General features: G+C 63.8%; 38 protein-coding genes and 1 pseudogene. 14 read left to right on the top strand and 25 right to left on the bottom strand.

Annotated features, from left to right (window positions below; translation table 11 throughout):
- Nucleotides 1-151: 151 nt before the first annotated feature.
- Nucleotides 152-745: a histidine phosphatase family protein gene (locus VKR55_RS07260; protein ID WP_324401230.1), complete on the top strand. Its 594-nt coding sequence runs from the start codon at nucleotides 152-154 to the stop codon at nucleotides 743-745.
- A 177-nt stretch (nucleotides 746-922) separates the two neighbouring features.
- On the top strand, nucleotides 923-2,011 hold the full coding sequence (gene aroC, locus VKR55_RS07255; RefSeq protein WP_324401228.1) for a chorismate synthase: 1,089 nt from the start codon (nucleotides 923-925) through the stop codon (nucleotides 2,009-2,011).
- Between the two features lie 72 nt (nucleotides 2,012-2,083).
- Here the strand turns inward: aroC and VKR55_RS07250 are convergent, their stop codons facing one another.
- The 3 genes from VKR55_RS07250 to VKR55_RS07240 are packed head-to-tail and all read right to left on the bottom strand — an operon-like array spanning nucleotide 2,084 to nucleotide 3,682.
- Nucleotides 2,084-2,449: a type II toxin-antitoxin system VapC family toxin gene (locus tag VKR55_RS07250; protein ID WP_324401226.1), complete on the bottom strand. Its 366-nt coding sequence runs from the start codon at nucleotides 2,447-2,449 to the stop codon at nucleotides 2,084-2,086.
- A complete protein-coding gene (locus VKR55_RS07245) occupies nucleotides 2,443-2,658 on the bottom strand; it encodes a ribbon-helix-helix domain-containing protein (RefSeq protein WP_324401224.1) in 216 nt (71 codons plus the stop codon). Before VKR55_RS07245 ends, VKR55_RS07250 begins: the two co-directional genes overlap by 7 nt.
- A gap of 58 nt (nucleotides 2,659-2,716) precedes the next feature.
- Nucleotides 2,717-3,682, bottom strand: coding sequence for a LysR family transcriptional regulator (locus tag VKR55_RS07240; protein WP_324401221.1), 966 nt, complete (start codon nucleotides 3,680-3,682; stop codon nucleotides 2,717-2,719).
- Between the two features lie 172 nt (nucleotides 3,683-3,854).
- On the opposite strand from VKR55_RS07240, the gene VKR55_RS07235 reads away from it, so the two are divergent.
- Together VKR55_RS07235 and VKR55_RS07230 are read left to right on the top strand one after the other, a co-directional pair.
- Nucleotides 3,855-4,928 (top strand): aromatic ring-hydroxylating dioxygenase subunit alpha, encoded by a 1,074-nt coding sequence (locus tag VKR55_RS07235; RefSeq protein ID WP_324401219.1) that lies wholly within the window; start codon nucleotides 3,855-3,857, stop codon nucleotides 4,926-4,928.
- 5 nt (nucleotides 4,929-4,933) lie between these two features.
- Nucleotides 4,934-5,929: a PDR/VanB family oxidoreductase gene (locus VKR55_RS07230; RefSeq protein WP_324401217.1), complete on the top strand. Its 996-nt coding sequence runs from the start codon at nucleotides 4,934-4,936 to the stop codon at nucleotides 5,927-5,929.
- A 228-nt stretch (nucleotides 5,930-6,157) separates the two neighbouring features.
- Here the strand turns inward: VKR55_RS07230 and VKR55_RS07225 are convergent, their stop codons facing one another.
- Complete coding sequence (locus tag VKR55_RS07225; protein WP_324401215.1) at nucleotides 6,158-7,081, bottom strand: ketopantoate reductase family protein; 924 nt, start codon at nucleotides 7,079-7,081, stop codon at nucleotides 6,158-6,160.
- Between the two features lie 263 nt (nucleotides 7,082-7,344).
- On the opposite strand from VKR55_RS07225, the gene VKR55_RS07220 reads away from it, so the two are divergent.
- Nucleotides 7,345-8,565 carry a patatin-like phospholipase family protein gene (locus VKR55_RS07220; protein ID WP_324401213.1) on the top strand — a complete coding sequence of 407 codons (1,221 nt, stop codon included), beginning with the start codon at nucleotides 7,345-7,347 and terminating at the stop codon, nucleotides 8,563-8,565.
- Between the two features lie 168 nt (nucleotides 8,566-8,733).
- Here VKR55_RS07220 and VKR55_RS07215 read toward each other — a convergent pair whose 3' ends face one another.
- Nucleotides 8,734-10,293 carry a tetratricopeptide repeat protein gene (locus tag VKR55_RS07215; RefSeq protein ID WP_324401236.1) on the bottom strand — a complete coding sequence of 520 codons (1,560 nt, stop codon included), beginning with the start codon at nucleotides 10,291-10,293 and terminating at the stop codon, nucleotides 8,734-8,736.
- A 126-nt stretch (nucleotides 10,294-10,419) separates the two neighbouring features.
- Nucleotides 10,420-11,250: pseudogene (locus VKR55_RS07210) on the bottom strand (caspase family protein); the annotation flags it as partial.
- 300 nt (nucleotides 11,251-11,550) lie between these two features.
- On the opposite strand from VKR55_RS07210, the gene VKR55_RS07205 reads away from it, so the two are divergent.
- The 5 genes from VKR55_RS07205 (at nucleotide 11,551) to VKR55_RS07185 (ending at nucleotide 17,735) form a co-directional block, all read left to right on the top strand.
- Nucleotides 11,551-13,221, top strand: a complete 1,671-nt coding sequence (locus tag VKR55_RS07205) for a flavin-containing monooxygenase (protein WP_324401211.1) — start codon at nucleotides 11,551-11,553, stop codon at nucleotides 13,219-13,221.
- A 164-nt stretch (nucleotides 13,222-13,385) separates the two neighbouring features.
- Nucleotides 13,386-14,579, top strand: a complete 1,194-nt coding sequence (locus tag VKR55_RS07200) for an adenylate/guanylate cyclase domain-containing protein (RefSeq protein ID WP_324401209.1) — start codon at nucleotides 13,386-13,388, stop codon at nucleotides 14,577-14,579.
- Entirely contained in the window at nucleotides 14,566-15,465 is a 900-nt protein-coding gene (locus VKR55_RS07195; RefSeq protein WP_324401207.1) for a DMT family transporter, read from the top strand. Before VKR55_RS07200 ends, VKR55_RS07195 begins: the two co-directional genes overlap by 14 nt.
- A 240-nt stretch (nucleotides 15,466-15,705) precedes the next feature.
- Entirely contained in the window at nucleotides 15,706-17,289 is a 1,584-nt protein-coding gene (locus VKR55_RS07190; protein WP_475386466.1) for an SUMF1/EgtB/PvdO family nonheme iron enzyme, read from the top strand.
- Nucleotides 17,290-17,309: 20 nt separating this feature from the next.
- A complete protein-coding gene (locus VKR55_RS07185; protein ID WP_324401205.1) occupies nucleotides 17,310-17,735 on the top strand; it encodes a DUF4399 domain-containing protein in 426 nt (141 codons plus the stop codon).
- Between the two features lie 46 nt (nucleotides 17,736-17,781).
- Here VKR55_RS07185 and clpS read toward each other — a convergent pair whose 3' ends face one another.
- The 3 genes from clpS to VKR55_RS07170 form a co-directional block, all read right to left on the bottom strand.
- Nucleotides 17,782-18,090 (bottom strand): ATP-dependent Clp protease adapter ClpS, encoded by a 309-nt coding sequence (clpS, locus tag VKR55_RS07180; RefSeq protein WP_324401203.1) that lies wholly within the window; start codon nucleotides 18,088-18,090, stop codon nucleotides 17,782-17,784.
- 111 nt (nucleotides 18,091-18,201) lie between these two features.
- A complete protein-coding gene (locus tag VKR55_RS07175) occupies nucleotides 18,202-18,624 on the bottom strand; it encodes a hypothetical protein (RefSeq protein ID WP_324401201.1) in 423 nt (140 codons plus the stop codon).
- Nucleotides 18,625-18,650: 26 nt separating this feature from the next.
- Entirely contained in the window at nucleotides 18,651-19,535 is an 885-nt protein-coding gene (locus VKR55_RS07170; protein WP_324401199.1) for a c-type cytochrome, read from the bottom strand.
- A 178-nt stretch (nucleotides 19,536-19,713) separates the two neighbouring features.
- On the opposite strand from VKR55_RS07170, the gene VKR55_RS07165 reads away from it, so the two are divergent.
- On the top strand, nucleotides 19,714-20,574 hold the full coding sequence (locus VKR55_RS07165) for a DUF1194 domain-containing protein (RefSeq protein WP_324401196.1): 861 nt from the start codon (nucleotides 19,714-19,716) through the stop codon (nucleotides 20,572-20,574).
- 122 nt (nucleotides 20,575-20,696) lie between these two features.
- On the top strand, nucleotides 20,697-21,344 hold the full coding sequence (locus VKR55_RS07160) for a hypothetical protein (protein ID WP_324401194.1): 648 nt from the start codon (nucleotides 20,697-20,699) through the stop codon (nucleotides 21,342-21,344).
- 45 nt (nucleotides 21,345-21,389) lie between these two features.
- On the opposite strand, the gene VKR55_RS07155 is transcribed toward VKR55_RS07160, so the two are convergent.
- On the bottom strand, nucleotides 21,390-22,448 hold the full coding sequence (locus tag VKR55_RS07155) for a class I SAM-dependent methyltransferase (RefSeq protein ID WP_324401192.1): 1,059 nt from the start codon (nucleotides 22,446-22,448) through the stop codon (nucleotides 21,390-21,392).
- A 319-nt stretch (nucleotides 22,449-22,767) separates the two neighbouring features.
- Here VKR55_RS07155 and VKR55_RS07150 point away from each other — a divergent pair, with 319 nt between their 5' ends.
- A complete protein-coding gene (locus VKR55_RS07150; RefSeq protein ID WP_324401232.1) occupies nucleotides 22,768-23,226 on the top strand; it encodes a septal ring lytic transglycosylase RlpA family protein in 459 nt (152 codons plus the stop codon).
- Here the strand turns inward: VKR55_RS07150 and VKR55_RS07145 are convergent, their stop codons facing one another.
- The 9 genes from VKR55_RS07145 to VKR55_RS07105 all read right to left on the bottom strand — a co-directional run bounded on the left by VKR55_RS07145 (nucleotide 23,227) and on the right by VKR55_RS07105 (nucleotide 33,622).
- A complete protein-coding gene (locus tag VKR55_RS07145) occupies nucleotides 23,227-24,051 on the bottom strand; it encodes a nucleotidyltransferase domain-containing protein (protein ID WP_324401190.1) in 825 nt (274 codons plus the stop codon).
- 14 nt (nucleotides 24,052-24,065) lie between these two features.
- On the bottom strand, nucleotides 24,066-25,304 hold the full coding sequence (locus VKR55_RS07140; RefSeq protein WP_324401188.1) for a class I SAM-dependent RNA methyltransferase: 1,239 nt from the start codon (nucleotides 25,302-25,304) through the stop codon (nucleotides 24,066-24,068).
- Nucleotides 25,297-26,031, bottom strand: a complete 735-nt coding sequence (locus tag VKR55_RS07135) for a TlyA family RNA methyltransferase (protein ID WP_324401186.1) — start codon at nucleotides 26,029-26,031, stop codon at nucleotides 25,297-25,299. Before VKR55_RS07135 ends, VKR55_RS07140 begins: the two co-directional genes overlap by 8 nt.
- Before the next feature lie 7 nt (nucleotides 26,032-26,038).
- Nucleotides 26,039-26,605: a nucleoside 2-deoxyribosyltransferase gene (locus tag VKR55_RS07130; RefSeq protein WP_324401184.1), complete on the bottom strand. Its 567-nt coding sequence runs from the start codon at nucleotides 26,603-26,605 to the stop codon at nucleotides 26,039-26,041.
- A gap of 116 nt (nucleotides 26,606-26,721) precedes the next feature.
- Nucleotides 26,722-28,650 carry a 1-deoxy-D-xylulose-5-phosphate synthase gene (dxs, locus tag VKR55_RS07125; protein ID WP_324401182.1) on the bottom strand — a complete coding sequence of 643 codons (1,929 nt, stop codon included), beginning with the start codon at nucleotides 28,648-28,650 and terminating at the stop codon, nucleotides 26,722-26,724.
- 339 nt (nucleotides 28,651-28,989) lie between these two features.
- A complete protein-coding gene (locus tag VKR55_RS07120) occupies nucleotides 28,990-30,288 on the bottom strand; it encodes an alpha/beta fold hydrolase (protein WP_324401180.1) in 1,299 nt (432 codons plus the stop codon).
- Between the two features lie 142 nt (nucleotides 30,289-30,430).
- On the bottom strand, nucleotides 30,431-30,682 hold the full coding sequence (locus VKR55_RS07115; protein ID WP_324401178.1) for an exodeoxyribonuclease VII small subunit: 252 nt from the start codon (nucleotides 30,680-30,682) through the stop codon (nucleotides 30,431-30,433).
- An 83-nt stretch (nucleotides 30,683-30,765) separates the two neighbouring features.
- Nucleotides 30,766-31,707, bottom strand: a complete 942-nt coding sequence (locus tag VKR55_RS07110; protein WP_324401176.1) for a histone deacetylase family protein — start codon at nucleotides 31,705-31,707, stop codon at nucleotides 30,766-30,768.
- 253 nt (nucleotides 31,708-31,960) lie between these two features.
- The gene (locus tag VKR55_RS07105; protein WP_324401174.1) at nucleotides 31,961-33,622 is read right to left on the bottom strand and encodes a bifunctional metallophosphatase/5'-nucleotidase; all 1,662 of its coding nucleotides are present in this window, start codon (nucleotides 33,620-33,622) and stop codon (nucleotides 31,961-31,963) included.
- A gap of 151 nt (nucleotides 33,623-33,773) precedes the next feature.
- On the opposite strand from VKR55_RS07105, the gene VKR55_RS07100 reads away from it, so the two are divergent.
- The gene (locus tag VKR55_RS07100) at nucleotides 33,774-34,067 is read left to right on the top strand and encodes an antibiotic biosynthesis monooxygenase (RefSeq protein WP_324401172.1); all 294 of its coding nucleotides are present in this window, start codon (nucleotides 33,774-33,776) and stop codon (nucleotides 34,065-34,067) included.
- Between the two features lie 170 nt (nucleotides 34,068-34,237).
- Here the strand turns inward: VKR55_RS07100 and VKR55_RS07095 are convergent, their stop codons facing one another.
- From VKR55_RS07095 to VKR55_RS07070, 6 genes are all read right to left on the bottom strand, one after another.
- Complete coding sequence (locus tag VKR55_RS07095; protein WP_324401170.1) at nucleotides 34,238-35,098, bottom strand: hypothetical protein; 861 nt, start codon at nucleotides 35,096-35,098, stop codon at nucleotides 34,238-34,240.
- A gap of 190 nt (nucleotides 35,099-35,288) precedes the next feature.
- On the bottom strand, nucleotides 35,289-36,395 hold the full coding sequence (locus tag VKR55_RS07090; protein ID WP_324401168.1) for an FUSC family protein: 1,107 nt from the start codon (nucleotides 36,393-36,395) through the stop codon (nucleotides 35,289-35,291).
- Between the two features lie 774 nt (nucleotides 36,396-37,169).
- Nucleotides 37,170-38,510, bottom strand: coding sequence for an NTP/NDP exchange transporter (locus tag VKR55_RS07085; RefSeq protein WP_324401166.1), 1,341 nt, complete (start codon nucleotides 38,508-38,510; stop codon nucleotides 37,170-37,172).
- A gap of 95 nt (nucleotides 38,511-38,605) precedes the next feature.
- Nucleotides 38,606-39,355 carry an NADPH-dependent F420 reductase gene (locus VKR55_RS07080; protein ID WP_324401164.1) on the bottom strand — a complete coding sequence of 250 codons (750 nt, stop codon included), beginning with the start codon at nucleotides 39,353-39,355 and terminating at the stop codon, nucleotides 38,606-38,608.
- A gap of 161 nt (nucleotides 39,356-39,516) precedes the next feature.
- A complete protein-coding gene (locus VKR55_RS07075) occupies nucleotides 39,517-40,416 on the bottom strand; it encodes an aldo/keto reductase (RefSeq protein ID WP_324401162.1) in 900 nt (299 codons plus the stop codon).
- Between the two features lie 164 nt (nucleotides 40,417-40,580).
- The gene (locus tag VKR55_RS07070) at nucleotides 40,581-41,327 is read right to left on the bottom strand and encodes an ankyrin repeat domain-containing protein (protein WP_324401160.1); all 747 of its coding nucleotides are present in this window, start codon (nucleotides 41,325-41,327) and stop codon (nucleotides 40,581-40,583) included.
- Nucleotides 41,328-41,737 lie beyond the last annotated feature (410 nt).

The raw sequence follows: 41,737 nt of genomic DNA, 5'->3' as shown, positions 1-41,737 counted from the left end.
TCGCTCAAAACCTCATGCAGCGACGGCGGATCGATCGCCTCCTCGATCCGCCTCCGCCAATCATCAAAGATCAGCGACAGATGAGCCTCAGCCTATGCCAAAGCTAAACCGGACAGCCGTGGGTCAAGCCCGGCAATGACGGAGCAGGGGTATGCCGACCATCTACTACATTCGCCACGGCGAAACCCAGTGGAATGCGGATGGTCGGCTGCAGGGTGTGCAGGACGTTCCGCTGAACGATCTCGGCCGCAAGCAGGCGGCGCATGCCGGCAGGGTGCTTGCGGATCTGTTCGCGGAGCATGGCCACGACCGGCGCGAGCTGCCGTTCGTCTCGAGCCCGCTCGGGCGTGCGCGCACCACCATGGAGCTGGTGCGCGGCGTGCTGAAGCTGCCAGTTCAGGATTATGTCATCGACGTTCGCCTGCGCGAGATCGGCTACGGCACATGGGAGGGCTCGACGCTCGCGGAGATGCAGGCGGCCGATCCTGCGCTGTTCGCCAGGCGCCAAGCCGAGAAATGGACCGTGGCGCCGCCCGGCGGGGAGAGCTACGTCGCCGTGCAACAGCGCGTGGCCGACTGGTATAGCGGGCTCACCGCCGACACAGTCACGGTCGCGCATGGCGGCACGGCGCGGGCGCTGATGGTGGGGCTCGGCTTCGAGACGCCGCAAAGTGCTGCTGACCTGACCATCGAGCAGGGCGCGGTCTATGTGTTCAGCGAGGATGGGCTGAACAAATATAGTTAAGAGCGCGCCGTCATTCCGGGGCGCCCGGAGGGCGAACTATGGTGCGCAATTGCGCACCTGAGAATCTCGAGATTCCGGGTCTGGCGCTATCGCGCCATCCCGGAATGACGCTCTGGCGTTTGGTCACCCGCCGCGTTATGTCCACATTCAGCATCCGCGCAAACTGTCAACAAAGGCATGTCCCACAACACCTTCGGCCATCTGTTCCGCGTCACGACCTTCGGCGAAAGCCACGGGATCGCGATCGGCTGCGTGGTCGACGGCTGCCCGCCGCTGATCCCGTTGACCGACGCCGACATCCAGCACGACCTCGATCGCCGCCGCCCGGGACAATCGCGCTTCACCACGCAGCGGCAGGAGCCGGACCAGGTGAAGATCTTGTCCGGCGTGATGGCGCATCCGGAAAGCGGCGTGCAGGTGACGACGGGCACGCCAATCGCGCTTCTGATCGAGAACACCGATCAGCGCTCCAAGGACTATTCCGACATCAAGGACAAGTTTCGCCCGGGTCACGCCGACTTCACCTACGAGGCCAAATACGGCCTGCGCGACTATCGCGGCGGCGGGCGCTCCTCGGCGCGCGAGACCGCGATGCGGGTTGCGGCCGGCGCGATCGCGCGCAAGATCTTGCCCGAGGTGAACGTGCGCGGCGCGCTGGTGCAGATGGGCCCGCACAAGATCGACCGCGACAAGTGGGACTGGAACGAGACGGCCAGGAATCCGTTCTTCTGTCCCGACAAGGACAAGGCCGCCTTCTTCGAGGACTATCTCGACGGCATCCGCAAGAACGGCTCCTCGATCGGCGCCGTGATCGAGATCGTCGCCGAAGGCGTGCCGGCGGGGCTCGGTGCGCCGATCTATGCCAAGCTGGACGCCGAGTTGGCTGCGGCGTTCATGAGCATCAATGCGGTGAAGGGCGTCGAGATCGGCGCCGGCTTTGCGGCGGCCGAACTGTCCGGTGAGGAGAACGCCGACGAGATGCGGATGGGCAACCAGGGCGCGAAATTCCTCTCCAACCATGCCGGCGGCATTTTGGGCGGCATCTCCACCGGCCAGCCGGTGGTGGCGCGCTTTGCGGTGAAGCCGACCTCGTCGATCCTTAACCCCCGCCGCACCGTCGATCGCAAGGGCGGCGAGACCGAGATCCTGACCAAGGGCCGCCACGACCCCTGCGTCGGCATCCGCGCCGTGCCGGTCGGCGAAGCCATGATGGCCTGCGTGCTCGCCGATCATTTCCTCCGCCACCGCGGGCAGGTGGGGCGCTAGGGCCGGCTACAAAAATGCGCGCTGCGAAGCATTACTCCCCTCGGTAAGACTGATTGTCTTGCAACTGCGACTTCAGAGCTTATAGGGCATCCGGATACCCGGGTCGCCGGTTGCAAAGTCCTTTGTGTTTCGTGTCACGAGGAGCATTGAGCCGACCTGCGCCGTTGCCCAGATAATTGCATCGGGAAGTTTAACGTTGTGGCTGCGGCGCAGCCCGACTGCACGCGCGGCAATTTCGGCATCGAGCGCAATGATGCTGAAGGCGTTTAGAAAGCTGCGCGTTGCGGCTTCAACGCCGGCCGAGGCGCCAACCATCACCTCCATCCAGGTGATGATACTGAGGGCCTTTTCTGAATAGCGCTCAAGCTCAGTCCGGGCTTGGGGAACCGCGTTAAGATAGTCCACCAGAATGTTGGTGTCGAACAGCGCCCTCACCATTCGCTGCGGACTTTCTTCTGATAGGCCAAGCCGTCCACCTTGCGTTTGCCCCACAAGCCGAACGCCTCGCTCTCCTGCTCGCCGCGCCGTTTGCCGAGATAGTCGTCAATCGCCTGGCGGATCAAAGCCGCGCGCGACCGCTGCTCTTTTTTCGACAATTCGTCCAGTGCCTGGAGCTGGGCGTCGCCGAGGTCAACCAGTGTGCGCATGCATGAATCTCATCCAAGGATATATGATATCGTAATCATATATCATCTGGGCGGAAATTCAAGCTCTGGTTTCGGCATCACCGCGGCTGCGCCGCGACGGCACGGTAGCCGTGGCCTTGTAGGGCAGCGCTCCCGCAATCTGCGCCATGAGCTGCCGCAGCCACCGGTGGGCCGCGGAATGATGGGTTCTCGACGTCCAGGTCATGCCGACCTGAAACGGCTCGGGAAGCGGACACCGCGTCGCCACGACGGATTTGGCGATGTGCGATGCGATGCGGCTCGGCACCGTCGAGACCAGATCGGTGCCCGGGAGAATATGCATCAGATCCGAGATGCTCGGCACGGCGACGACCTGGTTGAGCGACAGGCCGCGCTGATCGAGCTCCTTGAGGTAGCCCGACCGCCAGGTTCCGCCGTAGGTGACGACCGCGTGGCTTGCCTTGACATAGTCGTCCATTCGCAGCCGCTTGCCGGCGAACGGATGGCTGCGCTGCATGACGCAGACATAGTGATCGTCGAGCAAATGGCGATGATAGAAGCTTTCCTCGTGCACCTCGTAAGGGCCGACGAGAAGGTCGGCCTCGCCGCGCTTGAGGGTGGCGAGGCCTTCGCCGCCCGCGGTCTTGATCTCCACGATCAACCGCGGCGCGCGGCGCCTGATCTCGGCGATGGTGCGCGGCAGGATGATCGACCTTTCGTAATAATTGCAGACGATCGTGATCCGCCCCGACGCCGTCGCAGGATCGAAGTCCGTGGGCTGCACCATTCTCTCGAACGCATCGAGCAACTGGCTCGCGCGCTCGACGATCTCGGCACAGCGGGGCGTCGGCGCGATGCCGCCGCGCTGGCGCACGAACAGCTTGTCGTGGAACGCCGCGCGTAAGCGGTCCATCGAATAGCTGATGGTCGACTGGTTGGTGCCGAGCGCTTCGGCGGCCCGCGAAAACGAGCCGAGTTCAGACACCAGGCGCAAGGTCCGGATCGCGGCAAAATCAATCGCGAACGGATCCCAGTCCTTTGCCATCGCCTAACATCCTCCGTGATGGGTCCGATCGTAACACGTCATCGAAAAATTCGATAAGGAATATCAACTCTGTCTGATTGCCCGATATTCATTTTCCCGGCAATTTTCGCCGAAAAGGTCGCCGAAGGCCCCGCACACGATCATCGAACTAGCCAAGGGAAGGACGCTGCCCATGAACGGCCAAAAGCATTTTCCGCTCAACGCCTGGTACACGGCTGCATGGTCCCACGAGATCGGCCGCGAGCTTTCTGCCCGCACCATCGGCGGCAAGACCATCGTGCTCTATCGCCGCACGGATGGCGCGGTTGCGGCGCTCGAGGATGCGTGCTGGCACCGCCTGCTGCCGCTCTCGCTCGGCCATCTCAAGGGCGACGACGTGATGTGCGGCTATCACGGGCTGGTGTTCAATTCGGCCGGCCGCTGCACCTATATGCCCGCGCAGAAGACGATCAATCCGTCCGCCTGCGTGCGCTCCTATCCGGTCGCCGAGCGGCATCGCCTGGTCTGGCTCTGGCCCGGCGACCCCGCGCTTGCCGATGTCTCCACGATTCCGGATTTTCACTGGAACGACGGCACGGATTGGATCGGCGAGGGCGGCACCTTCTACAAGCTCAAATGCGACTATCGCCTCGTGATCGACAACCTGATGGACCTCACGCACGAGACCTATGTGCACGCCGGCAGCATCGGCGACGAAGCGATCACGGCCGCGCCGTTCGATGTCACCCACACGCGCAACACGGCAACGATGACGCGCTGGATGGTGGATATCGAGCCGCCGCCGTTCTGGGCGCGCCAGTTCGGCCGTCCCGGCCGCGTCGACCGCTGGCAGATCGTCACGTTCCAGGCACCATCGATCGTGGTCGGCGACGTCGGCGTGGCGCTGACCGGCACCGGTGCGCCGCAGGGCGACCGCTCGCAAGGAGCCAACGGTGCGTTCCTGGCCGCCATCACGCCCGAGACCGAGACGACCTGTCACTATTTCTGGAATTTCGTCCGCAACTATCGGAAGGACGATGCACAACTGACGAGGCAGCTCCAGCTTGCCCACGTCAATGGCGGGGCCGGCGTCTACGATCAGGATCACCGGGTTCTGGAGGCGCAGCAGGCGGCGATCGACAACAATCCGCGCTCGCCCTTCTACGATCTCAACATCGATGCCGGCGCGCTCTGGGCGCGGCGGCTGATCGACCGCATGGTGGCGGACGAAGCTGCTTGCGTCATCCCCAGCCTCGCGGCCGAGTGAGTTCCATGGCCAAGCCCATCGAATGGGGAGCCGCACGCCTGCGCGCCACGCGCGACCTCGCTCCCGATGTCCGTCTGTTCGAGATCGAGCCCGAAGGCGCATTCGCAGCGGCAACGCCCGGCAGTCACATCGACGTCTTGGTGCCGATCGACGGCCGGCCGCAGGTCCGCAGCTATTCGCTGGTAGGGCCATGCGCGGACGGGCTTTATCGCATCGCCGTCAAGCGGCCGCCTTCAAGTCGTGGCGGGTCCGTCGGCATGTGGCGCCTCGCGGTCGGCGACCGGCTCACGATCTCTGCGCCGAGCAACAGTTTTGAATTGGGCCATGGCCGGGTGGACTATCTGCTGCTGGCCGGCGGCATCGGTATCACGCCGATCTACACGATGGCGCTGGCGCTCGGTCGCGCGGGCGCCAATTTCCGCCTGCTCTATGCCGCGCGCACGCGTCGCGACCTCGTTCTGGCAGACGACCTCGCTCAACGTGTCGGCGGGCGGCTTCAGCTCTTCGTTGACGAGGAGGGGCCGTGCATCGACATCGCCGGCGAGATTGCAAAACTCGATCCGCGCGGCGAGCTCTATGTGTGCGGTCCGTTCGGCATGCTCGAAGCGGCCAAGCGCTTCTGGCGCGAAGCGGGCAGGCCGCCGGCGCAGCTCCGCTACGAGACATTCGGCAGCGGCGGCAGCTTTGTAGCCGCGCCGTTCAAAGTCAGAATTCCGCGGCTCGGCGTCGAAATCGACGTTCCCGCCAATCGCTCCATGCTGGAAGCGCTCGAGGATGCAGGCGTCGATATGATCTTCGGCTGCCGGCGCGGCGAGTGCGGCCTGTGCGTCCTTCCGATCGTGGAGGCGCCGGGCGGCGTCGACCATCTCGATGTGTTCTTCAGCGCCGAGGAGAGGGCGACAAACGAAAAGCTCTGCACCTGTGTCTCGCGGGTCGCCGGCGGTTGCATCACCCTCGATACATCAGATCGAACGCCAATCCAGCGGCCTAACGCAGTTTGACTTTTGGTTGAATCGGCTCGCCGTGAACTCGGTTCACCTCTCCCCGGCGGGGAGAGGTCGGATTGCTCCTGGCGATGCGAAGCATCGTCCAGTGCAATCCGGGTGAGGGGCCGCAGCTCACTCGATAGACCGTAACCCCTCACCCGATTTGCCTCGCAAATCGACCTCTCCCAAGGGAGAGGTGGACGTCCGACGCCGTTCCAGTCGAACCCAATCTCGTCGGCTCGGCTAGCCCGGTGTCCCCATCGTGTAGGGTTTCAGCAGCGCGTACATCGTGGTGTGGACCGGCGTCGGCACGTTGAGCTCGTGGCCGAGCGCGACGACCTTGCCGCCGAGCCAGGGTAGCTCGAGGCGGTTGCCGCGCTCGAGATCAAGCGCCATCGACGCCTTCATCGCTGGCGGGGCGTGACCAATGAATTCGAGAACCTTCTCGACTGCATCGGAGGGCAGCGCGATCTTCTTGGCTTGGCCGATCGCAAAGACTTCCCTCACAGCCGCCACGATGATCGGGTGAATCTCGGGATCATCCCGCAACTTGCCGATCGGCTGGCGCGTTGCCGCCGTGATGCTGGCATTGGTGGCGAGCAGGATGAACTTCATCCAGAGATCGGTCAGGATCTGTCCGCTCAAGGTCGCGTCAAAGCCGGCCTTTTGGCAAAGCGCGAGCAGGCCCTCGCCGCGCTTGGTGATCTTGCCGTCGAGCTCGCCGAAGATCATGCGCATGAAGGTGCCGACCTGGTGAATCACGCCGGGCTTGATGATGGAGGCAGAGATCTGCGCGACGCCTCCCATCACGGCCTCTCGCCCGAGGATCGGGATCAGCCGGTCGGCGGCGTCGATGCCGTTTTGCAGCGGGATCACCGCCGTGCCCGCACCGACCAGCGGCTTGATATGGTGACCGGCGCTTTCGACATCCCACAGCTTGACGCAGAACAGCACGAAATCGACTTGGCCTACCTCGGAAGGATCGTCGGTCGCCTGCGTCGGCACGATATGCGTCTCGCCGCGGCCGCCTTCGATCTTCAACCCATCGCTCTTCATGGCCGCGAGATGCGCGCCGCGCGCGATGAAGGTGACATCCGCGCCGGCTTTCGCCAGGGCAGCTCCAAAACCGCCTCCGACGCCGCCGGCGCCGACTACTGCAATGCGCATCAAGTCCTCCCCAAAATGAAATTCCCGCGAGCGGGTGATGACAACATCGTTACCACCGCCGCTGCATGGTTCTAGCGCGACGCTAACCTCAGCACTCGCAATCTTGCAACCTGCGAACCGCTCGCAGGCAGCACGTCTTCCGTCTTTCTTTGGTCATCATCTTGGCCTTACACGGCGAGCGGCGCGGAGTCTGGTAGCCGCTCGGGTTGCAGCTTGATCTGCTCGGGACGTCATTCGAATAGCATCACGTCGAGGTCCTCCTCATGCTCCGTTTGTCCGGGCTGGCACCGTCGCTGGTCGTGCTTGGAGCTGTGCTCGCGCTGGCAGGATGCGCGGCCATCTCGCCGCGAAATGCGCTTCCCGCAGCAACAGCCGCCCACATCGATCCGGAGGGCTTTCACAACATCCGATTCTGGGGGGACGAGGCGACCGATGCCGTCTTGCCGAAGGATGAATTAATCTCGGCCGCCTCGCCGCGAAGCAGTCACCGCCGGCAACTCAATCTGCTGGCGATATCGGGCGGCGCCGAAGATGGCGCTTTTGGTGCGGGCCTGTTGGCCGGATGGGGTGATGCCGGAAATCGTCCGAACTTCGACCTGGTCACCGGCGTCAGCTCGGGGGCCTTGATCGCGCCCTTTGTCTTTCTTGGCCGCGAGCGCGACGGCCAGTTGCGCGAGATTTTCACGCGCTATGGACGCAAGGACATCTTTGCCTACAACGTCCCGAGCCTCTTGCAAGGCTCCGCGCTGGTCGACGACACGCCGTTGGCGCATCTGATCGAGCGCTACATCGATCGGGAATTCATCCGCGAGGTTGCCGAGGAGCGGAGAAGGGGAAGGGTGCTGTTGATCGGCACGACCAATCTCGATGCGCAACGGCCGGTGCTGTGGGACATGGGACGGATCGCGGAGAGCGACCGGCCTGAAGCGATCGAACTGTTCCGGAAGGTCCTGCTGGCGTCGGCGACATTGCCCGGCGTGTTCGCTCCCGTCCGCATCAAGGTGCGCGTCGGCAACAGGGATTACGATGAGCTCCATGTCGATGGCGGCATCACGCGGCAGGTTTTCATCGCGCCCTCCACCCTGCGCCTGGTTTCCGGCGGACCGGGCAGGGCCAATGGCGCCCGGCTGTTCGTCATCCGGAACGGACGGATCGATCCGCAATGGGAGCCGGTCAACGATAATGTCGTCTCGATCACGCAGCGGTCGCTGTCGACGCTGATCAAGAATCAGAGCATTGGCGATCTGTACCGGATCTACTCGGTCGCCAGGCAGGACGGCATCGATTTCAACCTGGCGAGCATTCCGGCAGATTTCACCGTCCGGACCGACGAGCCTTTCGACCAGAAATACATGACCGCGCTGTTCGAGAGGGGATACGAGATGGGCGGACACTACCCATGGATCAAGAGCCCACCCGGACTTGAGACCGCCGCACAGCCATCGCCGTCATCGGCGCCAAACAGAACGGCCCGCCTGCAATAGGTCGACGCGGGTTTGCCAGGCCGCGTACTCATGAGCTTGGTGGCGTGAAACGCAAAAGTCCCTCTCCGCTTCACTTACAAGCCACCGAGGTCGCTCGCCTGCGCCGCATCGCGAGGACGGGACCGTCGTCGCTCCAACCCTCCTCGCAACATAGCGGATCAGAGATTGTCAACGGCGCTTCATCCCCGCCAGCGCCCTGGACGCGGAGGCGTCGCCGGCGGCCGCGGCCGCTTCGTACCACTTGCGGGCTTGCGCGGCGTCCTTCGGCACGCCGAGCCCGAGCCGATAGAAATCTCCGAGCTGCACCATGGCGAAGGTCCGTCCTCCAGACGCCGCCTTCTCGTACCATTGGCGCGCAGCGCCGTAGTCCTTTGGCACGCCGCGCCCGTCGCGATAGAGGTTGCCGAGATTCGTCATCGCGAAAAGCTGGCCAAGAGCCGCCGCGCGCTCGTACAGGTCGCGAGCCCGCCCGAGATCCTTCGAGACCCCCTGACCGGCTTCGTACATGTAACCGAGATTGTTCATGGCGGTCGCGTCCCCCAACGTCACAGCCTTCTCGTACCAGGCACGGGCCTGCGCATAATCCAAGGGAACGCCGATGCCACGATCGTAGAGGACGCCGAGCTGGCGCATGGCGGCGGGCTCGACGTCGGCAACCGACTCGTACAGGGTTTTCGCCCGACCGCCGTCAATCGGCACGCCCTCGCCCTGCTGATAGAGGCGCCCGAGATTGACGGATGCGAGCCTTATGCCAAGCGCGCTCGCCTTCTCGTACCATTTGCGCGCCTCGCCGTAATCCTTGGCAACGCCCCGGCCCTGCTCGTAGAGCCAGCCGAGATTGTTCATGGCCCAGGCATCGCCACCGGCGGCCGCCTTCTCATACCATTGACGCGCCTGCACGGAATCCTGCGCGACGCCGAGGCCATGGTCATAGAGATAACCAAGCGACCTCATACCCGAGGGCTCGCCGGCGTTGGCGCCGGTCTCATACAGGCTCCGCGCCCGCGCCGGGTCCATCGGGACGCCATTGCCTGTTTGATACAGGCGCCCGAGATTCACGCTTGCGAGCTTGATGCCGAGCGTGCTGGCCTTCTCGTACCATTTCCGCGCTTCCTCATAGTCCTTCGTGGTGCCGCTGCCCCGTTCGTACAGCCAGCCGAGATTGTTCATGGCCCAGGCATCGCCACCGGCGGCCGCTTTTTCGTACCACTGCCGCGCCTGCAGCGGGTCCGCTGTGACGCCGATGCCGCGATCGTACACAATGCCGAGCAGGCGCATGCCGATCGGATCGCCGCCAGCGGCCGCCGTTTCGAACAAGCTTCGCGCGTGGCCGACGTCCTTCGGGACGCCGTTGCCGTTGAGATAGAGACGCCCGAGATTGGCGCTTGCGACCGCGATGCCCGCCGCAGCGGCCTTCTCGTACCAGATGCGCGCCTGTGGATAGTCCTTGGGCTCGCCGTTGCCTTGCTCATAGAGAGCGCCGATTGCGTTCATGGCCGCGGGATCGTTGGCGGCGGCGGCTTTTTCGTACCAGCCGCGAGCCGCCCCATAATCCTTCGGCACTCCGCTGCCCTCATAGAACAGCACGCCGAGATTGAGGTAGCTCGCCGCATAGTTCAGGCTGGCGGCTTTCTCGAAAAGCTGCTTGGCCTGAATGAAATCCCTCTGCGCCTGCGCAACGCGACCGGCTTGATAGATAAAGCGCGGCACATCGGGATATTGCCGCATGGCCTGGTTGCAGGCGGCAAGCGCCGCCACGATCTGGATTTCGCCAAGCCTCATACCGCCGATGCCCTTGGGCCGCTCCGGATCGGCGGGATTGGCCGCCTGCCGGTCGCAATCGGTGATGACGCCATCTGCAGGCAGCGATTGCGCAGGCAAGGTCAGCCTTGCTTCCTGCCGCGCCAGTTCCGGCGCCGCGTCGTCCTGATGAGGTGCGGACGCTGCAGGAGGCGCGCCGGCGAAATAGAAGCTGCCATCGATCGGAGACGACGAGACCCAGGGCAGCTGCGCACCGCCGGTCGCGCGTTTCACGGCGAGGCCTACATCGTTGAAGGTCTGAAACAGGTCGAGACCCGGTCGCTTCAGCGTCGCCGCAAGCGCGCGGGTGTAGGGGCTGTGGCCGTCGTCGCCATCCTGGGCCACGCTGCCGGGCTGCGTGGCGTACGAGATCAGCGTGCCGTCCGGCGCGCGCAACTGGGCCAGGCCGCCGCCGGCGGCGCGCAGCCCTCGGGCACCGAACGGATTGTTGCGGCAGGCGTCCAGGATGACGATATTGAGCCGCGTGCCCGAGCCCTGCATCTGGTTGAGAACGGCATTGACGTCGAGCATCTGGAAATCGACGTCCGCCTCGCGCGTCGGATTGGCGTCGACCGGCACGAGGTAGTTCGCTCCGCGCACCTGCACGCCGTGACCGGCGTAATAGAACATCGCGACGTCAGCGCCCTGAAGCTCGCGCCCGAACGCCTGCACCGCCTCGTCGAGCGCGCGCTTGTCGAGATCCGTCCGGGCATCGCCGCCAACGAGTACGAAGCCCAGCTCCTTCAGCGTCCGCGCCATCAGTGCGGCGTCGTTGTCCGGGTTGTCCAGCCGCGGGACGTTCCGGTAGGCCGAATTGCCGATCACCAGTGCTACCCGTTTCTCGGCGGATGCGGGACCCGCCAAGGCGGCCGTAAAGAGAAGCATGAACAGCAGGCATTTCACCCGACAACTCACTCGAAAACCCTTGGCAGCTCCACTGGATGCCTGCCAGTGTACGCCGCCCCGCGACCGCCTTGAAGCCGAAAGCAGTTCCTCTCGTTAGAAACCGCCGTCGGAACTGGCGCGGGCAGCGCCGCCTCGTCGGCCCAGCGCCTCAACGCAAATCACTTGGCGGATTCGCATGTGCGCGCGTCGCCCTTTCGGTCGCGGGCGGTTGCTTGCGTCGACAAAAGAGATTGTAATCGAGCCAATCAGATGCAACGCAGAATGCCGGAGCGGGCAATGATGGGAGAGGCCAAAACCCATTACGAGGTGATTGTCGTCGGCGCCGGCGTGGCGGGCATCTACCAGATCAAACGGCTGGTCGATCTCGGCATCGACGCGACTGTATTTGAAGCGGCCGCCGATCTCGGCGGCACCTGGTACTGGAACCGATATCCCGGCTGCCGTTTTGATTCCGAGAGCTATACCTACGGCTTTTCGTTCTCGCGCGAACTGCTCGACGAGTGGTACTGGAAGGAGCGCTTTTCCGGCCAGCCTGAAAATTTGCGCTACCTCAACCATGTCGCTGACAAGTTCGATTTGCGCAAGCACATGCAGTTCAACTGCAAGGTCGAGGCGATGCACTTCGACGAAGCGCACGATCTATGGCAAGTGAAAATCGGGGACGGCCGCAAGCTGACGTGCCGCTTTGTGGTTCTCGCGATCGGCCTGCTCTCCGCGCCGACCATGCCGCGACTCGAAGGCATCGGTGACTTCAAGGGCCGTTCGTTCCACACTTATTATTGGCCGCACGAGCCGGTCGATCTCGCCGGCAAGAAGGTGGCCGTGATCGGCACCGGCGCCACCGGCATTCAGTTGATAGGCGAGATCGCCGACAAGGTCGGCGACCTCACCGTCTTCCAGCGCCGGCCAAACTGGAGTGCGCCGCTCAACAACAGCGCGATCTCCGAGGAGGAAATGGCCGACATTCGCTCGCGCTATGACGAGATCTTTGCCGCCTGCGCCCTCACGCCGGGTAGCTTCCTGCACGGACCTGACCGCCGCGGTTTCTACGAAGTGACCCGCGAGGAGCGCCTGGAGCTTTGGGACAGGCTCTACGACGAACCCGGTTTCGGCATCTGGCTTGCGAATTTTCGCGAGATTTTCATGGACGAAGCGGCCAACGCCGAGCTGTCGGACTATATCGCCGATCGCATTCGCCGCCGTGTCAGAGATCCCAAGGTGGCCGCAAAATTAATTCCCCGGGATCACGGCTTTGGCGTGCAGCGGCTGCCGCTGGAGACGAACTATTTGGAGGCCTATAACCGCGATAACGTCCATCTCGTTGATATCAGCGAGACGCCGCTCGTTCGCGTGACCGACAAGGGTCTGCGTACCACCGAGCGCGACTATGAATTCGACATCATCGTCTACGCCACCGGATTCGATGCCATAACCGGCGCCTATGATCTCATCGATATCCGGGGCATCGGCGGCCAAACGCTGGCTGGAAAATGGAAACACGCGCCATCCACCTTCCTCGGCATGCTCGTCCATGGCTTTCCGAATCTCCTGATGCCGACCGGACCGCAAAGCGCGTCGGCTTCGACGAATTTCCCGCGCGGCATCGAGAACGGCGTCAACTGGTGCATGGACCTGCTGCAATACATGTGGGACCGCGGCTACACGCGTGCCGAAGCCACGCACGAGGCGCAGGAACGCTGGACCGCACATGTGATCAAGATGTACGAGATCATGCTGATGCGCAAAGCTAGATCGTGGTTCACCGGCTATAACTCCAACGTCGCTGGCCACGAAGAGGGCACGGTGCGCTACTTCGTCTACAACGGCGGTACGCCGAAGTTCGTCGGGATCATCCAGGATGTAGCCGCGAAGGGCTATCAGGAGATCGTGTTCAGGTCGCCCTTGGGTGACCGCGCGAAGGCGGCGGCGGCCGCCGGCGCGCCCGCCTAGACTTCTGGGATCACGACGCTAATGCCGGGCTTGATGGAGCTGAATCCCGGCGCCGGGCATCTTTCGTCGGTGCTGACAGCCGCTGACGATGGCCGCCTGTCGTCGAAAGGCAACGCTATTGTGATGGCTTGACGGGTCCAAAACCACGCACACTAATGCAGGTCATGGACACGCAAAAGCTGCAGGACCTGATCGACTGGCTGATGGACGGTGCGCGCTCGGCGCCGACGCCGACCGGATGCTTCAAAGAGATCTACGAGCGCCTGGTCGCGTCGGGCGTCCCGCTCTGGCGCGCGGCCGCTTTCGTACGGACGCTGCATCCCGACGCCTATGGCCGCGGCTTCATCTGGCGGCTGGGCGAGGAGGTCGTCGTCAACACAGCGGATTTCGACTTCGTGGAGACGCCGGAATTTCGCAATTCTCCCGTGGTAATCGTGCAAAGGACTGCGCGCGAGCTGCGCTATCGCATGGACGATCCAGACAGCCACCGCTTCCCCTTTTTCGACGACATGCGCAAGGAAGGCGTCACCGACTACATCGCGCTGCCGCTGTCGTTCATGGACGGCTCGGTGCACACCTCAAGCTGGACCACGAAACAGCCGAGTGGATTTGCCGAAGAACAGCTTGCGGCGCTGCGCCGGATCATTCCATCGTTTGCGCGGATCGCCGAAATCTTTGCCATGCGCCGCACCGCGACTGCGCTGCTCGATACCTATGTCGGCAACCGCGCCGGAGAGCGGATCTGGGCGGGGCAAATCCGCCGCGGACACGCCGAGTCGATGCAGGTCGCGATCTGGCTGTCGGACCTGCGCGGCTTCACCGCGCTGTCCGACCGCCTGGTCCCGGAAACCGTGGTCGACATCCTCAATCAATATTTCGATTGCCAGGTCCCCGTGATCCGCGAGTATGGCGGCGAGATCCTGAAGTTCATGGGCGACGGCCTGCTCGCGGTGTTTCCGATCGCCAAAGACGGCGGCAATCTCAGCGAAGTCTGCGGCCGCGTGCTGGCGGCGGGCCGCAAGGCCCGCGCCAATGTCGATGCCATGCACTATCCGAGCGGCGACGTGGTCGAGCGTTTCCGCTTCGGCGTCGCGCTGCATATCGGCGGCATCCTGTTCGGCAATATCGGCGGCATGAGCCGGCTCGACTTCACCTGCATCGGACCTGCCGTCAATCTCGCCGCGCGACTGGAGAAGATCGCAGGTCGCCTGCACCGCACGGTGGTGGCGTCCGCGGCCTTTGCCGGCGCCTGTCACAATGACTGGATCGATCTCGGCGAGTTTCCGATCGCCGGATTCTCCAGGGCGCAGCGCGTGTTCGGCCTGCGCGACGAAGTGGCCGAGCATGCAGTCCACTGACCGTCAGCATCGCGCCGGCATTGCGCTCGTGATCGCCGCCGCGATCGCCTGGAGCACGGCGCCGTTCTTCACGCGCCTGCTTCATTTCGATTCATGGACCATCCTGTTCTGGCGTGGCGTGTTTGGCGGTAGCTTCATCGCGCTGCTCTTGATCTTCACCCAGGGCCTTAATGGCGCACGCAACCTGATCGCGATGAAGCCGAGCGGGTGGCTGGTGGCCTCGCTCTCCACCCTCGGCATGGTGAGCTACATTCCGTCGCTGCAGCTCACGAGCGTGGCCAATGTCGCGATCATCATCGCCGTGCAGCCGTTCGCTGCCGCCGCCATCGCCTGGGTCTGGCTGCGGGAGGCGGCAGCGGCGCGCACGATGTGGGCGAGCCTCGTGGCGCTCGCCGGCATCGTCGTGATCGTCAGCGGCGCAGGCGGCGTCGGCGATTACCGGGGCATCGGGCTTGCGTTGCTCATGGTGATTGCAATCTCGCTGATGACGGTGGTGATCCGAAAGCATAGGGAAACTCCGATGGTCGCGGCTGCGTCACTGTCGAACTTTCTCGGCAGCCTGGTCTCGATCCCCTTTGCGCAATCGATCGGCGCAGTCAGCAGTCACGACCTCGTCATCCTTGCGATGTTTGGCCTGTTGCAGGTTGGCCTTGGTCTCACGCTGTTCACCCTCGGCTCCAGATTCCTGCCCTCCGGACAGTCGTCGCTGGTCGCAACGCTCGAGACGCCGCTGATGCCGTTCTGGGTTTTTGTCGCCTTTCACGAGGTACCGTCGCTGCGCGCGCTGATCGGCGGCGCGCTGGTCATGGGCGCCGTGATTGCCGACATCGCCGCGGATAACCGGGCGCGAAGCGCGGCGGGCTTGCACGATGAGGCTGCGATCTAGTCGTGGAACCGCCGAAACCGTTGGCAACCTGCGAACGTCAGGATGATTGACGTGTGCTGCGTTGTCGCAGACATTGAAAGTCGGCCCGTCGAGGCAGCAAAGTCTCGCAATTCCTGATATGGTTGCGGCGATTTTGATTGAATTGCCGCGCGTTGTTTGACGCGTCTAATGAGATTTCTCAAGGCCACTTCGCTGCGCCGCTGTCAGAACAGGTCGGTCCCAAGTGGCGTGGAGTGAGGGATGCGCGAGAAAGTTCGCGATATCAACTCCGCCAGGAATTCGAGCAGGAGCAATGTGCCGCCGGGCGCGATGACTCCACGTCGTCTCGCTGCCATCGTCGCTGGCGACATCTGCGGCTACAGCCATCTCATGCAGCTCGATGAGGAAGGAACCCATGCGCGCGTCAAGCGAATCCAGCGCGACCTGATCGAGCCAAGCATTGCGGAGCATCACGGGCGGCTGGTCAAGACGACCGGCGATGGCTTCTTTGCGATTTTTGACAGTCCCGTCGAAGCCGTGCGTTGCGGCGTCGTCATTCAGCAAAACCTGACGGGACGCAACGCATCGCTGCCCCGCGACCATCGAATCGAATTCCGGATCGGCGTCAATTTAGGCGACGTCATCATTGAAGCGGATGACATTTACGGTGATGGCGTCAACATTGCATCACGTCTCGAAAGCATTGCTGAGCCGGGGCAGGTTTTCATCTCGGGCGGAATCTACGAGCAGATCAAGCACAAGCTTGTTTGCGGATATGAGTCGCTCGGAGACCGCAAAGTCAAGAACATCACCGATCCGATCAGAGTCTACCGGGTGCTTCCAGACCCGGCCGCGTTCAACAGAGCCCGAAAGCGCCGGGAGAGCATCCTGATTTTCCTGTTGAGCCTCCTTTTGCTTGCTATCGCCGGCGGCGCGCTCTGGTATTTGCTGCCGCAACCGCTCGGAAGGGTGCGGAATCAGGCGTTGACCCGGCTTTCGCCGGACGTGTCGCAGGCGCTCCCCGGAAGACAATCGGCGCCTCCGGCGCCCGCCCGCCATGATGCGGCGCGCCAAGATCGGCTCCCTGTTCTGGCCACGCCGGTTTTGCAGCAACCACCATCGCAACAAGCCGCAGCTCCGGTCGCGCCACCGCAGCCGGCCCCCGCGGTACAAGAGCCTGAAATGAACACGCTTCGAGGTGGCACGTTCATGATGGGCAGTAATGAGGACAGTTCGGAGAAGCCGGTTCACCACGTCACCATCAAGCCGTTTGCCATCAGCCGGTACCCGATTTCCGTTCGGGAATGGAATGAATGTGCCGCAGCAAAGGCATGCGCGTTCCTGGCAACGGGCAAGGGTGATGCGCCTGTCACCAATGTAAGTTGGAGCGATTCCAAGCAGTTCGCCGGTTGGCTCGCAGGCGTAACGCACAAGCCATATCGTCTGCCGACGGAAGCCGAATGGGAATTCGCCGCTCGCGGCGGGACGCAAACCAGGTACTGGTGGGGTGATGACCTGCGGCCCGACATGGCCAATTGCAAGGGTTGCACCGATGTCGCCGCTCTCGAGCAAGCACCCCGGATCGGCAGCTTCAAGCCAAATCCGTTCGGGCTTTATGATATGGGCGGCACCGTCGACCAGTGGGTCGAGGACTGTTGGCACAAGAACTATGGCGGCGCGCCAACGGATGGCTCGGCATGGACCGAAAGCGACTGCGGGTCGCATGTCATCCGGTCCGGGTCGTGGAAGAATGACCCGCGTTATGTGCGGCCGGCGAACCGCGACAGTTACGACACGAGCGTTCGGTATCCCACGCACGGATTTCGGATCGCTCTTTCCCCTTGAACGTCTCGCGGGAGATGAAAATGAAGATCGTCCGGCTCACGATACTGGCCGCGGCGCTGGTGTTACTGCCGTCCACTGCCCGGGCCCAGGGAAAACCTCCCGCCAAGGACGCACTCCTGTACATCATCTGGCCGCAGAACGGCGCAACGATCAAAGGCGGGTTCTGGTGTCGTTTCGGCCTGCGCAATATGGGCATCACCCATGCGGGCGAGGACTTTCAGAACAGCGGTCATCATCATTTGCTGATTGACGTGAATGAACCGCTTGATGTGAACGAGCCGATACCGCAGGACAAGAATCATCTTCATTTTGGCGCGGGCCAGACCGAAGCCCGTATCGAATTGCCGTCGGGCAAGCACACCCTTCAGCTCGTCCTGGGCGATGCCAAGCACTATCCCTTCAACCCGCCGCTCGTCTCGCAGAAAATCACGATCACCATCAAGTAGAAGCGGGGCGCCGTGCGAACGCCGCGGCCCGCGGGTGTCGGCGCAGTTATTCTTCCGGCTCGGTGGTGAACAGCAGCGGATAACCCTTGGCACGGCCGGCGTCGGTGGCGCGCGTCGCCTTGGTCTCGGCGACGTCCTTGGCGAACACCGCGACCACGCAGACGCCGAGCCGGTGCGCGGTGATCATCACCTTGTAGGCCTGGTCGTCGGTCATGCGGAATTCCGCCTTCAGCACCGTGACGACGAATTCCCGCGGCGTGTAATCGTCATTGATCAGGATCACCTTGTGCAGCCGCGGCCGCTCGACCTTGGTCTTCACCTTGGTCTTCGGCTTGGTGATGGTGGTATCGGTCATGCGGGTCCTCGCGTTCCCTTGACGAGGCAGAGAATACAATTTCCGGCCGCCGCGGGGAACCCGCGTGTTTTCGATGGCTTGCTTGCGCGGACGGGCAGGCGGGACGGCGGCCTATTTCGGGCAGGCCCGATAGCCGAACTTGCTGATCATGTCGCGTGCGGAGATCGAATGGAATTCGAGCGTGTCCATGTAGTGATGCGCGGTGACGTAGTTGCGCAACGCGGCGTTATAGGCGGCGAGCATGTGGTTGGTTGCCGTCGCGCTGATTTCCGCCCACTGGCCGTGGCCGCCGCCGGCATGGAACAACAGCGTGGCGTTGCGCTCGATGCAGACATTGCGAATCGCGAGAAACAGGGTGCAGGCCGACTGGCAATGGCCCTGGATGCGGAACAATTCGCCTGACGCGTTGTACTGCGCGACCACCGGATCGAAGCGCGAAAAACGTCCGCCCATGGCGAAAGGCACGGAAGAGCCATCCGCCATCGCGGGGCTGGCGATCAGCAACATCCATAGCAAGGCGACGATCTTCTTCATGGCGATCGCTCCTTCGCGTTGGCCGCTCAATCGAGTGGCGGCACAGTTCGCAAGTAGGCGATGATGTCCTTCAGGTCCGGGTCCTTCAATCCCGCATAGAAGCCGAACGCCATCGGCGGCTTCAGCGCATGGCCGTCACGCGAGATGCCATGGGTGATCGCGCGCGCGATCTCCGCATCGCTCCACGCGCCGATGCCTTCGGTCGGATCCGAGGTGATGTTGGCGGCAATGCTGGTGGGGCTGTCGGGCGCGCCTTCACGGAGCGGGAAGGCGCGGCCGCCCTTGCCGAGCCCGGTGGTGTAATTGTGGACGCCCTTCGACCAGGCGGCGTGGCACTCCATGCAATGGCCGATGGTGGCAAGATAAGCGCCGTGCTTCACCGGATCGGTCATCATGGCCCCAGTGAAGCCGGCCTCCGCGTCCGGATAGGGCTCGCGACGGACCGGCAGCCGGTAGACCGGCGGCGCGACCTCGTGACGCACCGGCTTGACGGTGCGCAAATAAGCGATGATCGCGGCAAGATCGTCCGGCAGCAGCGCCTTGTAGAAATTGGCCGGCATGATCGCCGCGAGTGGGGCGCCGGCAAGTTTGCCGTGATCGGGGCGGATGCCCTCGATCAGCGCGCGCTTGATCTCCTGATCGGTCCAGGCGCCGATACCGGTCTGCTTGTCTGGCGTGATGTTCGGCGCGGTCGCGAGAAAAGCCGGTGTGTCGAAGGTCAGTCCGCCGGACAGCGCCTTCTCGGCGACGATCACGCCCTTGGCATCCCGCGGCGAGTGGCAATTGCCGCAGGCCATGATGGTGTTGACGAGATAGTCGCCGCGCTCGATCGCGGTTTCGGCGAGGGCGCCGCTGCTGATCAACGAGATGACGCACGCAAGGCCGATAGCCCCGATGCTGGTTCGCAGCATGATTCCCCCCAATTCCCACGATCCTGTATGGCACGGCGCTACGTGCCTCGGCAACGTAGGCCGGTGCGAGGGCAGGCGCCGAGCGGCTAACCGGAATGTGAAGGACAAACGATGTTCCTGCTGTGCACCGCCGCAATTGCATGTCACCATCCCACCATACGATTGATGGAGTCAGCTCATGCGCTGGTTTGTCTCGATCGGAACGGCGCTGCTTGCTGGCGCATTGGCAGGGGGCGACGTGACACGCGTTGCCGCGCCGGCAGCCAGGGCGCAGCCGGATGGGCAAGCGGCAAAAGCGCTTGCCGAAGATGCCAAGCCGGCTGTCGATGTCGAGCTCATTCTCGCGGTCGACGTTTCCTACTCCATGGATCTGGATGAGCTTGCGGTTCAGCGCGAAGGCTATGCTCAGGCGATCGTCTCGAAGGAATTCCTGCAGGCGCTCAAAAGCCTGCCGAACGGCAAGGTCGCCATCACCTATTTCGAATGGTCTGCCTCCAGCGACCAGAGGATCATCATCCCCTGGCGCATGATCGACGGGCCGGAGGCGGCGGACTCCGTTTCCTACGACATCCTGCATGCGCGGGTCCGGCGCGGATCGCGCACCTCGATCTCGGGCGCGATCTATTTCGCCATGCCGCTGTTCAACGAGGATCCGTATCACGGCTCGCGGCGTGTCATCGACATCTCCGGCGATGGTCCCAACAACGCCGGCGCGCCGGTTACGGGTGCGCGCGACGAGGCGCTGTCGAAAGGGATCGTTATCAACGGCCTGCCGATCATGGTGAAGCCGCCGTCCTATTCCACCATGGATATCGACAATCTCGATTGGTACTACGAGGATTGCGTGATCGGCGGCCCAGGCTCCTTCGTGGTCGCGATCAAGGATCGCGAGAAATTCAAGGAGGCGATCCGCACCAAGCTGCTGATGGAGGTCGCGCGCCGCACCCCCGAGCCGCGCGTCGTGCCGGTCGCCGCGAAGGAGCCGCGGGTGCCCTGCCTGATCGGCGAGAAGATGTGGCAGGACCGCTGGGGTAGGTAATTGAGGCGAATTGACCCACGCGCCAGTGGCTGGCTTTAACCGTCCGTTAACCCAACAGGCATCCTGATCGGCGCAAAGGCGTGCTGCTTCGCTCGCACGCTTCGCCAGGACCTGATGGATTGATGACGGCGGTAAGCACCATACCCAAGGGTAGCCAGATCTCGCCGGTGCAGGAGCGGGTCTATCACCAGAGCAATCTGATCGGTGACTGGAAGGGCTCGTGGCAAAAGAACGGGCGGCCGATCGAGTTCAAGGTCATCAATATCCGCGGCAGCACGGCCCAGGTCGAATATACCCACGACGGGCATACCGAACGGGGGACTGCCAGCGTCGACGGCGCCACCATCAGCTTCGGCAACGTCACGATCGGGACCAAGAATGGACAGGTCGCGGCGTTGGAGTTCTCCTCCGGCACCGCGAAGATGACCGCAGTGCTCGGCAAGCAGGCCGCACCCACCGATCAGAACAAGCTCGTCGGAAGCTGGAGCGGCTTTTCAAGCGGCAACGGACAGAGCGCGTTCTTCCAGGTCGTGTCCGTCGACGGACGGGATGCCCAGGTCCGCTTTTCGGCGAATGGCGGCGCCATCCAGTCGGGCGACGCCATCGTATCCGGCAACGCGGTCATGTTCGGCGCAACGGCGCAGTTCACCTCGAACGACGGCCAGACTGGCAATGTCATCTTCAAGGTCGGGCACAGCACCTATTCGGTGCCGGTGACCAAGAGCAAGACCACGAGCACGTCGTCTTCTTCCGTCAACAAGCTCGCGTGAGACGCGCCTCTCCCCGCGTGCAGGCGGGGAGAGGGAGAGTCGTCCCTAAACCCGCGCTTCCAGGATCAGGTTGAAGGGCGTCTCCGTCGCGCGACGGAAGCGGGTGAAGCCGCCCTGGCGCGCGACGTCGCGAAGCCGTGCTTCGCCGGCCTGGGCGCCCAGCGCCAGCCCGACCTCCTGGTCCAGCGAGGCCGGTGTGCATATCATGGTCGAGGCAGTGTAGTAGATGGCTCCGACCGGATTGAGATTGTCTTCCAGGCGGTCGTTGGCGAACGGCTCGACCAACATGCAGGTGCCGTCATCGGCGATAGTCTCGCGCACATGCTTCATGGCGCCGACGGGGTCGCCCATGTCGTGCAGGCAATCGAAGAAGCAGACGAGATCGTAGCCGCGCGACGGATAAGTCTTGGCCGAATGCACCTCGAAGCGCACGCGGTCGGAAATCCCGGCTGCCTGCGCGTCCTTGCGCGCGGTCTCGATCGAGCCGTCGTGGTAGTCGAACCCGTAGAATCGGGATTTCGGGAAGGCCTGCGCCATCAGCCGTGTCGACACGCCGTGGCCGCAGCCGATGTCGGCAACCTCGGCGCCGCGCGTGAGCTTGTCGACCACGCCGTCGAGCGCCGGCAGCCATTCCTGCACCAGATGATGCTTGTAGCCGGTGCGGAAGAAGCGCGCCGTGCCGCAAAACAGGCATTCGCTGCGCCGGTTCCAGCCGACGCCCTTGCCTGACGTGAAGGCTTGCGAAATCTTCGGCTCGTCGAGGAAGGCCGCCGCGATGATGTTGCCGAAGCCGGCGACATAGACAGGGCTGTCTTCGTCGGCCAGCGCCATCGCCTGCTCGGGCTGCATCGAGAATTTGCCGGCCTTTGCATCATATTCTACATAGCCGGACGCGGCCTGCGCGGCGAGCCATTCGCGGACATAGCGTTCGGCTGTGTCGGTGGCCTTGGCGAGCTCGGCGGAGCTCATCGGGCCTTTCGCGGCAAGCGTCCTGTAAAGACCGAGCTTGTCGCCGAGCAGCACCAGCGACGCATTGAGCGCCGCACCCATGTCGCCCACCATCTTTCCCATAAAGGCGTTCAGTCGGTCGGTATTGGCGTCCATGATTGCCTCCTTGGCGTGCTCCCCCCTTGCCGGTTGGGCGAAGCTTCCATCGGAAGGTTCAATGCAAGGGGTGCGGCACTTCGCCGATGGCCCACCCCGCGCTGTAACCGCACCGCAACACATCCCCTCAAATCGGATGGCCAAAAAGTGGCGGCCTTGGCGCGGCCACGGTTCTGCCCGCATCGGCTGACGGATTTTGCACGGGGCCGGGCTGGACTTGGGGTGCAATATGCCGTCCATCAGCCACGCTGGCATTTCGGGCGTTCCAGTTGATGCGTTGCGTCGTGCGGCGGCGGACCGCCGGACCATTATCCGCTTGATGGGGCTGACGCTTGCGGCCGCTTCGCTCGCCGCTTGTGCCCAGTCCAATGTCGCGAGCCGGAACTCCGCTTTTGCGCCTTCCACCCGGCAGGCGGCGCTGCGTCGCGAAGCCCCGCGCGTATCGGTCGTGCGCAGGCACATTCCGCCATCGGGCAATATCGCCGCGGCGAAGCCTTCGTCGGGCGGGGGCGTTGCGAGCTTCTACTCGGAGGACAGCGAGACCGCGAGCGGTGAGAAATTCGATCCGAACGAGCTGACCGCGGCGCATCCGACCCTGCCGTTCGGCACCAGGCTCCGCGTCACCAACCTCAAGACGGGTCGATCCGTCACCGTCCGCGTCAACGACCGCGGACCCTACGTGCCTGGACGCGTCGTCGACGTCTCCTATTCCGCCGCGCGGGCGCTCGGCATGGTGCAATCGGGCACCGCCAACGTGAAGCTCGACGTGGTGCAGTAGTCAGGAGAGGGCTTTCAGGTCCCGCTCAATGGTACGCATCGATGCGAGCGCGGCCGCGACTTCCGTCTCGCCGATCGCGCGCCAGATGGCATCGACCCGTGCAGGCAGCTTCGGAATCGTCCTTGGAAACGTGGCTGCTTCCTGAAGCGCGCCTTTTTCGTTGATGAGGTAGCGCTCGTTGAGCGCAAACAGCACCTGGGCGAGACAGGCGAGCGCCCGATAGACGCAGCCCGCGATATGGGTTTGCTCGCCTCGCGCAACGCAGAGCTCGGCGTTTTCGATCGCGAACAGGATTTCCCACTGGAAGCGCTCGATCAACGCCTTGCGCAGTGGCGCCGGATAAAGCGCGGTCTTCGCTTTCAGTCCTGCCAGCATCTTGCCGGGATCGTGCAGCGGCCGGCTCAGCGCGACTTCGCCCATCCAGATGGCCGAGCAGAAACCGTGCGGATGGCCCGCCTGGTAGTGCATGGCGATCTCGCCGCCGCGGCAGGCCTCGATCACGCGCGCCACATCGTCGAGGTTGCGGTAGAGCAGGTCGACCTTGTGGCCGTCCACGCCGAGCCAGGCGCCGCCGACGATCCATGTTCCCCAGCCGCCGACCGGCGTGACCTCGACCGTATCCGCAGCGTCAGCAAACGCCTTCGCGACCTCAAGCAGCCGGCCGGTATCGAGCGGTTGCACCGTCGAAAAGTAGAGACCGATGTCGTAGTCCGATGCGTCGTTTGCTGTTCCGCGCGCTCGCGAGCCGCCAAGCACGACGGCCGCGACGCCGGGCACTTCGGCGAGCACGGGCACGATACGGCTCAGGATCTGATCGGGCGGCATGATGACCTTCCGTGTTAGCGCGAGAAGCGCGCCACCAGCTCGACATGCGGCGTGTGGCGGAATTGGTCAACCGGGGTGACGCCTTCGAGCTTGTAGCCGCCATCGACGAGGATGCGCGCGTCGCGGGCGAAGGTCGCGGCATTGCAGGAGACCGCAATCACGACCGGCACCTTGCTCGTCGCAAGCCGTTCCGATTGCGCCTGCGCCCCCTGCCGCGGTGGATCGAACACGACGGCGTCGTAGTCGCGGAGCTCCGCTGGCATCAGCGGGCGGCGAAACAGATCGCGCGCCTCGGCCTTGACGGGTTTCAGGCCGGACGTCGCGGTCGCGGCCTTCTGTAGCGCGGTGACCGCGCCGGCGTCAGAGTCGAAGGCGCTCACGCGCGAGCGCTTGGCGAGCCGCAGCGCAAACGGTCCGACGCCGCAAAAGAGATCGGCGATATGCCTGGCGCGGCCGGCGTGCTTTTCCACCAGCGCGGCCAGCGTCTCTTCGCCGGCGGCGGTCGCCTGCAGGAACGAGCCCGGCGGCAGGGTCACCTGCGCGGGGCCGATGGCGATGACCGGCGCATTCCGCATCAGCACCAGCTCGCCATGCCGCGTCAGCCTCGCCAGGCGATGCTTCTCCGCGATCCGCGACAGCGCCGTGATCATCGCCGCGGTGAGCGGACCGGAGCCGCGCACATCGATATCGAGCCCGTTCAGTGTTGCAGTGACCTGGATGTCGAGCGGCTTGCCGACCGAGATCAGCGCTTCCGCCAGCGCCCAGGCCGCCTCCAGTGCGCCGTTCAACGCCGGATCGAGGATCGGGCAGCGGTCAACCGCGATCACGTCGTGCGACTGCGCGGCGGCAAAGCCGACCTTAAGCACGTCATGCGTGCCCATCCGCGCGTGCAAGGTGATGCGGCGGCGGCCGGCGCCGTGGGCGTCGACAAGCGGCGCCACCTCGCAGTCGAGTTTTGACTGTCTCAGCGTCTCGACCACGAGCTGTTGCTTCCAGGCGCGATAGCGGTCATCCTGCCAATGCTGAATCGCGCAGCCGCCACAAACCCCGAAATGCGGACAGAACGGCGTGATGCGCTCGGGACTCGCCACATCGATCGCGAGCAAGTGCCGCCGATCGGGATGGCCGTGAACATCCTCGACCTCGACGGTCTCGCCGCCGAGCGTGTAGGGCACGTAGACCGCCTCGTGGCCTCCGCGCGCCACGCCATCGCCGCGATGGCCGACGTGATCGATGACGAGCTTTTCAACCACGTCGCGCGCCGAGGAAGAATTCGCTGTTGCCGTCGCCGCCCTTGATCGGCGAGGGGAACACCTTGATATCGGTGCAGCCCTGCGCCGCCGCGAACGCCGCGATCTCGTCACAGACTCGCTGGTGCACCGTGGTGTCGCGGATGATGCCGCCCTTGCCGTGTTTTCCCGGCGCCTCGAATTGCGGCTTGATCAACGCCAGCAGATGCATCGGTGCTGCGGCAAGCGACAGCGCCACCGGCAGCACCATCTTGAGCGAGATGAAGCTGACGTCGATGACGACGACGTCAGGCCGCGCCGGCAGGCGTTTGCCCGCGAACTTGCGGATGTCGGTTGCCTCCATCGAGACGATTTTCGGATTGCCCTGCAGCGAGGGATGGAGCTGGCCATGACCGACATCGATCGCGAACACGAGTGCCGCGCCATTGGCGAGCAGTACCTCGGTGAACCCTCCGGTGGATGCGCCGACGTCGAGGCAGATATGGTCCTCGATATCGATCGCGTACTGCTCCAGCGCTCCGGCGAGCTTGACGCCGCCGCGCGAGACGTAGGGATGCGCCGGCTCGGCCTGCAGCACGGCGTCGGCTTCGATGACTTCCGAGGGCTTTGCGACGGGCTTGTCGTTGGCGACGACGAGGCCAGCCTCGATCGCAGCCCGCGCCCGGGCCCGGCTTTCGAACAGCCCGCGCTCGACCAGGAGCAGATCGATGCGTTTCTTTGGAGCGGACATGCTTCGCTCATGAGGTTGGGCGCGCCGCGGCGCGCCGTTTCGCCGCCATGGCAACGCAAAGCTCGAACGCGGTCAAGTCGTGCCAGATGTCCGCAGGTTTTTCACGCGGCAGCACCAGCGCCGCACCGTGGAGCTCGAGCGCATGGATCATCATCAGATTGTCATGGTGCCCAAAATCTTCAACCGTCAGCCCGTCGGCATCGACCAGGCGGCCGTCGCGCCGCTCGACCTGCATGAATTTTCGCACGCGATCGGCATAGAGCGCAGGCTCATTGCAATAGGCGAGACAGAATTTGCCGCGGCCGGCCATATAGCCCAATTCGTAGACCGTGCCAGGATCGGCGCCCGCTCCGCGAAACGGCGTGAGATTGGCGATGATGGCGTCGCACTGGTCCATCATCGCCTCACAGGCCTTGAAGATCTTGAGCGAGGCGTCGGCAGCCGAAACATCGATGGTGGTGTCGAGCGGATAGTGCCCGGTGACGCCGTGGCGGGCGCAAATCCCGAGCTTGCGCCAGCCGATCTCCACCGCATCCGGCAGGAACACGTCGGGTCCTGCCAGATAGATGTTCATGGAATCACCGATGATGAAAACCTGTCATTCCGGGGCGAAGCGAAGCATCGAACCCGGAATCTCGAGATTCCGGGTTCGCCTCTTCGAGGCGCCCCGGAATGACAGGGCAAACTGCTTCAGGCGAGCTTCACCGTCTCGGTCTTGAAATCCTTGCCGAGGGTGTCGAACACCTTCTTGACGATGCTCTTGGCGTCGAGCCCGGCGCGGGCATACATCGCCGCAGGCGAATCGTGGTCGAGGAACACGTCGGGCAGGATCATCGAGCGGAACCGCAGCATGCCCGAATCAAGCATGCCCTGATCGGTGATGAACTGCATCACATGCGAGCCGAAGCCGCCGACGGCGCCTTCCTCGATGGTGATCAGGATCTCGTGATCGCGCGCAAGCTTGAGGACCATGTCCTCGTCGAGCGGCTTCATGAAGCGCGCATCCGCGATCGTCGCGGAGAGGCCGTGGGCGGCGAGTTCGTCGGCCGCCTTCTCGCATTCGGCAAGCCGCGTACCGAAGGACAGCAGCGCGACCTTCTTGCCTTCGCGGATGATGCGGCCCTTGCCGATCGGCAGCGGAACGCCGACTTCCGGCATCTCGACGCCGCGGCCTTCGCCGCGCGGATAGCGCAGCGCGCTGGGGCGGTCATTGATTGCAACTTGCGTCGCGACCATGTGCACCAGCTCGGCTTCGTCGGACGCCGCCATGATCACGAAGTTCGGCAGGCAGCCGAGATAGGCGTTGTCGAAGGAGCCGGCATGGGTCGCGCCGTCGGCGCCGACGAGGCCGGCGCGGTCGATGGCGAAGCGCACCGGCAGGCTCTGGATCGCGACATCGTGGACCACCTGGTCATAGCCGCGCTGCAGGAAGGTCGAGTAGATCGCGCAGAACGGCTTGTAGCCTTCGCTCGCAAGCCCGGCGGCGAAGGTCACCGCATGCTGCTCGGCGATACCGACGTCGAAAGAGCGCTTCGGAAACGCCTTGGCGAAAATGTCGATGCCGGTGCCGGACGGCATCGCCGCCGTGATGCCGACGACCTTCTCGTCCTTCTCCGCCTCCTTCACCAGGCTCTGGCCGAACACGTTCTGATAGGCCGGCGCGTTCGGCTTGGCCTTGGCCTGGGCGCCGGTCGCGACGTCGAACTTGACCACGGCGTGATATTTGTCGGCGGAGTTTTCGGCGGGGCCATAGCCCTTGCCCTTTTGCGTGACGACATGGACCAGGATCGGGCCGTCCTTCATGTCGCGGACGTTCCTCAGCACCGGCACGAGGTGGTCGAGGTTATGGCCGTCGATCGGGCCGACATAATAGAAGCCGAGCTCCTCGAACAGCGTGCCGCCGCCGACCATGAAGCCGCGCGAATATTCCTCGACGCGGTTGGCGCGGTTGGCGAGCACCTTAGGCAGGCGCTTGTTGATCTGTCTCGCGGCCTCGCGCAGCGTGCGATAGGTCTTGCCGGAATAAAGCCGCGACAGGTACGCGCTCATGGCGCCGACCGGAGGCGCGATCGACATGTCGTTGTCGTTGAGGATCACGATCAGCCGCGAGTTCATCGCACCGGCATTGTTCATGGCCTCATAGGCCATGCCCGCCGACATCGCGCCGTCGCCGATCACGGAGATCACGTTGTTCCTGCCGCCGGAGAGGTCGCGCGCCACGGCCATGCCGAGACCCGCCGAAATCGAGGTCGAGGAGTGCGCCGCGCCGAACGGATCGTAATCGCTTTCGCTGCGCTTGGTGAAGCCGGAGAGGCCGCCGCCGGTGCGCAGCGTGCGGATGCGGTCGCGCCGGCCGGTCAGGATCTTGTGCGGATAGGCCTGATGGCCCACGTCCCAGATCAGACGGTCGCGCGGGGTGTCGAAGATGTAGTGGATCGCGGTCGTGAGTTCCACGACGCCGAGGCCCGCGCCGAAATGGCCGCCCGTCACCGAAACGGCGTCGATCATCTCCTGCCGCAACTCGTCGGCGACCTGCCGAAGCTGATCCACCTTGAGCTTGCGCAGGTCATCCGGTGTGTTGATCGTATCCAGAAGCGGGGTCTTGCTGAATGTGGTCACGGCATAAATCCAGTGTTGCAGGTCGGAGCCAAAGTCCCGACACGAGATGGGTTGCACAGCCGGGCCGGCTTGGCGGCCCTGGTCTGCCCGCGGTTAGTCGCCTGGGCATTTGCCCGGGTTGAAAGCTTAAACGTGCTCCAGATCGGTCAATGTGATGTCAGTCACTTTTCGTGGCTTTTCCGTTCCGGTCATTTTCTCTTGCTTTTACAGGCATTTAGCACAACCGGAATCCGGCCGCCGACTGCCGGCAGAAGCCCATAGTCCCCCGACCATTACACCAAACAGGCCATCGAAGCCAACCCGCGAAGGTGGAGGAGCGCCATGTAAGGCGCCTCGGGGTTAACCGCCGGCGTGCGCGGAGGGTTCCTTGCCGCCCAGCTCGGCGGCAGCTTTTCCGGAGACAGGAGCACACTCGATCGCCTGCCAAGCCTTTTCGCGGGCCGCCGGGGCACCGGTTGCGATCGCAAGGGCGGCCTGCGGATGCGCCGTCCGCTCGCGCAGCGGAACGGGGCCGCAGACCAGCATGAAGAACTCGTGGGCGTGCGGCATCTCGCTGGCCATCACGAACTGGAAGTGGACGCGGAAGAATTGCCAGCGGAACCGGTCGTAGTTCTCCGGCAGGATCATCTCGCGGAACCTGATCGGCACGATGGTCGGGTTGCGCCTTGCTGCGCCTGCGTCGATGCCGTGACTTGCGATCGGATCGAGATCGAAGAAATTCATCACGTCCTTGCGCGCCTGGCAGTCGACCCAGTCGATCGAGGGCTCGACCGCGAGCTCGCGCAGGTGCTCGCGGAACTCCGCGGACACTTTCTGGAAGCCGATGATCGGAAAATTGCCGCCGAGCGTGAGCAGCGCCACGCGCGGCCCGTGCCTGCCGAGCGACGGATCGAGCTTCAACGCGCGTGCCATGATTTCAGCGCCGAGGAACGAGCCGGAGGAGTGGCCGACCAGCACGATCTCCTCGGCTTCGCCCGCGCGGGCGACGTCGGCGAGATGCTGCGCGAAGCGGTCGAGCCGTTCGTCCCACTCTGGGCGCTCGCGATGGGCGAACTCCCAGGTCCAGATCGTGTCGCACATCAGATAGAGCACATAGGTGCGCTTCTCGGTGAATTTCAGCGCCGTCCACAGCACGCCGAAGAAGAAGATCGCGGCGGCGATCGTGTCGAACGGCGGGGGGACGCCGGCGGCAATCAGGCCGCGGCGCATGAAAGACGCGGCGGTCGCAACGCAGGCGACCTCGAGCCAGAAGATGATGTGCGGCCAGGTCATGAAGATCAGGAACCGCCAGTTCGCCTTCATGAAGCGGAACACGGTGCCGTGGATGATCAGGCGCAGATAGATCCAGGTCGTATAGGTGATAATGTGCCAGATCGGCAGCGCGAGGTCGCGTTGGATGAAATCCTCAAAGCGCAGGAAGTCGTAGGTCGTGCGCGTCTGCCAATCGCCCGCTTGCGTCTCGATGGTCCAGGACGCGATCTCGCTTCCGGTGATGGTCTGCGGGCGGCTGATATTGGTCGTGAGGCTGTACAGCTTCTCGAACTTGCGCAGCTCCGTGCGGAACATGCGGTAATATTGCGCCAGGCCGCGCGGGTCGTACCCCTGCACATAGATGACATGGCGGCTTTTGACGCGCACTGAACCTGAGATCCCCGGCGGATATTCCCGCGGGGGACTATAGCAGGCGACCTGTTGCGCCAAGAGCGATTTCGGCCCGACGCAGGCCGAAACCGGTGAAATTCTGCTAATGTTCCCTTGAGGTTAAACCTGCTGAAGGGGCTTACTGGACGTCGAGCGGGGCCGTGCCCGCGGCAGCACCGGACGCATCCGTCGTGATCTTATCGACCCGGGCTTCGGCCTGGCGCAGCAGTTCTTCGCAGCGGCGCTTCAGCGCCTCGCCGCGCTCATAGATCGCAACCGATTCCTCCAGCGGCACCTTGCCGTCCTCGAGCCTTTTGACGATCGTCTCCAGTTCCTCGATCGCGCGCTCGAAGGAGAGCTTCTTCACGTCCACGGAAGCGTTCTCGCCCATGCTGGTTTCCCTAAAAATTCTACTCTGCACTAGCGTCGGCGGCGGAAAGGTAAGGCCGCCACTGCGGGCGGATTGTGGCGCGTTCAAGGTTTTGGCATGGTGCCCATCAACGCGCTCACATGCGCCGCAACCGATTCCTTCAGCCCCTGCAGGTCATAGCCGCCTTCCAGCACCGACACAACTCGTCCGCCCGCGGAAGCCTCTGCAATATCCATCACCTTCTTCGTCACCCAGCCGAAATCCTCGCCCTTGAGATTGATCGAAGCCAGCGGATCGCGGTGATGCGCGTCGAAGCCGGCGGAGATGATGATGAGCTCGGGCGCGAATTGTTTGAGCCGCGGCAGAATTGCATTCTCGAAGGCGGAGCGGAATTGCGCACTGCCGTCCTCGGGCGCCAGCGGCGCGTTGACGATGGTGTCGTGCTCGCCGCGCTCGCCGCGGCTGCCTGTGCCCGGAAACAGCGGCATCTGGTGCGTCGAGCAATACATCACGGTCGGATCGGCCCAGAAGATGTCCTGCGTGCCGTTGCCGTGATGCACGTCGAAATCGATCACGGCCGCGCGCGCGATGCCGTATTTGCGCTGCGCGTGGCGCGCGGCGATGGCGGCGTTGTCGAAGAAGCAAAAACCCATCGGGGTCGACTTCTCGGCGTGATGGCCCGGCGGGCGCACCGCGACGAAGGCGTTGTTGTGCGCCCCGGTCATGATCGCATCGGTCGCGGCCACCGCGCCGCCGACGCCGCGCATCATCGCTTCCCAGGTGCCGGGCGACATCGAGGTGTCGCCATCGATATAGACGAGGCCGTTCGCGGGCGCCACGTGCCGCAGCTCGGTGATGTAATGCTCGCCATGGCACAGCGCGACAGAATCGAGATCTCCCTCCGGCGCCTCCGCGCGCGCCAGCGCATTGAAGCGCTCTTCGGAGAGCGCCTCCGCGATCGCGCGCAGGCGATCCGGACGCTCGGGATGGCCCGGCGGCGTCAGATGATCGAGGCAGGCGGGGTGGCTCAGAAGAAGCGTGGACATGAATGACCCTGGCGCTCGGGAGCGCGCGAACAACAGGCGGCTAATCTAGGGTGTCGCGGACGCATGCGAAAGGGGCCGCGGATTTCCGTTCACCTCTCCCCGGCGGGGAGAGGTCGGATTGTGAAGCAATCCGGGCGAGGGCTCTAAATCCCACGAGAGACCGTAACCCCCTCACCCGGATCGCATCTTTCGATGCGATCCGACCTCTCCCACAACGGGAGAGGTGCACCGAGTTTGTCGCGTCAGAGTATATTCAATTTACGCGCGTGATCCGCGCCGGCGCTGGCGGCGCGATCGGACTGTGCGCTGCGAACCATGCGAACAGCGCGTCGTTGTCGTAGACACCGAATTGCGGAGCCGTGCCGCCCTTGAGGACGGTAAATCCGTCGCCACCGAGCGAAAGATAATTGTTGATGGTGACGCGATAGGTCCTTGCGGGATCGATCGGCGCGCCATCGAGCGTCATCGACGCCGCGTCGACATGCGCGCCGAACGGCTTGGTGCCGTCCCAGGCATAGCTGAATCCTTTTGAAACCTGCAGGATGCGCGGCCAGTTCGGATCGCTCCATTGCTGCTCGAGTGCGGCCTTGATCTCTGCGCCGGTGAGGTTGAGCGTCACGAGCTGATTGCGGAAGGGCTGGCTTGCGAATACGTCGGCGTAAGTCACCGTGCCGTCGCCCCTTTTCTCGATATCGGTGCGAATGCCGCCGGGATTGGTCATGGCCATCACGGCGCCTCCGTCACCCTCGCTTGCGGTGGCGGCGAGTTGTGCATCCGCGATGACGTCGCCAAGCGCGCTTTCGCCGGCAAGGTTCGGCACGCGCGACAGTGTTTCCGCGACCGTTCCAGCGCGGCGGTTGGCGATGGGGCCTGCAACCTTGTCGTAGGCTTCGAGCAATGCTGTTTGCTCGGAATCCTTCGCGAGCGACGTGCGGACGATGACGTTGTCCGCCCTGGCGCTGATCACGTCGCGCGTCTTGGGATCGAGCTTCACGTCGATTGCGGTGACCAGCGTGCCGTATTTGCCGGCCGAGGTGACGAGGCGCCCGTCGATGTCGCAGACATAGGCTTGATGGGTATGGCCGCTGATCACGATATCGACGGCGCGGTCGAATCTCTTCACCATGTCGACGATCGGCCCGGAGATGCCCGGGCACTCATTGTAGTCCCCGGCGGGTTGACCGCCTTGGTGGATCAGCACGACAATGGCTTCCACGCCCTTCGCCTTCAGCTCTGGCACGAGCGCATTCACGGTTGCCACCTCGTCGCGGAATTCGAGGCCGGCGGCACTCGCGGGCGAGATGATGTCGGCCGTCCCCTTCAGCGTGAGGCCGATGAAGGCAACCGGAACGCCGTCATACGTCTTGATCTCGTAGGGCGGAAACAGCGTCTTGCCGCTGTCTTTCACAACGGTCGAGGCGGCGAGATAGTGGAATGTCGCGCCCGGAAACGGATGCGGCCCGAGGCATTTGTCGACCGGATGGCAGCCGCCATTCTGCATCCTGAGCAGCTCGTCCTTGCCCTCGTCGAATTCATGGTTGCCGACGGCGGCGATCTCGAGCCCCATCAGCGACAGCGACTCGATGGTCGGCTCGTCATGAAACATCGACGACAAAAACGGGCTCGCGCCGATCAGGTCGCCGGCCGCGACAAACACGGTGTCCTTGTGGCCCTGGCGAAGCTCGTTCACCAGGGTCGCCATATGCTCGGCGCCGCCCGCCGGAACGACGATCCTTTTTGTCTTGTCGGCGGGATCCACAATGCGGATGCCGCCCGGCGGCGGCCGCAGAAAGCCGTGGAAATCGTTGATCGCGAGAATGCGCAGATCGACGGGAGCGGTTTGGGCGAAGGTGGAGGTGGCCAGCGCAAGCAGGAGCGCGAGCGCCACCAGCGCCTGACGAGGCAGGTTGATCATGCGGGGCATCCTAGGATGCCGACGCGACGGTTTCACGAAGCCCCCCGATCGAACAAGTGTGATGCTGCAGCTCGCCCGGCATGATCTACCATCAGCCGCGGGCCGATGCGATGCCCGCGCCCAAAATCGATGCAGCCGGAAGGAGGATCTCATGTATGCCGCCATCCGTCAGGCCAAGGCGAAGGCCGGCACAGCCGAGGAGCTGGCGCGCCGGATCAAGGAAGGGGCCATTCCGATCATCAGCGACGTCGACGGGTTCAAGGCCTATTACGTGGTCTACGCAGGCGACGACACCGTCACCGCGATCAGTGTGTTCAACAATTTTGCGAGCGCGGAAGAGGCGAACAGGCGCGCGCTCGCCTGGATCGATGAGAATCTCGGGCCGCTCCTGGTCGGGCAGGTGAGTGCAGTCGCCGGCCCCGTGATCGTGCATACGCTTGCGTGAGTGGTGATGAATCTTAGCTGTCGTCATGGCCGGGCTTGACCCGGCCATCCATCCCCATCAACGACTCTTTTTGAAGATCGATGGATGCCCGGGCCTTCACCGCGCCGAAGGGGCTTCGGCCCTGCAGGCGGGTCAAGCCCGGGCATGACGAGTTCAATTTTTTGACTCCGCTAGTTCGCCACCGCGTCGGCCGCCGGCGCGTCGCTGGCCGTGTTGGCGGCAACCGGTGTCTTCGACGGATCGGGGTCGAACCCGAACACGCCGACCAGATATTTATAGTAGTCGGGCAGCTTCTCCTTCAGCGCCTCGCGGGTCTTCGGCTCGTGGATCGATTCCTTGCCGGCGAGGAAGATGCTGGCAGTGACCGCGAAGAACTCCCGATCGTTCTTCATGGTGTAGGATTTCTTGTCCAGGAGGTCCTTGGACTTGGCGTAGGCGTAATAGCCCTTGATGCCCCGGTTGTTGTAGCCGTTGGGCATCAGCCGCGCGTGATAGGCGTGCAGGAATTCGTGCAGCAGGATCGGATCGTCGGTGTACTGGGTCATGGTTGGCCGCAGCATGATGACGCCGATCCCGGAATCGGCCGCGAGGTCGATGATGTCGGGGTTGGTCCATTGCTGCTTGTCGTGATCCCAGAGCGTGACGCCGTGGGTCGACGGACGGCTGAGTTTCCGTGCGACCGGGCCGTAGCAGGCGATCGTCGCTGTCTCCTCGAGACAGTCGGTCTCGGTCGCCACGATCGGAATCGAATGGAAGAAGCTCAACACCATCGGGCTGAGGCCCGCATTTTCCACCATGTCGAGCTGGTGCTTCAGGTTCTCTTCGATCTTGTCGATGTCCTTGCGGCCTGCATAGTCGGACAGGTCGTACATGTAGCCACGATATTTCTGGAAGTCGGCTGCCGTGGTCGGCCGAGGCGTGTCGCTGTTCGCATCAACCTGGATGATGCGCGCGCCCGCGAGAGCGGGACCCGCCAAGCCCATGCCGAGCGTCATCGCCAGCATCACCGGAACGACTGTATAAGCGCGCATGATTGTTTCCCTCCTGCCAAGAAGCTGCGGGAGCCTACCCGAGGCGAATTGCAGCGCCGTTAGTGCGGTAGTTTGGATTGCGGGATCGCGGTTATGACGGCATTAACCAGCGGGCGCATGATCCGGAAAAGTGGAGGCCGGTTTTCCGACAAGATCATGCGCGAACAATCGGCTAAAGCGCTATAGCGCTTTAGTTCTGCGTCCATTCGCCGACCACGCGGTGCACCTCTTTGAGGTGCTCGCGCATCTGTTCGAGCGCAAAGCCGAGCGCGAAGAAGCGCTCGGCGTCCTCGCTCGACATGGTGCGGGTGAGACCATCACGCCGGACCGCGCCGAAGGCATCGCTATAGGCGCGGAATGCGGTTTCGACCGCCTCCAGCGACGGCGGCGCTTGCCGCGCGCGCAAGGCGGTGCCGCTGGCGTGCAGGAAATCGCCGACGGCAGGAGCGATTGTCTGCAAGGATGGCGTGAGCCGCGTTTCAACCTCCGGCGGCATCTCGCATCCGACGGCGCGGCCGAGAATGACGATGTCGTGGCGCAGGCGCAGCAGCGTGCGGAGCAGCGGCCCGGTGTCGGGACCGGAGGTGAGACGGGCGGTGCGCTCATGCTCGGCCTCGGCGCCGGTCGCATTCAGCTTGGTGAGGAAGGCTCCGATCTTCGCATTGATCTCCCGGACGTCGGGGCGCTCGCCGCCGCAATGGTGGTCCAGCAATTGCGAGAGCGCATCCGCCACAAGCTCCAGCGTGTCGGCGGCGGCGTCGGTGGTGAGCGCGTGTGCGCGCGAGGGGAAGACGAGAACGGAGACGAGGAAGCCGATGAGGCCGCCCACCGTGACCTCGAGCACGCGGTCCATCGCGGAGGCGACCGGGCTCACATGCTGCATGCTTGGCACCAGCAGCACGATGATGGCGGTGATCGGCAGCACGTTGAAATTGGCCTTGAAGGCCGCGATGAAGGCGAGCGGCGCGATCGCGAGCGCTAGCACGGCGAACAGCGCGAACTCGCTCTGGTGCGGAATCAGGATCGCGAGCGCGCCGCCATAGGCGACGCCGGCGAGCGTCCCCATCAGATAGTCGGTCGCGACCTTGATCGAACGGCCCAGACTCATCTGCGTCACGATCAGCGAGGTCAGCACCGCCCAGAGCGGCAGCTTGAGATGCGCGACCTGCGCGATCAGGAGCGACGACAGGGCCGACACCGTGACGCGCAGCGCCAGGATGAGCTGCAGGCGATGGCGATACGCCGCCGCCCGGATTTGGGTCAGCGGGGCAGGGCTGGGTTTCAGCTCGTCGGACATCGGACGGGCATATCATCGATATCGCAGGAATACTCAAGTGGATACCGTGCAACTGATGCCCGGAATCAATCCTGATCTGACGGCTCGGCTCCCGTCTGTTGCCGCGCAAGGACGTCCTGCCTGCGCCTGAGCCACCAGCTACTAGCGAGCAAAATCGCAGAGGTTCCGGCGGCAACGGGCGAGTTTGCCTGCTTCGGTCGGAACCAATCGGCGCGTCGAGCCGCACACGTGGTCGCGAAAAAGATTCCAAATTTTAACCCACGATACTGACACTGGACACGTCGCGGGCGTACACATTTCACTCGTGGGGCATCAACGGACAAACGAGTTTGGACCGCCGCGATGAGCCCTTCCCAGCACCGCATAGCCGCTTTCGCCAGTATCAGCGCTCGTCTTCTTGCTCAGCTCCGGGAACTGGAGCAACTGCGCGATCAGCTAAACAAGCAAGAGCTATGGATGGCGCAGAAACGCTCAGCTTCCTCGACCTCGAGCGCGCGCCCGCCGGCGCGGAAGGCCGCCCAGCTCGTCCTCTATTCTCGTCAAGATCAGGCAGAAGTTCGTGGAGAAACCTGAGGACCTCGACGAAAGGCGTGTTGTTCGGTCTTCTCATCACGCTGGGCGCACCCGCAATGCGCAGCGTGATTGACGGCGGCCTGAATCTTCCGAGATGAGCTCGAGAGAGGGCTGGGTTTTGGCTCGTCGGCCATCGGACGGGCATGTCCGCGATATCGCGGGGATACTCAAGCGGATAACGCGCAACTGGTGCCCGCGCGATCAATCCTGATCTGACGGCTCGGCTGCCTGCTGTTGCCGCGCAAGGACGTCCTGCCTGCGCCCGAGCCACCAGCTATTGGCGAGCCAGATCGCCGAGGCGACTGCGGCGACCACGGATATCTCGGTTGCCCCGAGCTTGAGAAAGGACAGCAGCGCAAACGACCAGGCGCCGATCTGGTCGCCGAGCCGATAGACCGCGGTGTCGATAAAGCTCTTGGCCTTGTAGCGGTCCTCCCGCGGCACCACGGTGAACAGGATTTCGCGGGTGGGACGCGCGATCGAAAAATTCCCGGCGCGCCGGACGATCTGAAACGCCACGACCGAGGCCAGCGAGGGCACCAGTGCGATCGCGCCGAAACCAAGGAAGCTCGCGGCCGGCAGCATCGAAAGCGTAGTGCCGACGCCGAACCGCTTGAGAATGCGCCCTGTCAGGAAAAGCTGGACCGCGAGCGTCAGAACATTCACGCCAAGGTCAATAGCGGCGAAAAACTGCGTTTGGGCGGCGCGGTTCGAAAATGCGTGGCTGATGACGGAGGCCTGCTGAAAATACAGGAAGGTCGACGTGACCGCATAGAGCAGCAGGAACAGGCTGACGTTGAGCAGATAGCTCGACGAGAGCGCATCGCGAAAGCCGGCGAGCAGCGTCCCTCCGATCGGTCTTTCATCGTTCTGTTCCGCCTTGGGCCGCTCCGACAGGGACGCCGACAGGGCGGCCAGCCGGCGGACGCAGAACACCGCGATCTCGATCATGATGGCCGAGCCGATCATCAGATAGCCCGGCGCGACATGCTGGACGGTCGAGACGGTGAAGGTGGATCCCGCGATGGCGCCGAGCGTGGCGCCGGCCGCGATGAAGCCGAACAGCCGCTTGCCCTGCTCAGCCGCGAACACATCCACGATCATCTGCCAGAAGATGGAGACGACAAACAAATTGAAGACGGACGTCCAGATGAAGAACACGCGCCCGATCCAGATCGTCTGCTCGGGCGTCGCAATGTAGAGTGCTACCGCGAACAGGAGGATGTTTGCGATGAAGAACCGGTAGGAGATTGCGATGAATTTTTCGCGGGGAAAGCTCTTGACGAGGTAGGAGAAGGGAACGTTGAGCACGAGCATGCCGATCAGCGTGCCCGTGAACAGCCATTGTAGATTTTTCACGCCGCCTGCGATACCCATCTGGTCGCGGATCGGGCGCAGGATGTAGTAGGACGACAGCAGCGAGAAAATGTAGAGCCAGGCCCAGGCGAGGGCGGGCGCCTCGCTGGGCCTGACGTCGATGATCCCCTTCAGGAAACGATGCAGGGCAGAGTCGGAGCGTTGCGGCGCATCTGCGAGTGCCATGCGGTGAATTCCCTGTTATACTCATTGCGCATGATCTTTTCGGAAAACCGCTGCACACTTTGCGCTAACGCGGCCCTTCGGGTCCGGATCATGCGCTACTTCAACGTGTCGGCCTTCTGGCGCATTTGTGTGGCCGTCAATTGAAGGCCGTAGAGCGGAGCGCCTTGCTGGAAATCCTTGGCGCGCGCCAAGGAGCCGATCACGACCGGATCGAATCCGGCATCATGCACCAGCGTGGAGGCGACGGTGAGGGCGTCCTCGTCGTCGCCGGCGATCGGAATCGCCATGCGGTCACCCGGTCGGTTGGCCTCCGAGGCGAAATATTTGTAGCTCATGGTGTTGAAGGCCCGCACGATCCGCGCGCCCGGCAGATATTTGGCTGACGTCGCGCCGATGCCTTGCTCCTTGGCCTCGGCGGCGAGCTCCGGACCGTCGCGGCGCGCGACGGCATTGCCCGCGTCGAGCACGACCTTGCCTGAGAGTTTCTTGCCATAGTCCTGGCCGATCTGCGGATAGGCGACGTAGGGCACGGCAATGAAAACGACGTCGCCGAAGTCGATCGCTTCGCCCACCGTGCCGGATTTCGCAAGGCCGCCCAATCCCCGCACCATGGGCACCAGCTCGTCGGGATGGCGCGAGGAGAACATCACGGGATGACCGGACTTCACCCACAGCGAGCCAACGGTGCTGCCGATATGCCCGGCCCCGATCACGCCGATCTTCACCGGGGTGGTGTCGGCCAGGGCGCGGCGCGAAGCGGCCGAAGTCGCAAGTGCAAGGCCGGCCAATGCACCGGCACGCAGGAGGGATCGACGATCGGGGCGGGCGCGGTCGGCATCGGACATGGGTTCATCTCCCGAGTTCTTTTTGCGGCGCACGATACGCGTAACAACAACCAGCGATGCGATTTATTCAATCATGCAATCGGCGTCAGGGCTGCATTGCAGGGCGCACGGATCACGCGATCGTAATCGCCGGCACTCACGGTGCGGTGAGGAACCGGCGCCTACAGCGTGGTGAAGAAATCGATCATCGCCTGGCGCTGCCTGGCGTCCGGGAAGCGGCCGCGCCCGGCGCTGACATTATCGGCGAGATGCGCAGGATTTGTGGTTCCGGGAATGACGGCCGTCACCGCTTCGTGACCCAGCAGGAACTTCAGAAAGAACTCCGGCCAGGTCGTTGCATCGAATTCACGGGCCCAGTCCGGAACGCGTTTGCCGCGCACCGCCGCGAACACGGAGTTGTGCCCATAGGGCAGCGCGGTGAGGACCGCAGCTCCGGCGTCGTGCGCCGCGGGCAGCAGCCGCTTCTCCGCCGTGCGGTCGGCCAGCGAATAGTCGACCTGGAAGAAATCGGGCTTCTCCCGGCGGATGACCGCTTCGGCGGCGTCGTAGGCGCCCTTGAACGTCGTCGTGACGCCGACAAAGCGGCAGAGGCCTTGTCCCTTCCAGTCGCGAAACGGCGCCAGATCCTGATGCGGGTTCTCCACATTGTGCAATTGCAAGAGGTCGACCTGCTGATAGCGCAGCCGCTTCAGCGAATGGCGGAATTCGGCTAGTCCCCCCTTGCGGCTGCCGTCCTCGATCTTGGTGGCAAGAAAGACCTTGGCGCGATCCTGATCGCTCAGGAGATCGCCCAGCACGCTTTCGGCCTCGCCATAGGACGAGGCCGTGTCGATCAGCTTGCAGCCCTGTGAAAGGAGATCATCGACGACCTTTTTGAGCTTGTCTCGCTCCGCGCCTTTCGGGCGCGTCATGAAGTCATTCGCGGTACCGAGCCCGATCACCGGAATGTGCTCGCCCGAATGCGGGATCGCCTTGGTCGCAACGGGCGAATCCGCTTGCGCAGCAACGGGCCTTGCCTCGCCTACAGCACATAGCACCGCGGCGCCAGTCGCACCTCGCATGAAGTCGCGTCGTGAAGATGTTTTGGACGGGAAGCTCGCACGCATCGATCGACCTCCGGCAGCCGTGACAGGTGCAGGAAAACGTTTTCGCCGGGCGCGAAGCGGCAATCCAGCAAAGAAATCGTGATCAAAGTGATGTGAGGGCGTACCAGCCGCATTCCGCCTCAGCCGGCCTTCGTCGCGCGTTTCGCGCCCTTGTCGATCAGCCACGCCGCGACATCGCGCTGTCCTGCTTTCTCGGCGATATCGAGCGCTGTCTGCCTGCTCCAGGGCGCGGGCCAGTCGAGATTGGCGCCGTGCGACAATAGATGTTGCGCGGCCGCGAGTTGGCCGCCGCGGCAGGCGTTCCAGAACGGCCCCGACAACTCCTCACCGCGGAGCGAAGGATCGGCTTCCAGGCGCTGCTTGATCTCTTCCAGCATGCCGAGGGCTGCTTCATGCCAGAGCTCGGTCTTGGCGCCTCGCGCGACCAGCCGACGCGCGCCCTGCCATTGACCATAGCCGACGGCGCAGGAGAGCGGTGATCCGCCGTTGATCGATGAACCCTCACGCTCGATATCGGCGCCGGCATCGAGCAGCGCGTCGATCAGCGCGACGTCGTCATTGCTCGCGGCCCAATGCAGCGGCGCTTCGCGGTGCCACGCTCCGACCGCAGGCGCGTCGAGGTCGGCGCCGGCCGCGGCGAGGATTTTGACGATCGCGCCAGCGTTCGGACAATGTCCGGGCCAATCGGCGAAGAGATGTAGTGTGGTTCGTCCGCCGCCCTTCTGATCCGTGACAAGGCAGTTCGCCAGTGCGGGCTCGCCCGCCAGCAGCCGTTCAAGCCGGGCGACATCGCCCTGCTTGAGTGCCGCGGTGAGCTCGATGGCGCGCGGGTCGCTGGCGCGCAAGGTGAGGCGGTCCGCGGTCATGTCGTGCACTCCATCTGCGATACGGTAGCAAAAGCTATTTTCTGCCGATTTCGCGGCGCTCGCATTCACGAACAGGTGCATGACCGCTTCGCTATATCTTTCAAGCGGTTGCAGCACGTGATTTGCCCGACGGGCTGATTTTCAGAAATCGTGTCAAGGCCTCGCGTCAAAAATAATTCGCTTTATCGGAAGCGCAAATCAATTGTAGGGTCTGCGCCGTCCCGTGGCCTCCAGGAGGGGCGTATCGCGATCGTCACGAAACGTGGGCCGCGGGATGCGATGGACGTGAGGGTGCTCAGCGCGCTTGCCGCGCCGACGAAAGCATTCCTCGCGGACGAGCGAAATCGTGCGGTCCCGACGCCCCGACGCTGGCGTCAAGTTTCTCGCTGACACGTTCGCGGGAAGCGACG

Source organism: Bradyrhizobium sp., from assembly GCF_035309285.1.
Classification (GTDB): Bacteria; Pseudomonadota; Alphaproteobacteria; order Rhizobiales; family Xanthobacteraceae; genus Bradyrhizobium.
This window is presented reverse-complemented; position numbering and strand designations above follow the sequence as displayed.

What these genes read in the sequence shown, in the direction of transcription:
- VKR55_RS07260 (WP_324401230.1), top strand. Translation starts at nt 152, where the DNA reads ATGCCGACCATCTACTACATTCGCCACGGCGAAACCCAGTGGAATGCG.
- aroC (WP_324401228.1), top strand. Translation starts at nt 923, where the DNA reads ATGTCCCACAACACCTTCGGCCATCTGTTCCGCGTCACGACCTTCGGC.
- VKR55_RS07250 (WP_324401226.1), bottom strand. Translation starts at nt 2,449, where the DNA reads ATGGTGAGGGCGCTGTTCGACACCAACATTCTGGTGGACTATCTTAAC.
- VKR55_RS07245 (WP_324401224.1), bottom strand. Translation starts at nt 2,658, where the DNA reads ATGCGCACACTGGTTGACCTCGGCGACGCCCAGCTCCAGGCACTGGAC.
- VKR55_RS07240 (WP_324401221.1), bottom strand. Translation starts at nt 3,682, where the DNA reads ATGGCAAAGGACTGGGATCCGTTCGCGATTGATTTTGCCGCGATCCGG.
- VKR55_RS07235 (WP_324401219.1), top strand. Translation starts at nt 3,855, where the DNA reads ATGAACGGCCAAAAGCATTTTCCGCTCAACGCCTGGTACACGGCTGCA.
- VKR55_RS07230 (WP_324401217.1), top strand. Translation starts at nt 4,934, where the DNA reads ATGGCCAAGCCCATCGAATGGGGAGCCGCACGCCTGCGCGCCACGCGC.
- VKR55_RS07225 (WP_324401215.1), bottom strand. Translation starts at nt 7,081, where the DNA reads ATGCGCATTGCAGTAGTCGGCGCCGGCGGCGTCGGAGGCGGTTTTGGA.
- VKR55_RS07220 (WP_324401213.1), top strand. Translation starts at nt 7,345, where the DNA reads ATGCTCCGTTTGTCCGGGCTGGCACCGTCGCTGGTCGTGCTTGGAGCT.
- VKR55_RS07215 (WP_324401236.1), bottom strand. Translation starts at nt 10,293, where the DNA reads ATGCGGCAATATCCCGATGTGCCGCGCTTTATCTATCAAGCCGGTCGC.
- VKR55_RS07205 (WP_324401211.1), top strand. Translation starts at nt 11,551, where the DNA reads ATGGGAGAGGCCAAAACCCATTACGAGGTGATTGTCGTCGGCGCCGGC.
- VKR55_RS07200 (WP_324401209.1), top strand. Translation starts at nt 13,386, where the DNA reads ATGGACACGCAAAAGCTGCAGGACCTGATCGACTGGCTGATGGACGGT.
- VKR55_RS07195 (WP_324401207.1), top strand. Translation starts at nt 14,566, where the DNA reads ATGCAGTCCACTGACCGTCAGCATCGCGCCGGCATTGCGCTCGTGATC.
- VKR55_RS07190 (WP_475386466.1), top strand. Translation starts at nt 15,706, where the DNA reads ATGCGCGAGAAAGTTCGCGATATCAACTCCGCCAGGAATTCGAGCAGG.
- VKR55_RS07185 (WP_324401205.1), top strand. Translation starts at nt 17,310, where the DNA reads ATGAAGATCGTCCGGCTCACGATACTGGCCGCGGCGCTGGTGTTACTG.
- clpS (WP_324401203.1), bottom strand. Translation starts at nt 18,090, where the DNA reads ATGACCGATACCACCATCACCAAGCCGAAGACCAAGGTGAAGACCAAG.
- VKR55_RS07175 (WP_324401201.1), bottom strand. Translation starts at nt 18,624, where the DNA reads ATGAAGAAGATCGTCGCCTTGCTATGGATGTTGCTGATCGCCAGCCCC.
- VKR55_RS07170 (WP_324401199.1), bottom strand. Translation starts at nt 19,535, where the DNA reads ATGCTGCGAACCAGCATCGGGGCTATCGGCCTTGCGTGCGTCATCTCG.
- VKR55_RS07165 (WP_324401196.1), top strand. Translation starts at nt 19,714, where the DNA reads ATGCGCTGGTTTGTCTCGATCGGAACGGCGCTGCTTGCTGGCGCATTG.
- VKR55_RS07160 (WP_324401194.1), top strand. Translation starts at nt 20,697, where the DNA reads ATGACGGCGGTAAGCACCATACCCAAGGGTAGCCAGATCTCGCCGGTG.
- VKR55_RS07155 (WP_324401192.1), bottom strand. Translation starts at nt 22,448, where the DNA reads ATGGACGCCAATACCGACCGACTGAACGCCTTTATGGGAAAGATGGTG.
- VKR55_RS07150 (WP_324401232.1), top strand. Translation starts at nt 22,768, where the DNA reads ATGGGGCTGACGCTTGCGGCCGCTTCGCTCGCCGCTTGTGCCCAGTCC.
- VKR55_RS07145 (WP_324401190.1), bottom strand. Translation starts at nt 24,051, where the DNA reads ATGCCGCCCGATCAGATCCTGAGCCGTATCGTGCCCGTGCTCGCCGAA.
- VKR55_RS07135 (WP_324401186.1), bottom strand. Translation starts at nt 26,031, where the DNA reads ATGTCCGCTCCAAAGAAACGCATCGATCTGCTCCTGGTCGAGCGCGGG.
- VKR55_RS07130 (WP_324401184.1), bottom strand. Translation starts at nt 26,605, where the DNA reads ATGAACATCTATCTGGCAGGACCCGACGTGTTCCTGCCGGATGCGGTG.
- VKR55_RS07115 (WP_324401178.1), bottom strand. Translation starts at nt 30,682, where the DNA reads ATGGGCGAGAACGCTTCCGTGGACGTGAAGAAGCTCTCCTTCGAGCGC.
- VKR55_RS07110 (WP_324401176.1), bottom strand. Translation starts at nt 31,707, where the DNA reads ATGTCCACGCTTCTTCTGAGCCACCCCGCCTGCCTCGATCATCTGACG.
- VKR55_RS07105 (WP_324401174.1), bottom strand. Translation starts at nt 33,622, where the DNA reads ATGATCAACCTGCCTCGTCAGGCGCTGGTGGCGCTCGCGCTCCTGCTT.
- VKR55_RS07100 (WP_324401172.1), top strand. Translation starts at nt 33,774, where the DNA reads ATGTATGCCGCCATCCGTCAGGCCAAGGCGAAGGCCGGCACAGCCGAG.
- VKR55_RS07095 (WP_324401170.1), bottom strand. Translation starts at nt 35,098, where the DNA reads ATGCGCGCTTATACAGTCGTTCCGGTGATGCTGGCGATGACGCTCGGC.
- VKR55_RS07090 (WP_324401168.1), bottom strand. Translation starts at nt 36,395, where the DNA reads ATGTCCGACGAGCTGAAACCCAGCCCTGCCCCGCTGACCCAAATCCGG.
- VKR55_RS07085 (WP_324401166.1), bottom strand. Translation starts at nt 38,510, where the DNA reads ATGGCACTCGCAGATGCGCCGCAACGCTCCGACTCTGCCCTGCATCGT.
- VKR55_RS07080 (WP_324401164.1), bottom strand. Translation starts at nt 39,355, where the DNA reads ATGTCCGATGCCGACCGCGCCCGCCCCGATCGTCGATCCCTCCTGCGT.
- VKR55_RS07075 (WP_324401162.1), bottom strand. Translation starts at nt 40,416, where the DNA reads ATGCGAGGTGCGACTGGCGCCGCGGTGCTATGTGCTGTAGGCGAGGCA.
- VKR55_RS07070 (WP_324401160.1), bottom strand. Translation starts at nt 41,327, where the DNA reads ATGACCGCGGACCGCCTCACCTTGCGCGCCAGCGACCCGCGCGCCATC.